At 37.1% G+C, this 57,335-nt stretch carries 61 protein-coding genes (1 of these 61 only partly in view); 19 read left to right on the top strand and 42 right to left on the bottom strand.

Annotation, left to right across the window (positions count from 1 at the left end; translation table 11 throughout):
* The 4 genes from BMX63_RS03960 to BMX63_RS03945 form a co-directional block, all read right to left on the bottom strand.
* Positions 1-653, bottom strand: the 5' portion of a protein-coding gene (locus BMX63_RS03960) for an ABC transporter ATP-binding protein (protein ID WP_093132193.1). The gene continues 145 nt to the left of window position 1, outside the view; only the first 653 of its 798 coding nucleotides appear in the window; the start codon lies at positions 651-653; its stop codon lies beyond the left edge, outside the window.
* Complete coding sequence (locus BMX63_RS03955; protein ID WP_093132191.1) at positions 631-1,641, bottom strand: ABC transporter permease; 1,011 nt, start codon at positions 1,639-1,641, stop codon at positions 631-633. The genes BMX63_RS03960 and BMX63_RS03955 overlap by 23 nt, the downstream gene beginning before the upstream one ends.
* Before the next feature lie 13 nt (positions 1,642-1,654).
* A complete protein-coding gene (locus BMX63_RS03950; RefSeq protein ID WP_245732710.1) occupies positions 1,655-2,647 on the bottom strand; it encodes an ABC transporter substrate-binding protein in 993 nt (330 codons plus the stop codon).
* A 206-nt stretch (positions 2,648-2,853) separates the two neighbouring features.
* Entirely contained in the window at positions 2,854-4,398 is a 1,545-nt protein-coding gene (locus BMX63_RS03945) for a fatty acid--CoA ligase family protein (protein WP_093132187.1), read from the bottom strand.
* Positions 4,399-4,737: 339 nt separating this feature from the next.
* Here BMX63_RS03945 and BMX63_RS03940 point away from each other — a divergent pair, with 339 nt between their 5' ends.
* Positions 4,738-5,310, top strand: coding sequence for a hypothetical protein (locus BMX63_RS03940; protein ID WP_093132185.1), 573 nt, complete (start codon positions 4,738-4,740; stop codon positions 5,308-5,310).
* A gap of 34 nt (positions 5,311-5,344) precedes the next feature.
* On the opposite strand, the gene lplA is transcribed toward BMX63_RS03940, so the two are convergent.
* Positions 5,345-6,349 (bottom strand): lipoate--protein ligase, encoded by a 1,005-nt coding sequence (gene lplA / locus BMX63_RS03935; RefSeq protein ID WP_093132502.1) that lies wholly within the window; start codon positions 6,347-6,349, stop codon positions 5,345-5,347.
* Between the two features lie 116 nt (positions 6,350-6,465).
* Positions 6,466-7,197: an MBL fold metallo-hydrolase gene (locus BMX63_RS03930; protein WP_093132183.1), complete on the bottom strand. Its 732-nt coding sequence runs from the start codon at positions 7,195-7,197 to the stop codon at positions 6,466-6,468.
* A 125-nt stretch (positions 7,198-7,322) separates the two neighbouring features.
* On the opposite strand from BMX63_RS03930, the gene yhfH reads away from it, so the two are divergent.
* The gene (yhfH, locus tag BMX63_RS03925) at positions 7,323-7,451 is read left to right on the top strand and encodes a protein YhfH (protein WP_093132181.1); all 129 of its coding nucleotides are present in this window, start codon (positions 7,323-7,325) and stop codon (positions 7,449-7,451) included.
* A gap of 251 nt (positions 7,452-7,702) precedes the next feature.
* Here the strand turns inward: yhfH and hemY are convergent, their stop codons facing one another.
* From hemY to BMX63_RS03905, 4 genes are all read right to left on the bottom strand, one after another.
* Complete coding sequence (gene hemY / locus BMX63_RS03920) at positions 7,703-9,106, bottom strand: protoporphyrinogen oxidase (RefSeq protein ID WP_093132179.1); 1,404 nt, start codon at positions 9,104-9,106, stop codon at positions 7,703-7,705.
* The gene (gene hemH, locus BMX63_RS03915) at positions 9,099-10,043 is read right to left on the bottom strand and encodes a ferrochelatase (RefSeq protein ID WP_093132177.1); all 945 of its coding nucleotides are present in this window, start codon (positions 10,041-10,043) and stop codon (positions 9,099-9,101) included. Before hemH ends, hemY begins: the two co-directional genes overlap by 8 nt.
* Before the next feature lie 20 nt (positions 10,044-10,063).
* Positions 10,064-11,098, bottom strand: a complete 1,035-nt coding sequence (hemE, locus tag BMX63_RS03910; protein WP_093132175.1) for a uroporphyrinogen decarboxylase — start codon at positions 11,096-11,098, stop codon at positions 10,064-10,066.
* A 106-nt stretch (positions 11,099-11,204) separates the two neighbouring features.
* Entirely contained in the window at positions 11,205-13,376 is a 2,172-nt protein-coding gene (locus BMX63_RS03905) for a transglycosylase domain-containing protein (protein WP_245732709.1), read from the bottom strand.
* Positions 13,377-13,516: 140 nt separating this feature from the next.
* Here BMX63_RS03905 and BMX63_RS03900 point away from each other — a divergent pair, with 140 nt between their 5' ends.
* Positions 13,517-14,017 carry an antibiotic biosynthesis monooxygenase family protein gene (locus BMX63_RS03900; protein ID WP_093132174.1) on the top strand — a complete coding sequence of 167 codons (501 nt, stop codon included), beginning with the start codon at positions 13,517-13,519 and terminating at the stop codon, positions 14,015-14,017.
* 167 nt (positions 14,018-14,184) lie between these two features.
* Here BMX63_RS03900 and BMX63_RS03895 read toward each other — a convergent pair whose 3' ends face one another.
* The 5 genes from BMX63_RS03895 to liaF all read right to left on the bottom strand — a co-directional run bounded on the left by BMX63_RS03895 (position 14,185) and on the right by liaF (position 17,602).
* Entirely contained in the window at positions 14,185-14,592 is a 408-nt protein-coding gene (locus BMX63_RS03895; RefSeq protein ID WP_093132172.1) for a thioredoxin family protein, read from the bottom strand.
* Between the two features lie 3 nt (positions 14,593-14,595).
* Positions 14,596-15,021, bottom strand: a complete 426-nt coding sequence (locus BMX63_RS03890; protein ID WP_093132170.1) for a disulfide oxidoreductase — start codon at positions 15,019-15,021, stop codon at positions 14,596-14,598.
* Positions 15,022-15,124: 103 nt separating this feature from the next.
* Complete coding sequence (locus BMX63_RS03885; protein WP_093132168.1) at positions 15,125-15,769, bottom strand: response regulator; 645 nt, start codon at positions 15,767-15,769, stop codon at positions 15,125-15,127.
* Positions 15,770-15,781: 12 nt separating this feature from the next.
* A complete protein-coding gene (locus tag BMX63_RS03880) occupies positions 15,782-16,822 on the bottom strand; it encodes a sensor histidine kinase (RefSeq protein WP_093132166.1) in 1,041 nt (346 codons plus the stop codon).
* Positions 16,823-16,834: 12 nt separating this feature from the next.
* Positions 16,835-17,602, bottom strand: coding sequence for a cell wall-active antibiotics response protein LiaF (liaF, locus tag BMX63_RS03875; RefSeq protein ID WP_093132164.1), 768 nt, complete (start codon positions 17,600-17,602; stop codon positions 16,835-16,837).
* Positions 17,603-18,085: 483 nt separating this feature from the next.
* Between liaF and BMX63_RS03870 the strand changes: the two genes are divergently transcribed.
* Both BMX63_RS03870 and BMX63_RS03865 read left to right on the top strand, forming a co-directional pair.
* On the top strand, positions 18,086-18,511 hold the full coding sequence (locus BMX63_RS03870; protein WP_093132162.1) for a ferritin-like domain-containing protein: 426 nt from the start codon (positions 18,086-18,088) through the stop codon (positions 18,509-18,511).
* 91 nt (positions 18,512-18,602) lie between these two features.
* Positions 18,603-19,775 carry a M20 metallopeptidase family protein gene (locus BMX63_RS03865; protein ID WP_093132160.1) on the top strand — a complete coding sequence of 391 codons (1,173 nt, stop codon included), beginning with the start codon at positions 18,603-18,605 and terminating at the stop codon, positions 19,773-19,775.
* 85 nt (positions 19,776-19,860) lie between these two features.
* On the opposite strand, the gene BMX63_RS03860 is transcribed toward BMX63_RS03865, so the two are convergent.
* From BMX63_RS03860 to BMX63_RS03850, 3 genes are read right to left on the bottom strand one after another with little or no spacing between them, the layout of a single operon-like run.
* Positions 19,861-20,574, bottom strand: coding sequence for an EcsC family protein (locus BMX63_RS03860; protein ID WP_093132157.1), 714 nt, complete (start codon positions 20,572-20,574; stop codon positions 19,861-19,863).
* A 24-nt stretch (positions 20,575-20,598) separates the two neighbouring features.
* Positions 20,599-21,831 carry an ABC transporter permease gene (locus BMX63_RS03855; RefSeq protein WP_093132155.1) on the bottom strand — a complete coding sequence of 411 codons (1,233 nt, stop codon included), beginning with the start codon at positions 21,829-21,831 and terminating at the stop codon, positions 20,599-20,601.
* Positions 21,824-22,567, bottom strand: a complete 744-nt coding sequence (locus tag BMX63_RS03850; protein WP_093132153.1) for an ABC transporter ATP-binding protein — start codon at positions 22,565-22,567, stop codon at positions 21,824-21,826. The genes BMX63_RS03855 and BMX63_RS03850 overlap by 8 nt, the downstream gene beginning before the upstream one ends.
* Positions 22,568-23,075: 508 nt before the next feature.
* On the opposite strand from BMX63_RS03850, the gene BMX63_RS03845 reads away from it, so the two are divergent.
* The 3 genes from BMX63_RS03845 (at position 23,076) to BMX63_RS03835 (ending at position 24,782) form a co-directional block, all read left to right on the top strand.
* The gene (locus BMX63_RS03845; RefSeq protein ID WP_093132151.1) at positions 23,076-23,489 is read left to right on the top strand and encodes an HIT family protein; all 414 of its coding nucleotides are present in this window, start codon (positions 23,076-23,078) and stop codon (positions 23,487-23,489) included.
* A 164-nt stretch (positions 23,490-23,653) separates the two neighbouring features.
* Positions 23,654-24,187 (top strand): tryptophan transporter, encoded by a 534-nt coding sequence (locus BMX63_RS03840; protein ID WP_342731372.1) that lies wholly within the window; start codon positions 23,654-23,656, stop codon positions 24,185-24,187.
* 223 nt (positions 24,188-24,410) lie between these two features.
* Entirely contained in the window at positions 24,411-24,782 is a 372-nt protein-coding gene (locus BMX63_RS03835) for a YtxH domain-containing protein (protein ID WP_093132149.1), read from the top strand.
* Between the two features lie 122 nt (positions 24,783-24,904).
* Here the strand turns inward: BMX63_RS03835 and BMX63_RS03830 are convergent, their stop codons facing one another.
* The 3 genes from BMX63_RS03830 to BMX63_RS03820 form a co-directional block, all read right to left on the bottom strand.
* A complete protein-coding gene (locus tag BMX63_RS03830) occupies positions 24,905-25,834 on the bottom strand; it encodes a glycine betaine ABC transporter substrate-binding protein (RefSeq protein WP_093132147.1) in 930 nt (309 codons plus the stop codon).
* Positions 25,835-25,908: 74 nt separating this feature from the next.
* Positions 25,909-26,757, bottom strand: a complete 849-nt coding sequence (locus tag BMX63_RS03825) for an ABC transporter permease (RefSeq protein ID WP_093132145.1) — start codon at positions 26,755-26,757, stop codon at positions 25,909-25,911.
* Positions 26,747-27,943, bottom strand: coding sequence for a quaternary amine ABC transporter ATP-binding protein (locus BMX63_RS03820; protein ID WP_093132143.1), 1,197 nt, complete (start codon positions 27,941-27,943; stop codon positions 26,747-26,749). Before BMX63_RS03820 ends, BMX63_RS03825 begins: the two co-directional genes overlap by 11 nt.
* A gap of 286 nt (positions 27,944-28,229) precedes the next feature.
* Here BMX63_RS03820 and BMX63_RS03815 point away from each other — a divergent pair, with 286 nt between their 5' ends.
* Entirely contained in the window at positions 28,230-28,739 is a 510-nt protein-coding gene (locus BMX63_RS03815; RefSeq protein ID WP_093132141.1) for a GbsR/MarR family transcriptional regulator, read from the top strand.
* 70 nt (positions 28,740-28,809) lie between these two features.
* On the opposite strand, the gene BMX63_RS03810 is transcribed toward BMX63_RS03815, so the two are convergent.
* From BMX63_RS03810 to BMX63_RS03800, 3 genes are read right to left on the bottom strand one after another with little or no spacing between them, the layout of a single operon-like run.
* The gene (locus tag BMX63_RS03810) at positions 28,810-29,829 is read right to left on the bottom strand and encodes an ABC transporter permease (protein ID WP_245732708.1); all 1,020 of its coding nucleotides are present in this window, start codon (positions 29,827-29,829) and stop codon (positions 28,810-28,812) included.
* Positions 29,822-30,769, bottom strand: a complete 948-nt coding sequence (locus BMX63_RS03805; protein WP_093132138.1) for an ABC transporter ATP-binding protein — start codon at positions 30,767-30,769, stop codon at positions 29,822-29,824. Before BMX63_RS03805 ends, BMX63_RS03810 begins: the two co-directional genes overlap by 8 nt.
* Positions 30,770-30,771: 2 nt before the next feature.
* Positions 30,772-31,935: a COG1470 family protein gene (locus tag BMX63_RS03800; protein WP_093132136.1), complete on the bottom strand. Its 1,164-nt coding sequence runs from the start codon at positions 31,933-31,935 to the stop codon at positions 30,772-30,774.
* A 193-nt stretch (positions 31,936-32,128) separates the two neighbouring features.
* Here BMX63_RS03800 and BMX63_RS03795 point away from each other — a divergent pair, with 193 nt between their 5' ends.
* The 5 genes from BMX63_RS03795 (at position 32,129) to BMX63_RS03775 (ending at position 35,136) form a co-directional block, all read left to right on the top strand.
* The gene (locus BMX63_RS03795; protein ID WP_093132134.1) at positions 32,129-32,710 is read left to right on the top strand and encodes an RNA polymerase sigma factor; all 582 of its coding nucleotides are present in this window, start codon (positions 32,129-32,131) and stop codon (positions 32,708-32,710) included.
* Entirely contained in the window at positions 32,703-33,401 is a 699-nt protein-coding gene (locus BMX63_RS03790) for an anti-sigma factor family protein (protein WP_093132132.1), read from the top strand. The genes BMX63_RS03795 and BMX63_RS03790 overlap by 8 nt, the downstream gene beginning before the upstream one ends.
* A 140-nt stretch (positions 33,402-33,541) precedes the next feature.
* Complete coding sequence (locus BMX63_RS03785) at positions 33,542-34,090, top strand: HTH-type transcriptional regulator Hpr (RefSeq protein WP_093132130.1); 549 nt, start codon at positions 33,542-33,544, stop codon at positions 34,088-34,090.
* Positions 34,091-34,308: 218 nt separating this feature from the next.
* Positions 34,309-34,860, top strand: coding sequence for a DUF3267 domain-containing protein (locus BMX63_RS03780; protein WP_093132128.1), 552 nt, complete (start codon positions 34,309-34,311; stop codon positions 34,858-34,860).
* A 93-nt stretch (positions 34,861-34,953) separates the two neighbouring features.
* Positions 34,954-35,136, top strand: coding sequence for a hypothetical protein (locus tag BMX63_RS03775; protein WP_093132126.1), 183 nt, complete (start codon positions 34,954-34,956; stop codon positions 35,134-35,136).
* A 352-nt stretch (positions 35,137-35,488) separates the two neighbouring features.
* On the opposite strand, the gene BMX63_RS03770 is transcribed toward BMX63_RS03775, so the two are convergent.
* Positions 35,489-35,578, bottom strand: a complete 90-nt coding sequence (locus tag BMX63_RS03770; protein ID WP_093132124.1) for a YjcZ family sporulation protein — start codon at positions 35,576-35,578, stop codon at positions 35,489-35,491.
* A 226-nt stretch (positions 35,579-35,804) separates the two neighbouring features.
* Between BMX63_RS03770 and BMX63_RS03765 the strand changes: the two genes are divergently transcribed.
* The gene (locus tag BMX63_RS03765; protein ID WP_093132122.1) at positions 35,805-36,749 is read left to right on the top strand and encodes a peptidylprolyl isomerase; all 945 of its coding nucleotides are present in this window, start codon (positions 35,805-35,807) and stop codon (positions 36,747-36,749) included.
* A 162-nt stretch (positions 36,750-36,911) separates the two neighbouring features.
* Here the strand turns inward: BMX63_RS03765 and BMX63_RS03760 are convergent, their stop codons facing one another.
* The 8 genes from BMX63_RS03760 to BMX63_RS03725 all read right to left on the bottom strand — a co-directional run bounded on the left by BMX63_RS03760 (position 36,912) and on the right by BMX63_RS03725 (position 45,738).
* Entirely contained in the window at positions 36,912-37,136 is a 225-nt protein-coding gene (locus BMX63_RS03760; protein ID WP_245732707.1) for a sporulation YhaL family protein, read from the bottom strand.
* 68 nt (positions 37,137-37,204) lie between these two features.
* The gene (gene yhaM / locus BMX63_RS03755; protein ID WP_093132120.1) at positions 37,205-38,179 is read right to left on the bottom strand and encodes a 3'-5' exoribonuclease YhaM; all 975 of its coding nucleotides are present in this window, start codon (positions 38,177-38,179) and stop codon (positions 37,205-37,207) included.
* Positions 38,180-38,202: 23 nt separating this feature from the next.
* A complete protein-coding gene (locus BMX63_RS03750; protein ID WP_093132118.1) occupies positions 38,203-38,772 on the bottom strand; it encodes a GbsR/MarR family transcriptional regulator in 570 nt (189 codons plus the stop codon).
* 75 nt (positions 38,773-38,847) lie between these two features.
* The gene (locus tag BMX63_RS03745) at positions 38,848-41,832 is read right to left on the bottom strand and encodes an ATP-binding protein (protein WP_177167167.1); all 2,985 of its coding nucleotides are present in this window, start codon (positions 41,830-41,832) and stop codon (positions 38,848-38,850) included.
* A gap of 2 nt (positions 41,833-41,834) precedes the next feature.
* Complete coding sequence (locus tag BMX63_RS03740; RefSeq protein WP_177167166.1) at positions 41,835-43,061, bottom strand: metallophosphoesterase family protein; 1,227 nt, start codon at positions 43,059-43,061, stop codon at positions 41,835-41,837.
* A 120-nt stretch (positions 43,062-43,181) separates the two neighbouring features.
* Positions 43,182-43,451, bottom strand: coding sequence for a hypothetical protein (locus BMX63_RS03735; protein ID WP_093132112.1), 270 nt, complete (start codon positions 43,449-43,451; stop codon positions 43,182-43,184).
* Between the two features lie 129 nt (positions 43,452-43,580).
* On the bottom strand, positions 43,581-44,846 hold the full coding sequence (locus BMX63_RS03730) for an ABC transporter permease (RefSeq protein WP_093132110.1): 1,266 nt from the start codon (positions 44,844-44,846) through the stop codon (positions 43,581-43,583).
* On the bottom strand, positions 44,839-45,738 hold the full coding sequence (locus tag BMX63_RS03725) for an ABC transporter ATP-binding protein (RefSeq protein WP_093132108.1): 900 nt from the start codon (positions 45,736-45,738) through the stop codon (positions 44,839-44,841). Before BMX63_RS03725 ends, BMX63_RS03730 begins: the two co-directional genes overlap by 8 nt.
* 173 nt (positions 45,739-45,911) lie before the next feature.
* Here BMX63_RS03725 and BMX63_RS03720 point away from each other — a divergent pair, with 173 nt between their 5' ends.
* A complete protein-coding gene (locus tag BMX63_RS03720) occupies positions 45,912-46,097 on the top strand; it encodes a YhzD family protein (RefSeq protein WP_093132106.1) in 186 nt (61 codons plus the stop codon).
* A gap of 103 nt (positions 46,098-46,200) precedes the next feature.
* Here the strand turns inward: BMX63_RS03720 and BMX63_RS03715 are convergent, their stop codons facing one another.
* Both BMX63_RS03715 and BMX63_RS03710 read right to left on the bottom strand, forming a co-directional pair.
* Positions 46,201-46,554 carry a YlbF/YmcA family competence regulator gene (locus tag BMX63_RS03715; protein WP_093132104.1) on the bottom strand — a complete coding sequence of 118 codons (354 nt, stop codon included), beginning with the start codon at positions 46,552-46,554 and terminating at the stop codon, positions 46,201-46,203.
* A 66-nt stretch (positions 46,555-46,620) separates the two neighbouring features.
* Positions 46,621-47,757: a DUF445 domain-containing protein gene (locus tag BMX63_RS03710; RefSeq protein ID WP_093132102.1), complete on the bottom strand. Its 1,137-nt coding sequence runs from the start codon at positions 47,755-47,757 to the stop codon at positions 46,621-46,623.
* A 198-nt stretch (positions 47,758-47,955) separates the two neighbouring features.
* Here BMX63_RS03710 and BMX63_RS03705 point away from each other — a divergent pair, with 198 nt between their 5' ends.
* On the top strand, positions 47,956-48,153 hold the full coding sequence (locus BMX63_RS03705; protein WP_093132100.1) for a hypothetical protein: 198 nt from the start codon (positions 47,956-47,958) through the stop codon (positions 48,151-48,153).
* A gap of 136 nt (positions 48,154-48,289) precedes the next feature.
* Here the strand turns inward: BMX63_RS03705 and BMX63_RS03700 are convergent, their stop codons facing one another.
* The 3 genes from BMX63_RS03700 to fumC all read right to left on the bottom strand — a co-directional run bounded on the left by BMX63_RS03700 (position 48,290) and on the right by fumC (position 50,517).
* The gene (locus BMX63_RS03700) at positions 48,290-48,469 is read right to left on the bottom strand and encodes a hypothetical protein (RefSeq protein ID WP_220083813.1); all 180 of its coding nucleotides are present in this window, start codon (positions 48,467-48,469) and stop codon (positions 48,290-48,292) included.
* A gap of 188 nt (positions 48,470-48,657) precedes the next feature.
* Entirely contained in the window at positions 48,658-48,873 is a 216-nt protein-coding gene (locus tag BMX63_RS03695; protein ID WP_093132095.1) for an alpha/beta-type small acid-soluble spore protein, read from the bottom strand.
* 255 nt (positions 48,874-49,128) lie between these two features.
* On the bottom strand, positions 49,129-50,517 hold the full coding sequence (gene fumC / locus BMX63_RS03690) for a class II fumarate hydratase (RefSeq protein ID WP_093132092.1): 1,389 nt from the start codon (positions 50,515-50,517) through the stop codon (positions 49,129-49,131).
* 220 nt (positions 50,518-50,737) lie between these two features.
* Here fumC and BMX63_RS03685 point away from each other — a divergent pair, with 220 nt between their 5' ends.
* On the top strand, positions 50,738-51,655 hold the full coding sequence (locus BMX63_RS03685; protein ID WP_093132089.1) for a zinc dependent phospholipase C family protein: 918 nt from the start codon (positions 50,738-50,740) through the stop codon (positions 51,653-51,655).
* Positions 51,656-51,813: 158 nt separating this feature from the next.
* Here BMX63_RS03685 and BMX63_RS03680 read toward each other — a convergent pair whose 3' ends face one another.
* The 4 genes from BMX63_RS03680 to BMX63_RS03665 all read right to left on the bottom strand — a co-directional run bounded on the left by BMX63_RS03680 (position 51,814) and on the right by BMX63_RS03665 (position 56,070).
* A complete protein-coding gene (locus tag BMX63_RS03680; protein ID WP_093132087.1) occupies positions 51,814-53,082 on the bottom strand; it encodes an MFS transporter in 1,269 nt (422 codons plus the stop codon).
* Between the two features lie 162 nt (positions 53,083-53,244).
* Positions 53,245-54,138 (bottom strand): M15 family metallopeptidase, encoded by an 894-nt coding sequence (locus BMX63_RS03675; RefSeq protein WP_245732706.1) that lies wholly within the window; start codon positions 54,136-54,138, stop codon positions 53,245-53,247.
* Between the two features lie 82 nt (positions 54,139-54,220).
* Positions 54,221-55,702: a methyl-accepting chemotaxis protein gene (locus BMX63_RS03670; protein WP_093132083.1), complete on the bottom strand. Its 1,482-nt coding sequence runs from the start codon at positions 55,700-55,702 to the stop codon at positions 54,221-54,223.
* Positions 55,703-55,827: 125 nt separating this feature from the next.
* Positions 55,828-56,070, bottom strand: coding sequence for an IDEAL domain-containing protein (locus BMX63_RS03665; protein WP_093132081.1), 243 nt, complete (start codon positions 56,068-56,070; stop codon positions 55,828-55,830).
* Between the two features lie 384 nt (positions 56,071-56,454).
* Between BMX63_RS03665 and BMX63_RS03660 the strand changes: the two genes are divergently transcribed.
* A complete protein-coding gene (locus BMX63_RS03660; protein ID WP_093132079.1) occupies positions 56,455-57,324 on the top strand; it encodes a cation diffusion facilitator family transporter in 870 nt (289 codons plus the stop codon).
* Positions 57,325-57,335: the final 11 nt, after the last annotated feature.

Genomic DNA, 57,335 nt, shown 5'->3' with positions numbered 1-57,335 from the left:
CGATTCCCCAGTTCAATAGCCTGATCCATCTGGTGAGTAACCATTAAGGTGGTTAGCTGGTGCTTCTTCACCAGTTCTTTTGTGATATTCGTAATTAACTCCTGTCGGGCTGGATCCAGAGCTGCAGTATGCTCATCAAGTAATAGAATGCGTGGCTTGGTAAAGGTTGCCATAAGCAGGGATAAAGCCTGACGTTCCCCGCCCGATAATAGACCAACCTTTGTATTAAGTCGATCCTCTAATCCTATATCAATAGAAGAGAGTAATTCTTGAAATTCCTCCCGTCTTTTGGCATTAACCCCTCTTAGAATCGATCTGTTTTTCGTACGACCTAAAGCCAATCCTAAGTTTTCTTCGATAGTCATATTTGGAGCCGTACCAGCCATTGGATCCTGAAAGACTCGGCCAATCCATTTAGACCTTTTTTGTTCCGGGATAAAGGTGACCTCTTTGTTATCAATCGATACCGCTCCGAAATCAGGAAATAGTACACCCGCAATAATATTTAATAAGGTCGACTTTCCTGCTCCATTACTCCCGATGACTGTGACAAAATCTCCCTCTTTTAATGTTAAATCTACGCCTTGGAGTGCTTTTCTCTCATCAGGGGTACCTTCATAGAAGACTTTTTCAATCTGATTTAGTTGAAGCATGTTCATTCGCCCCCAAATTTTCATTTAATCTTTTTCGCTTCGAATGGCGTTTTTTATTTTCTTTGATCTGCTTCCACCAATATGGAATGACCAGTGCGCCGATAACGATAAGCGAAGTAATTAATTTCATATCACTGGCATCGACAAAATCGACTCGTAATGCTAAGGCTATAATCATTCGATAAACAATAGCACCAAGCATCACAGCTAGTGTGGTACGAACAATTTTTTTGGTACCAAATAAACCTTCCCCAATAATAACGGATGCCAATCCTACAACAATCATCCCTACACCAAGATTTACATCACTAAATCCATTGTATTGAACAATTAAAGCACCACTAAGACCAACAAGACCATTGGAAAGGCCTAAACCCATTACAATGTAACGATTCGTATTAGCTGATAAGCTTCGAGCCATACGAATGTTATCTCCTGTTGCTCTTAGGGCTAATCCAGCTTCTGTTTGTAACAGCCAATCAGTAATCAATTTAATAAAAATCACAACGATAAGCATACTAATGATGACTAAAAAGCCATCTGGAGCATAATTTTCGATTCCGATCGCCGTAAAAGGCTTAAGCAGAATCGCATCTGCATTTATACTCTCCCACCAGCTTCCGATAATCGAAAAAATCGTAGACTCATTCAATAGTGGAATATTGGCTTGCCCCATAATCCGTAAGTTAACGGAATATAAGCCAGTCATCATTAAAATGCCAGATAGAAGCGGATTTATGTTTCCCTTTGTATGCAATAAACCTGTTACACACCCAGCTAAAAAGCCGGCTACCCCTCCCAGCATAGTAGCTAAGAAGGGGTTCGCTCCGTTTACGATTAAGATTGCACTGACCGCTCCACCAGTTACAAAGCTACCATCAACTGTCAAGTCAGGAAAATCTAGTACTCGAAATGTTAAATAAACGCCTAATGCCATTAAAGCATAGATAAGGCCGGATTCTAACGCACCGTATAGTGCATCAATCATAATGTTTCACCCTTTATTCTTGTTGTGTCTGAACTATTTCTGCCTGTTCTTTTAGTTCATCTGGAATTTCTACGCCCATATTTTTGGCTGCATCTTCATTCACATGTAAAATCAAATTTTGTGGATATTCAGCAGGAATCTCACCTGGATTCTTTCCTTCTTTTAATATTTCTACCGCTTTTTGACCTGCATTGTAGCCAATATCCGAATAATCAAATCCGTATGCTGCAAATCCCCCACGTGCAACGGAATCTAATTCACCAACGAATAATGGCAGCTTTTCCTGTTCACTTACCATAATTACTGATTCCAGCGCACTAACAACCGTGTTATCAGTAATAATATAAAAAGCATCAACATTACCAATTAACGATTCGGCTGCTTGTTTAACATCCGCTGAGGTGGCTGCATTTGCTTCCTCTATCGTTATATCTAAATCCTGGGCCGCTTCTTTCATTAAATCAACCTGTTTCACAGAATTTTGCTCTCCTCCATTATAAATGGTCCCAACGGTGTCATAGCCCATATCCTTGACTAAGTGTAACGTCTTAGGAATTGAATCGGAGTTAAGATCAGATGTCCCTGTTACATTGCCTCCTGGATTTTCCATGGATTCAACTAATTCTGCTCCAACAGGATCTGTAACAGACGTAAAAACAACTGGAATATCAGCTGTCTCGTTCGCTGCACTTTGCGCACTTGGAGTAGCATTAGCGAAGATTAAATCGACATCATCGCCAACAAATTTACTAGCTATTGATTGATTATTTTTTACATCACCCTGTGCATTTTCTTCTTCAAAAGTGACATTTAGGCTGGACTCGTTTAATGCTTTTTTGAATCCCTCTGTGGCTGCATCTAATGATGGATGCTCAACATGCTGCATAATCCCGATTACATAATCAGCATCACCACTCTCATTTCCATCACCTTCAGAATTCTCTCCGCCACACGCAGAAACTATGAATAGTAGTCCAAATAATAGAATGAAGCCAAGCTTTTTCACATTTCTTCCCCCTTTAGCACTTTGACGCTTTTGTGCTTTTATGTATTAAAGTATAAAGAATATAGAAGGTTTTTTCAACCCTAAATTATGAAAAAAGAAGTTGAAAATTGCTTAAAACATGGCTTTTCACCTATAGTATGAAAAATAAATCCTTTACGTGTAAAAAGAATCAAGGAACAGATAGGCTATCCCTTGATTCTATCAAGCTATTCATTTTGAACCATATCTTTTAATGACCGGCGCAAAATCTTTCCAGTTGTATTCTTTGGTAATTCATCTAAAAATTCGATTTTACTGGGTACCTTATACTTAGCTAAATGTTGTGAGCAATACGTAATAAGTTCTCCTTCCGTTATTTCTTCTCCATCCTTAAGAACTACAAATCCTGTAACAGCCTCACCAGCATCAGGATCAGGAACGCCAATCACAGCTACTTCAGCTACACGGTCATGATTGTATAGCACCTCTTCTACTTCTCGTGGATAGACGTTATATCCCCCCACTAAAATCATATCTTTTTTTCGATCAACAATATAAAAATAGCCTTCATCATCCATTCTTGCCATATCACCTGTATGGAGCCAGCCATCTTTTAAAGCTGCATTCGTTTCTTCCGGCATTTTATAGTAGCCCTTCATAACATTTGGACCACGAACAACGAGTTCACCCACTTCACCAACAGGTACTTCTTCCCCAAATTCATCAACTACTCTATTTTCTACATGAAGAATACTCTGCCCAATCGATCCTGCTTTCCTTGGTCTGTCCAACGGATTAAAGCATGTAACAGGGGAAGCTTCAGATAAGCCGTAACCTTCTGAGACCATGACATTAAATTTCTTTTCGAAGTTCTCTAGTAATGCAACCGGCATTGCAGCCCCACCGGAAATACATAACCTCATACTCTCGAAACTCTCAGAATCCCCCTCTGGATGTTGAAGTAAGTAATTGTACATGGTTGGAACACCAGCAAAAATCGTAATTTGATATTTTTCAGCTCCTTTAAATACCTCAACAGGTGAAAATTTAGGCATAATCAAAACCTGTCCGCCATTCATTAATGGAGCGTTTAAAGCTACCGTTAAGCAGAATACATGAAACATTGGTAAGGCAGCAATCACACGATCTTCTGGACCCATTTTTAAATAATCAGCCACATCTTTAGCATTTGAATATAAATTTTTATGCGTTAACATGGCCCCCTTTGGCTTTCCAGTAGTCCCTGATGTATAAAGAATGACCGCTATATCATCATCTTTCAATACAGGGCGGTTCAGATCCAAATTGTCGTCCTGCATGATCTGGGTAAATGACAATAGCTTAGAACTCAACGGAGAATTGGTAAAATGAAGTTCGGGATTTGTTTCTCCAACAATATAATGTTCCACGCTTGGAATTAAATCCGCCATATGCTCAAATTTTTCTAATAAAACATCTAACGTAATGATTCCTTTAACATCTCCATCATTCACTATATAGGAGATTTCATCAGCAGTATAAATCGGATTGATTGGAATAACTGTAGCTCCAATTCTAAGTGCACCATATAAACCAATAACAAAGTGCGGGGTATTTCCTGATACAAGTGCGATGTGATCTCCTCTTCCATATCCTAATTCTCGCAAACCTGAAGCGAACGTTGTCACTGCACCCTCTAACTCCTGATAGTTTTTCTTATCTCCTTGAAAAATATAAGCGGTTTTACTTAAGTGATTCTTAGCTGTCAATGATAGTTGATCACTTAAGTTCATTCATAATCCCTCCTAAGCAACTAATGAATGAATAGTCATTCATTTTTTAGCTATAAAAAAAGTCCTTCTTTTATTATAGTTTAGGAATGGTTCATACACAAGAAAAGGTTTTCATAATTACGAAAAATGACTAGGGATAATGCTCAACGAGTAGAAAAACGGAAGAATTCGCAAATAAATGGTTATATTTTTACAAATTTTTTTCAAATCAGTCCAAAACCAGCGAAGATGTTTCATTCTTGTTAAATTTTTCAAAAAGAATTCCATTATAATTTGGATTAAGCTATAATTTTATTAAGAAAATTTTGTAATTAACTGTTAGAAAGGAAGAGGTGGAACATGTATATCATTATCAGTCTTATTGCTCTTACTTGTCTTTGTTCACTATTTTTCGCAAATAAGTTTCCTCCTCATTCCACCTTAATCAAAAAGCTTCAGAAAAAAAGGTATCGAAAGGTGATGGCAGGTGTATTAATCATTAGCCTGGTTTTCCTTTCTTATGGAATATATAACAATCTGTATAGTTCGTCTGAGGAACTGGATATCACTTTAAAGGACGAGCAATACAGGGTTCTGGGTGATATAGGTAATGTGGGATATTTTTCAGGTGAACAGATTATCCGGGATCAAAAAACCAATTTGTACTTAGCCTCGTGGAGGAAACTGGATTTAAATCAACACACAGAATTTAGAATATCCTATCCATCGGGAAGGAAAGAAATTTGGCTGCCAAGTGTATCGGTGGTTGAATGTGACCACTTGACTGATAAATATGGCATTCAAGAGGTTTATAAATTATCTCCTTATTTGTTTATTGAAAAAGGAGATATTGACCTTTCCATTCAGGAAAATGGAGACCAAATAGCTGAAATTTCTGTTAAAGTTTCAGCCAACAAAGAAGAAAACATGTGAATCATTATGATTCACATGTTTTCTTCTTTTGTATTTAGTATACTAAAGAAATAAAATCTTCTAATGCAATGTTTCCAAAGTAATGTTTAATATCCACATCACCGAGAGCTTCGGTTAAAGCCTCACGATTATATCGGGTACCGATTAATTTTTGCTCAATATCTTTAACTTCTCCTACTCCAAAGAAGTCTCCGAAAATCTTACAATCCTCTATGGTACCTTTCTTAACATTTAATCTTACGTCAATGGTACCTGCACCTTCGAAACGTTTAGATTGCTGAATATCAAACTTAGGTGATTTCCCGTAGTTCCAATCCCATTGCTGATAGCGTTTTTCTGAAATTTCATGGATTTGCTGCCAATCTTCTTCAGTTAATTTATACTTTGGCACATCCTCTACATTCTCTACATTAAAAATATAACGAAGAAGGAGGTTTTTAAATTCACCCATGGCTATTTTTTCATTAAGAAATTCAGAAATATTAGCCACACGGCTACGAATCGATTTTATTCCTTTTGATTTAATCTTTTCTGATTTTACCTTCAGGGCCTTTACAACGTTCTCAAGTTCTGAATCCAGCATTAAGGTACCATGACTGAACATGCGACCTTTGGTAGAAAATTGTGCGTTACCAGAAATTTTGCGTCCGTCTACTTCAATATCATTACGACCTGATAGTTCAGCATTAACCCCAAGCTTTTGCAGTGCATCCACTACTGGCTGGGTAAATTTCGCAAAGTTACTAAAGCTATTTCCGTCATCTTTTGCCAAAAAACTAAAGTTTAGATTTTCGAGGTCATGATAAACAGCCCCACCACCTGATAAGCGACGAACAACTTTAATATCATTTTCTTCTACATAATCTGTATTTATTTCTTCAATGGTATTTTGATTTCGACCAATAATTATAGATGGGCCATTTATGTAGAAAAGTAAGTATGTATTACCACCTTCAATATTCATATGATTTAAAGCAAACTCTTCAATGGCCAAGTTTATTCGAGGATCTGTAATCCCCTCATTATCAATAAAATACATCATAATAGGTACCCCCTTATCTATTCTCTTCTAATATTGTAAACATTTGCCTAAAAGAAAGCAAAAGATAACGGTTGTGATTATTCTCACTTTTAAAACAACCAATCATAAAAGGGTCATGCATGAAAAGTTAGCGCCTCTTGTGCAATGTCGATTCTTCCTGAATAATATTTTCCTGCTTCTATTTTAAGCTGTTCAATATTTCCAAAGTGGGGAAGATGGGTTAACCACAATTGTTTTACCCCGGCAGCCTGAGCTAATTTTCCGCATTCATCACTAGTCATGTGTCCAGGTCCACTGCCATCCATACCTTCATAGAAGCTGCACTCCGCAATTAACAAATCTGCATGTTTGCTAAAATCAATCAGAGCATCAAAATAGCTGGTGTCGGCTGTATATACAATAGTGTAATGACCATTTGTAATTCGCATAGCATAACAAGGAACAGGATGCTGTGTTTGTAAAAATGTAATGGTAAAAGGTCCAATGTTTAAAACCTCGTCAGGATCATAGGGCAAACCTTGTGTTCGTTTATGAGTTAAAGTGTAAAAATAGTCAAGATTTGCCTGATGACCATATATAGGTAATACAGGCGTATCTTCACGCAAATAGGATTGAACTAAGGAAGCGTATTGAAGCGATCCTATATCTGCAACATGATCATGATGATAATGGGAGAGAATAAGAGCATCTAAGTCGGTTACTTCTATATCCTTTTGTAAGCGGGAAAGTGCACCACTTCCACAATCCACAAGCAACGAATATCCATCCTCTTCCAATAAATAGCTTGATGTAGCTCCCTCTGCTTCAGGATAAGCTCCCCAAAAACCAATGACCTTTACTTTCATATCTTTACCTCCTATAAATAAAAAATTTTATAAATTGTTATAAAACAGAATATTGCATAACAGCTTGTGTTATAATACAATATAAACAGGTGAAGTTATTATATAACACAGTGGAGGGATCAGCCATGTCAAGTATTATGGAGTTTTTTCGGAATTTGCCAACCAAAAAATGTATGAAATGCGGAAACCAAATCCAGGAAAAAGCCGATTGTTATGGGAATCTCTGCGACGAATGTGACCATCCTGCCCGTTAAACCAGTATAAAAATCCATCTCCTATTGCTATCCTTTGAGGACAGATTTAACTGTCCTCTTTTTTCTGTTATAAAACAGTACAAACCATTTATATGAAAAAGAGGCTAGGACAAGAGTTTTGATCAAAGAAAAAGCCGAACGAAATAGAACTTATAGATGCTGGCAAAAAGCCCTGCCAAAAATATCGTTCATTATTCTTCTTTGGATTAATCGTCTTTGTTATGTCCCAACCTCTTATAACAATAGGTTTTTTATTCATTTAAAAAAGATAGAACATCCTTTACCGCTTTTTCACCTTGATCAATACAATCAGGTAATCCAATTCCTTCATAAGAACTTCCAGCTAAAAAAACACCAGGTAATTGCTGTGCGATTTGTTCTTTTACACGTTGAACACGCCTTTTATGTCCAACCGTATACTGCGGCATAACATTTTTCCATCGTGTGACCACTTTCATCTCTGGTTTTCCAGTAATTTTCATTTGTTTATTTAAGTCACGTAACACAATCTCTTCAATTTCTGCATCAGAAAAGTCGACAACTTCCTGATCATCAGGTCTTCCAACATAACAGCGGACTAAAGCCTTGCCTGAAGGGGTGGTGTGCGGCCATTTTTTATGGGTCCACGTACATGCTGTAATGCGGCAGTCGCTGTTACGTGATACAACAAAGCCTGTCCCATCAATGTCATCCTTGATGTCTGCTTCATCAAAGGCCATGGCAACATTAGCCACTGAAGTTGCCGGCATTTCCTTCCATTCGTTCATGAAATCATACTGACTTAACATCTTCTGGGCAGCTAAATGAGGGGCAGCCATAATTACGGCATCCGCCTGCAGCATTTTCCCATTACTTAGAGACAGTTTATAGGAGTTATGCTTTTTCGCAATGTGATTAACGGCTGTAGCTTTCCATACGGTATTCTCTTTAAGCTTTTCCTCTATCGCCTTTACTAATGATGAAAGCCCATTTCTAAGCGTTAAAAACATTCCTTGTTTCTTTTTTGAGCTGGATTCCGATGGTTTAGATTTAGTATTTTGCAATCCTCTTATTAGACTGCCGTATTGCTGTTCAAGCTCATAAAAATTAGGGAAGGTGGCCATTAAACTTAATTGGTCTACATCCCCTGAATAGATACCAGATAATAGAGGTTCAATCATATTTTCCACGACTTCATTTCCAAGGCGACGCCGGAAAAATAACCCTAAAGCCTGGTCGTCCTTTTCCGCTCCTCTAGGAAGGAAAAAATCACCGGCTGCTCTTAACTTTCCCGAGACAGAAAATAGACTAGATGTGAGAAAAGGCTTCATTTGTGTCGGAACGCCCATAAAAGATCCCTTAGGCATACTATGTAATTGACCATTTGCTAAAATATACGACTTACCTGATGCTACTCGTATAAGGTCATCTTCCAGTCCTGCATCACATGCTAATCGAGCAGCACTTTTCTTTCTTTCTAAAAAAGAATCTGGGCCTCTTTCAATCGTATAACCATCCTTCTGCATTGTTTTTATTTTCCCGCCTAATTCATCACTTGCTTCAATTAATTTAACTTCATACGGTAATTGATCATTTTCAATTTCTTTTTGTAAATAATAGGCAGCGGTTAGTCCTGCTATGCCGCCGCCTATTACTGCAATCTGTTTATTACGCATTTTGAACCCCGCTTTTAGCTTTGCTCCATACCACATTGGCCAACGTTTCAATAAATTGAGGATGGCTATTTGGCATTTCCGGACGGAAGTAATCAGCTCCTAATTCCTCACAAACCACTTTACACTCATAATCATTATCATAAAGAACCTCTAAGTGTTCTGCAACAAAACCTACTGGAGCATATACAAAGGTGCGGTAGCCTTTTTGTTCATATAAATCTCTTGTTAAGTCCTGCACGTCTGGTCCTAACCAAGGGTCGGGAGTGTTTCCTTCACTCTGCCAGCCAATCTCATAGTTCTCAATCCCTGCTTTTTCACTGATTAATCTTGCAGTTTCTTTTAATTGATCTGGATAAGGATCTCCATCCTTCAAAATCTTTTCAGGCAGACTGTGAGCAGATACAACTAAGACTGCTTTATCCCGCTGTTCAGCTGTCATGTTATCGTAAACTTTATTGATTTGCTTTACCCAAAAGTCAATAAATCCGGGCTCGTCATACCAGTCTTCTACAGATGTCAATTTAATACCGTACTGATCTGCCTTATCTTGTGCACGACCATTATAGGATTTTACACTAAATGTAGAATAATGAGGGGCAAGTACAATACTTACTGCTTCTTTAATGCCATCATTATGCATGGCTTCCACTCCGTCCTCAATGAAGGGCTCAATGTGTTTTAGTCCGAGGTACATATGAAATTCTACCTCATCCTGCATCTCATTTAATGTTTGTTCTAAAGAAGTAGCTTGTTCCTTAGTAATCCGTGCAAGTGGAGAAATGCCTCCAATTGCTTTATAACGATCTTTTAAGTCCTGTAAATCTTCCTCAGACGGCTTTCTTCCGTGTCGGATGTCAGTATAATAGCGTTCCACATCCTCTTCTTTATACGGAGTACCATAGGCCATTACTAATAGTCCCATTTTTTTCTTTGCCATTTTTCAACACCTCGTTTGAATTATGATTGTTTGGTATATTCATGGATAAAGCCTGTTAATTTTTTAAGCGTCTCTGGTTGAATGTCAGGGAAAACGCCATGTCCCAGATTAAAGACATAACCTGGCTGACTCATTCCATGATCTAAAATACGCTTAACTCTTTCTTCTACGACATCCCAATCTGCAAGTAAAACAGCAGGATCTAAATTTCCTTGCAGGGTTTTGGTGATTCCCATATTTCTTGCCTGCTGAATAGAAGTTCGCCAATCAAGTCCAATCACATCGACGGATAAATCATTCCATTCCTGAAGTAAATGTCCAGTCCCAACTCCAAACAAAATACCTGGAACTCCTTCTTCTTTAATAGCTGAAAAAATGCGTTCCATTGTTGGTTTGATAAAGATTCGATAATCCTCAGCATTCACTGCCCCAATCCATGAATCAAAGATCTGAATGGCACTGGCTCCTGCTTTAATTTGAGCTTTAACATAGCGAATAATTAAATCGCCTAATTTATCCATCAGTGCAAACCATGTAAGCGAGTCTCCGTACATCATAGCTTTTGTTTTGTTATAATTTTTGGAAGGCCCACCTTCAATCATGTAGCTTGCTAAGGTAAAAGGTGCACCACTAAAGCCAATGAGCGGAACATCCAGCTGTTCTTCAGACAAAATTTCAATGGTTTTCAACACATAGGGAATATCCTGCTCTGGATCAATTTCGCCTAACCGGTCAATATCTGCTTTTGAACGGATGGGATTATCAATAACAGGTCCAACACCTGGTTTAATATCAACTTGGACCCCAATTGGTGGGAGCGGAGACATAATATCTTTGTATAAAATCGCCGCATCCACATTGTAGTTTTCAACCGGAAGCCTGGTTACATAGGCACAAAGCTCCGGCTGATGTGTAATTTCAAATAACGAATACTTTTCTTTTAATTTTCGGTATTCAGGCTGAGATCTTCCCGCCTGTCGCATAAACCATAGAGGTACGTATGAAGTTTGCTCACCTCGATACGCCTTCAAAATGGTATCATTGAATTGCTTCATTCTTCTGTTCACCCTTCATCTCTTTTCATCTCTCATATCCATATAATATGGTAAACGAAAACTTTTTGGCTGTACACTAAAGAGAATGTTTTGTCACGAAATTGCCTCATTCACTGCTTACGATATTAGATTTTTTGCCACTTTGTTTCGTCAATGGATTGTAAGGAACCACAAAATAGGACTTATTGTCAAACATCTTAGCTTCCTGATCTTGAAAGGTTCCTTGTCCTTCAACTTCTCCAATTAATGTAGAACCACTTTCCGTTTTTTCGTAAATACGATATAACACACGTTTGTCCTGAGATGGCATCCATGTTAATTCAGCTGTTACACCAGAAAAAAATCCGAAATGCTTTTTCACTTGCAAATCAGCAATAACTGGCAATTGAACAGGTTTAGGTAAATTCTTTACATTTTCCGGCTTTTCAAATTGACTGGTTAAGGAGTGTTTCTGATCTACATCCGATAAAATGTCCTTCATTAATTGAGTAGGTGCACCGCTATTACTTTTTATATAATGGTCTTCATCGGTTTTATCGTATCCCATCCACACTGCTCCGACATAATCCGGCGTATATCCAACAAACCAGGCGTCCTTATTTTCACCTTCTACATGTGGATGCTGTGTGGTCCCTGTTTTTCCTGCAAGTGCTTTTGAATACTCTCCACTTTTTCCGGTTCCCTGGGTCACCACGCCTTCAAGCATTTTCGTCATATCCCATGCTGTTTGAGGGCCAAAAACTTTGTGCTCTTCAACCTCTACCGAAGCTAACTTCTCTCCATCTTTGTCCTCCACGTTTAAAATGGCATAGGGCTCAACCACATTTCCTTGATGAGCAAAGGAGCGGTAGGCTTTAACCATTTGCAAGGGGCTTAATCCTTCTGTTAATCCTCCTAGTGCCATTGACAAATGTTCATCAGACAAATCAATATTTAAGGAATCAAAATAACCCTTAACATACGGAATGCCCAATTCATTTAAAAGCCAAACTGCCGGCGCATTTTTTGATTGAATCAGCGCTTGATACATGGATACCTTGCCTTCATATGTATCATTATAATTTTCTGGTGTATAGTTTTCCTGATATGTTCGTTTTTCATCCACCAGCATAGAATATGGAGTGTAATCTCCTGTTTCTAACGCAGGACCATATACAGCGATTGGTTTTATGGTTGAACCTGGCTGTCGTTTTATAAAGACCCGATTTAAATCCCCGCGCTTAAACTGCCTGCCACCAATCGCCGCTACAATAGCTCCAGATTCTTCATTCATTAAAACAAAAGATCCTTCCATACCCTTTGCCGAGCCATTAAAGTACTTATCGTTTTGGAATCGTTTGTATGCAATCTGCTGAATAGTAGGATCTATACCTGTAACAATGGTGTATCCACCTCTATATACCTCAGATTGACTAATGTGGTATTTCTCCTCCATTTCCTTAAGCACTATGTCTACGTAACTCTCAATCCAGGGACGTTCATTCGGATTCCCTCGATTAATGCCAAGTGTCTTTCCCTGGAAAGCTGACATTTCTTCGGCATTAATCATATCAATCTCCTCCATTGTTGCAAGAATTAGATCCCTTCGTTCCTTTGCATTTTCCGGATAATCAAGAGGGGAATAGTTCGTTGGAGATTTAGGAATAGCTGCAAGCAGCGCCCCTTCTGAAACTGTTAAATCCTGTACATTTTTATCAAAATAATACTGTGAGGCCTTTTGAATTCCATATATTCCGTGGCCGAAATATATTTCATTTAAGTAATATTCCAGAATTTTTGGTTTACTCATTTCCCGTTCTAAATAAATAGCGCCCATCACTTCTTTTGTTTTGCGAATCCATGATTTTTCATTCGTTAAAAAAAGATTTTTAACAAGCTGCTGGGTTATTGTACTTGCTCCTTCAACCTTATCAAGAGCAAACAAGTCACGAACCACAGCTCTTGTTACTGATACCAGGTCAACCCCAGCATGCTTATAAAATCGTTGATCTTCTATAGCAATAAAAGCATTTTGAACGTGTTCGGGAATTTGATCAATAGGTACATATGTACGATTTTCACTGTATAGTGTAGCTACCTCTTCCCCATCCTTTGTTTCAATTACAGTAGCCTCTGAAAAAACAAATCCATGGTCATCAACTATCCATTTTCCTCCTAGTAAGATGAGGTAAAAGCCTAGAATACTTAAAATAATCGTAATTGCACCTAGCATAATCCCCCATTTCACAGCAGAATGCTGTTTATTCCATAGCTCTTTTATTTGAGTTCTTTTTATCACCATTTGCACCTCAACTATTTCACGAAAAATCCACAATTATACCATTAGTATACGATATATTTGTCATAAATTATAATAAAATGTCTGTTTTTAGGTGTTTATGGTAAGGTTTATAATAGAAAGAGAAAGGAGATGAGTATATGAAAGTACTTATGACCATTGGAACTTTGGAATACCTTCAAAAAATAAAGCAGGATCATCCTGAAGCCAACATCCTGATTATGCAAAACGCCACAAACGGACTGGCATACTATGAAGGAAATAATGATGATGTATTTTCAGAAGAACGCACCTATGAAACCGTTGACTCTGTAGGGGAAATGAAGGAAGAAGGCTATGTTGTTATGAATAATATTCCTGTGACAGATGAAGGACGCCCTATTTTTGAAGATCACTTCTTAAATCGCCAGGGAAAAATTGAAGAAATGCCTGGTTTTCAAGCTATTCGAGTATTAAGGCCCGTCCACGGAAACACCTATATCATTCTTACTCAATGGGAGAATGAGAAAAGGTTTCATGATTGGAAAAATTCCCAGTCCTTTGCCAGAGCTCATCAAAATCAATCCGAAAAGAACCAGGAAAGACCTTCCTATAGCGCAGGTCCATCTTACGTAACTGCTTATTCAATGGTAGTAGATTAACAAACAAATGTTATTCCGTACAAAAGACTGAAGCCCTCATTTAGCGACGTACGGATTCGACTAAAGCTAAAGAAGATTTTTATTTTCCTATATTAAAAAAAGCATGATGGTGGGAAAAGTTTTCTTTGATAAAAAAACTTTTGTCCCTGCCTCATGCTTACTATCTGTTACTGGTCATCTAGAACGTTTTGTTCAAAAAAGTTACGATAATCTTCTTCTTTACTAGCCCCAACAAATCTTTTTACTTCTTTTCCATCTTCATAACGGACAATGGTAGGTGTATACTCAATGCCAAATTGTTCGAAAGCTTCATTATATTCAAGAACATTTACCTTTTCCAAGTTAACCCCTAAATCCTCTGCAAGGGGGACGACAATCGGGGTCGCCTTCTGGCAATGAGGACATTCCGGGCTGTAAAAATAAATGGTTTTGTTCTCACTATTATCTAAGGATTGCTGTAGATTATCTGGTGTGATTTGATTTCCATAAAGATCAGATTTTTGATATTGAACGACGGCAATGAGTACACCGAATAAAACAACAATGATTCCGCCTATAATTAAGATTTTCTTCATGTTCTAACGCCCCCTTCTTTTTACAAAGATTACGATAAATAGAATGATTATAGCTGTAAAAGCTATTAATGATAGAAAAGGTATCGTGATAAAGCCAAAGTAATTAACATACTCAGCTGTACATGATGCTCCTTGTCCACAAAAATTAGCACCAGCATGGCCTACCTTTTGAATAAAGTAATGATAGAGTGCCAAAGGAGCCCCAATCACACTTAGGATAAACCCAGGAATGGCTATATTAACATCTTTTTTTATAGTAGCTGTACCAATAATGATTACAAGTGGATACATCAAAATACGTTGAAACCAGCACAATTTACATGGCTCAAATTGCATGACCTCAGAATAAAACAAGCTTCCACAGGTAGCAATAAATGCTACACCCCAGATGAATAAAAGTAGATTTTCTTCAGTCCTGGTGGTTTTCATATGTAATATCCCCTCACTGAAACGTCATGATATTCTATATATGGTAAAATCCTAAAGTCTATCTTATCATAACATACTATCTTTGGTATAGGAGAAACAATCATTATGAATCGACCATCAAACCATTACGATGCGCATATACAGCCGCTTGAGTCCGGCCCTGAACATCAAGCTTACTAAGTATATTGCTTACATGAGTTTTCACTGTTTTAATTCCAATATATAGCTTCTCACTTATTTCCTGATTGGTAAGTCCATTTCCAATACATATCAAAACTTCCAGTTCACGTTCAGTTAATTCTAGATGGGGAAGTTGCTGTTGTTGTCTAAAACGATTCATCATTTTACTGGCAACCTTTGATTCAATGACATTTTCTCCTCTTACAGCTTTTTTTATCGCTTCAACAATTTCATCAGCAGAAGAGGTTTTTAACATATAACTAAATGCTCCTGCTTCAAGGGCAGGAAAGACTTTCTCGTCATCATAATAACTGGTTAGAATAATGATTTTACTTTGGGGGAGAAAAGACATAATCTTTTTCGTAGCTTCAATTCCATTGCCATCTTTCATAATTAAGTCCATTAAGATAACATCTGGCTGCTCCTTTCTTGCGAGCTCGCAGCCCTCTTCCCCACTAGTTGCCTCACCTGCAACTTCTATCCCATCTTCTGTCATTAAATAAGTTGATATTCCCTTGCGAACTACCTCATGGTCATCCACAACTAATACTTTGATTTGATTCTCCATATTTTCTTCCCCCTAGAGTGGTATCCGTATATTACTATATGTACCTTCTCCCTCTTTAGACCTGATAATAAATGAGCCCCCAAGCTCTTCCGTACGCTCTTTTAATGTTTTCAATCCATATGAGGCTTGATTTTCCATTTTCTCATTTACATTAAATCCAATCCCGTCATCGCGAATATAAAGAGATATGCTTTCTTCCCGCTTTATAGAAACGGATTTCGCCTGAGCATGGCGGAGGATATTGGACAGGACTTCCTGTACCATTCGAAATAGCTGTTCCTCAGTTCCTTTTAATAAGCGCAAGGAATCATCCAATTTTAAATCAAAATTAATCGAACACCTTTGTTTTAACTCTTCAACGAGTTTAGCAATTCCTGTTTGTAAAGATTCTCCTGACAGGTGTACAGGGCGTAAATGAAGTAAAAGCGCTCGCATTTCCGTTTGGGCTTGCAGCGCCATCTGGGAAATCTCTTTCATTTGATGCATTGCCTTTTCAGGATCTTTATTCAGCAGTTTTACTGTGGCCTGGGACATCATAGTCAAAGCGAATAACTGCTGACTGACTGCATCATGTAAATCCCTTGCCAGCCTCTGTCTTTCTTCCATTGTAGCGACTTTATGTGCCTCCTGAGCAAAATCATTTTTCTCATCAGCCATACGTTGTAAAGATTTTACTTGACTCTGCATCTTATCCGCTAGTCCATTTAAATCATTCGCAATGTGATGAATTTCATCGCCTGTTTCCTTATATTCTTTATCAACGATTCGGGCTCCATATCTCCCTTTTGAAAGCTGAGAAATCAAGACCGAAATTCCATCCATTCTTTCCTTAACATGACCCGCATAATGAAAACTAACGTAAATAGCAATAGGAGTCATAAATAGACTGATTAATAGAAGACTGAAAAAGATAGATTCAAGACTTAACCAATCCGGACTTAAAATCGCATAAGTAAAAAATAAAACACAAGCAATGACTAACAGCGAAAAATAGATGGTTTGAAATTGTGTACGAACGATTTGAAATCGCAAATTATTTAGTTTATGAAACATTCCCCTTCTCTCCTATACACGATCAATACGAATATCTCCAACCTGAAGGTCAAGTTGAATGGTCAGTTTTTGGGCTGCCTGACCATAATCAGATGATTGAAATGTGAGATTTTTCGTCATACCACTTGCCTCCTGGTCTAAAACCTTGATTTCCCCTACATTTGTCGTTGCATCAACCTTAAAAGGTAAATCCTCAGGCAAAAGCATACGTATATCACCTATCCACCCGCGAACTGTAATAGGTGTATTCGTATTTGGAATATAGGCTTTCGTAAAATCAAAATAATAATCTCCCACACCTGACCATATATCCAAAGGCTCTACTGTCCAATTTTCTTCATTAAAACTATGTGAACCGACAAATGAATGATTATTTTTCATCCTGCTATGATCAGAATCAATGGTTACTTTTACTCCGTGCCCTTTTTTATATTTCCTATTGGTAAAAAATAAAAAATGCAATCCAATATAAATCAGGAGTAACGGCCATAACTCCCATATATCTCCGAAGTCGAACGAGATGATATCATAATTGCCTAAGACCACCAGCAATCCATAGATGGCTAAAAATGAGCCAAACGCCCAGCTCCCTCCTTTATTTGTCCGAAAGCTGTCGATAAACCACTTTAATCCCAAAATAACAAAGAGTATCGGCCAGTTTCTGGCAATTACATTAGATATTTCCACGGAAATTATATTAAAATTTTCCAAAAACAGGATAATGCCAACCGTTATTAAGATAAATGATAAAAGAATCGTAACTGAACCTCTTGATTTCATATTCACCCTCTTCTTTCCATAACAATACTATTATATAAAAACGACAAAATTCCTTCTTTTTCTATCCCTGATTATCTTTTAACAAGATTTGTGTACAATTTTTAATGTTTATCCCAAGCATAAACGATGTTTCGATATCATAGAACAAACAATAGTAGGTTTCCTTCTCCGTCTCGAGTCTGATTTTTAAAGCTAAGGCTATCGATTCTTCTAATAGAACAAATAAAATAGATAGTCATTGTCAAAGGTTCTTTTTAAAGGCTCTTGTAAACATTAGTGTTAATTTCCGTCCAGTGCGCTCGCTTTCCGCGGGCGGTCTGGGAGACTCCAGTGGAAAGCGTAGTGTATTTCACCTGCGAAAGGGCAATAAACGATGCAAAAACAGCCTTGTCGAAAATCATTCCTGGAATTGTTTAAATCCATATTGACAAGGGAAATGTAATAATGAAATCAAATTTTGTCATAAGAAAGGGTGAATAACTCATGGATGCAAAGCAGAAGGAACTTATTGAAGGATTGAATAAAGATTTGGCTAATGAGTATGCCGCAATGATTATGTACACCTATGATGCTGCTGTAGTATCAGGGTTATATAGACAGGTGCTAAAACCTTTTTTTGAAGGTGAAATAGAGGATGAATCAGGGCACGCCTTATACTTATCAGAAAAAATTAAAACGCTAGGTGGTGAACCTACTACAACTCCAAAAGAAGTCAAACAGCTGGACAATGTACGGGAAATGCTTGAAGAAGCTTTACAATCCGAAATTGATACCATAGAGAGATACGAGACCCGTAAGAGGCAAGCTGATGAATTAGGATATACGGAATTAGTCGTTAAACTTGAGGATATGATAGCAGATGAAACCCATCACAAAGAAGAAATACAGCGTCTACTGAAAGATGTGTAAGTCAAAAATGCCTGTTTACCCCACTTTAATAATTGGGGAACAGGCATTAGTTTTGTTATAATTTACCTAATATATGTGAGAGGAGATTCTTATGTGGGAAAATATTTTTCAAGCTGTTGATGATTTATTTGACGAGATGGTCCAAATCCGAAGACACCTTCATCAATATCCGGAGCTTTCTTTTCAGGAGGAAAAAACAGCACAGTTTATTGCGGATTATTATGAAAAGTTAGGTATTCCCTATCAAACAAAGATTGGTGGCTATGGAGTAATAGCTAAGCTAAATGGAGGCAAACCAGGTAAAACCGTTGCTTTACGAGCTGATTTTGACGCATTACCCATCCAGGAAGAAAATGACGTAACCTATAAATCCAAGGTTCCCGGTGTGATGCACGCTTGTGGACATGATGGACATACGGCAGCATTGCTAGGACTGGCCAAAGCAGTACTCCCTTTCCAGGAACAACTCCCAGGGACAATCGTATTTATCCATCAGCCGGCTGAAGAATATGCTCCAGGTGGGGCAAAGCCAATGATTGAAGCAGGAGTATTAGAAGATGTAGATGCTGTATTTGGGACACATTTATGGACAGATACCCCCCTTGGCGTCTTACATACATCTAAAGGTAACTTTATGGCAGGTGCTGATCGCTTTGAAATTAAAATTAAAGGAAAAGGCGGTCACGGAGCTAAGCCTCATCAAACAAAAGATGCTATCGTTATCACCTCTCAACTTGTCACACAATTACAGCAGATTTTGAGTCGCCGGATTGATCCTCTGAAAACCGGGGTTATAACAGTCGGAACGTTTGAAGCAGGGCAAGCATTCAACATTATCGCGGATTCAGCCAAGCTAGTTGGAACCGTGCGAACATTCGATACTGATGTTCAAAATGAAATCATTGACCAAATGAAAAAAATTGTGGAAAGTGTCTGCATCCCCTATGAAGCAAACCATGATTTCAACTATTTCAAAGGCTATCCACCGGTCGTTAATCATCCCAAAGAAGCGGAAATGATTTTGAAGGATGGCAAGAAAGTACCTGGAATTGATAATACGGAAGAAATTGAACCATCTATGACAGGCGAAGATTTTGCCTATTACTTACTAGAAAAGCCAGGAGCCTTTTACTTTACAGGAGCTCAAAAAGAAAGAGATAATTACCCGCATCATCATCCGAAATTTGATTTTGATGAAAGAGCTTTACCCTTAGATGCAAAAACCTTATTACAAGCCTTTAGAAGCTACCAGGAAGAGCATTAGGAAACATGTAAAAGAGCATCATTACGCGATGCTCTTTTTTCATATACCTTTTACTTTTTTCAAAGTGTACTGGTAAACTCACTACTTATTTTTCATCTAACAGTCTTAGACGATACCCATTCATAGCTGTCTCCCCAAGCTGATTTAATAACCGAGAATTGGCCCACGCACCAACCACAGCACCAAAACCCGGGATTAATTGCATCATTTTAACGAAATCAATGGTATCTCTGTATTCCTGCTGCAGCTCTCTCCAATCAATATCCACCCAATTTTCCTTTTCCTGTTCCCAGTGGGCGACTCGATGTAAGACACGTGCTCGACTATTATCACTTGAAAATGCAAGCATAAATAAGTGAAGTAAAAACATTCGTTCTTCATAATTTTTCACGTTCATTCCATAAAGCTGGCCAGTATCAAATAAAAATTTCATCTTAATGCTCAAAAGCATTGGAAAATCAGCCATTCCTAAGAAAATACCACCTGCGCCTGTACCTGCACCTTCAATGGTAGCTGTATTCCGATACTTTTGTAATCGATCTTTAATTTCCTGTTCCCTTTTTTGAAATCCCCAATCAGGATTGACATCCACTTTATAAATGTAGGCTGAACTAGTTAAGGATACTTCAATCATCTTACGAATGCTCTCTGTAATCACTTTATGGGCTTGATCTGGAATTTTTTGATTGATTTTGGTTTGTACGGATTTTGACGCCTTTTGTACAAGGGAAGATTTTCTTTTCATCTTTCGCTTCCATTTCAAAGCTTCTTTAAGTACGTCCTGTTCATAATCTTGCATATGATCATTCCTTTAAACCTAAAATTATACTGTTTGTCTTCGTTCCAGTCTGCTCTTAACATATGTATTCACAAATGCAAGAGTAAATAATCCGCCTACAATCCATAATATCAGCATTTCCTGCCATGTAGCCGCCCAAAACATGACTACTCCTAAAATAAATGTTTTCATAAGCATGACAAACTGCAAAAATTGTTGTAATGATTGCCTCCTTACTTTTTTGGGAAGAGGGTACAAATCAATCCAGTCAATCGTTTTGTGATGATTCCAAAGGGAAATAAGCTGGAATCCACTTAAATATATAAATAGCAAAGCAAATACGAGCTTAAACCAAATATTGGGTATCCAAAATATGAAAAAGATGGCAATAAGAAACAGTCTTACATACATGCCTAAATAATCACTGCTGCGAACAAAGGTAATGCGATATAAATACGCAAACGTCTCTTGTTGTTTAAAAGGAACAGATTGTGTGAACATACGGACAATCAAATGGCGTTTCTTTGCTCTCTTCTTTAAGTGTGGTACATCTGTAAACATATTGGCTAATCGATAAAATGCCTGCATACTGGCTTCTTCTTTTTCAATAAGCATATCCCAGGCAACACCCTGTTTTTTGCTATAAACTTGATACATCCACAGGAAATATCCTACAAAAATAATCGTCATGATACTGACATAAAGAACTGCATCACCTAATAAAAAGAAACGTAAAACGAAAATATTTAACACTAAACGTATGAAAGCGTCCATACGGCGGTACTGAATGTCTCTCTCCTTTAAAAGCCACCAGCTAATCAAAAGATTCCATATTTTGAGGACTATTAGGATAACAGCAAGATATAGAAGCCACTTAACTCCCCGGTAAGGGTAAGCCGTTAAATAAAGCGGACTTAAAGCAGCAAACCCTAATGCCAGATAATAAAGCTGAATAAAAAAACTGTACCAAAATGCTTTAAGAAAATAGCGATTCATTTTATGCTCTGCAGGCAGCAAAAACACTGTATCAGCTTCCTGTAAAAGTGTTCGAACAGGACTGTGCGTTAACAACAGTCCCAGAACAATCCCCATTACCCATGCAACAGGAAAGCCTTCTGGAAGGTTCTCAAGCCATTGTTGATAAAAGTAAGCAAACGCAGCTATAAAGAACAGCAATGCAAAAGCTAAATGGTCATTAAAAATAAGACGCATATACCGCCCAGTTTCTTTTAAATGGGCACCTAATCGTTTCTTCCATAACTCATTCGCATCAAACATGTTGATCTTCCTTTGTCAATTGAATATAAAGATCATCTAATGTTGCATCAGGCATTTGGAATTCTTCTCTAAGCTCTGTTAAGGTTCCCTTGGCCCGTACTTCTCCATCATGCAATATAACAAAGCGATCGCAATAACGTTCTGCAGTAGATAAAATATGGGTAGACATAAGTACACCAGCTCCCTGTTGTTTCATATCATCCATCATTTGTAAATAGGATTGAATACCTAAAGGATCCAGTCCCACAAAAGGCTCGTCTACAATATATAGTGAAGGCTCAATAAGAAAGGCACACATAATCATGACCTTTTGTCTCATTCCCTTTGAAAAATGAACAGGGAACCATTTTAACTTTTTCTCTAAGCGAAATTCCTTTAATAGAGGCTGAATCCTTTTTTCAAATTCATCTTCAGGGATATCATAAGCCATGGCGGTAAGTCGCAGATGTTCATATAACGTTAATTCTTCATATAAAACAGGCATTTCTGGTATATAGGCAAATTGCTTTCGATAATCTTCGGGATTTTGCTGATAAGTTTTTCCATTAATGGATATAGCCCCTTTTTTAGGCTCCATCAGACCAATAATATGCCTAATGGAAGTACTCTTTCCAGCTCCATTTAGGCCAATTAACCCCACAATTTCGTGTGGACGCACATCAAAAGATATTCCTTTTAAAACATGCTTTTGTGTATATCCTCCAAAAACGTTTTCGAGCTTTAATAATTGCTCCATCTATTCATCCCTACCTTCTTTTACATACCTAATCTAAATTTTACCATCATCCCTTTGATTTGCAAAAGATGAATAATTCCCATTTATACTGAACAAGCTATTAAATGAGGAACGGGGATAGAAAGTCAGTGGTGAAACATTGTCTCGAACGTCAAACCATTTGAAGTGGGGTGTTGGTGAAAGATATACTTCTTTCACGTTAAATAATCCATTTTAGAAAAATGGGGTGTTCGTGAAAGGCAACTTTCTTTCTCACTTGATTCTTTCCTTTAAGCTACTGTAGACTTAACCGTTATTAGACTAGGTATAGTCTAAAACGTTTCCCCATCTCATCAACAGTATGCAAGCCCCCCGTTCCTTAAGGCAGAGCCATGTTGCTCTGCCTTTTTTATATTTAAAATACCTTAATGAAATCTATAGCAGTTTAGCCCCTTCGCCTTTTTTAATTCGTTGCATTGAAGACTTCCCTTTATTACAATTAAGGAAAATATGTCTGAGGAGGATAAATATGGCCGATTGTATTTTTTGTAAAATTTTAGATGGGGAGATTCCTTCTGCAAAGATTTATGAAGACGAAGATGTTTATGCTTTCCTTGATATTAGTCAGGTTACAAAGGGGCATACGTTAGTAATCCCAAAACAACACACTGAGAATATTTATAACACAGACTCAGAAGTAGCTCAAAAAGTATTTGCACGCGTTCCTCAAATAGCAAATGCAATTAAACAAACATACCAGCCTAAAGGGTTAAACCTATTACAAAATAACGGGGAATTTGCCGGTCAATCTGTTTTCCACCTACATATCCACTTATTACCTCGATATGATAAGGATAAGGATGGATTTGATTTAAAATGGGTAACTCATTCTGATGAGTACGATCTTAAGCAAATCGCAGAAGAGATTGCTAAAAATATTTAACAATTTTCAGAAAAATTTCAGCCGTTTATAAAAGTTTTTCTTTAGCAGAATGTAAGAATCTGTTATAATATGTATATATGTATAAACTCTTTCGCAATCAATCATGAGGATATGATTGGAAAGGAAGATAGCAGAGAGTAGTTTAGATGAGGAGAGGATTACAAATGAAAATGGATACACGTGTGTTAATTTTACTATCGTTGTTTATTGGGATTGGTACAGTATTGCACCTGGTTATGCCTGGAGTACTATTCGGAATGAAGCCTGATTTACAGCTTGCCATGATGTTTCTGGGAATTTTACTTTTCCCACGAGCAAAATATGTATTGGTGTTAGCCGTTGCAACTGGATTATTAACCGCATTAACGACTACAATGCCAGGCGGACAAATATCAAATATCATTGACAAACCAATTACCGCCTTTGCATTCTTTGGTCTATACGTTCTATTTTCCAAAATGACGAAGAATGCTGTATTAGCACCTATCATGACAGCTTTAGGAACCATGATAAGCGGAGCTATCTTTTTATCTGTAGCATTGTTTATCCTGGGGGTAGAGCTTGGAGCCGGTTTCGGAGCGTTGTTTGCTACCGTAGTCATTCCTGCCACCATTGCCAATAGTATTATCATATTAGTGGTTTATCCAATCCTGCAAGCTATTATGAAGAGATCAACGATTTCACTGCAAAAAGCATAGAGTGATACAAGAATCCATTTAAATAAACGTTTTAAAAACTCCAGCGTTTCATACTCTGGAGTTTTATTTTAAGTTATTTTTCTTTTTTTCTAAACATAAAGGCTGAAAAACGTTATAATAGTAGTGATAAGGAAATGATACCCTTTTGAAAATTATTTTACTCGTTTTAAATCATTTCCAATAATTGCTCGTTTCCCTTCATTATCAAAAGGAGGTTATCCATATGTCAAAAGGAAAATCATTATTTCTTGGCCTGGTTTTTGGAAGTGTAATTGGTGCTTCAACTACTTTATTAACAACACCATCTTCTGGACAAGATGTACGTAAAAGAGCCAAAGAACAAAGCCTTAAGCTTAAGCAAACCATTGAAGAACTTAAAAATGAAGGTCTGGACTTAAAGAATCAATTAACCAAAACGACTAAAGAAGGTGCAGTCCTTCTAAAAGAGTTATCCCAGGATGTAAAAGAATCCATCGAAAATTGGAAAGAAACTATTGAGCCACATCAGGAGAATATTCAAGAGCATTTAAAAAATGTCGAGGAAAGCCTGAAAGAGTTAGAAGACAAAATGAACACAACTAAAAAAGATGCCTAATATAAAAAAGTGTATGTCTTAAATAAAGACATACACTTTTTTATTAAGGAGTCACAGGAACTTTATTATCCACTAAAAAAAAGAAGGCCGCCCCTGGTAGGGACGGCCCCTTTAGTCAATCCTTATTCGAATGAAGTCCACTCGCTAACCTTTTCCTGGTTATTGTCTACCCAATTACGGGCAGCTTCTTGTGGATCTGCACCTTCGTTAATTTCAAGCATAACAGAGTTCATTTCATCCTCAGACCAATGGAAATTATCAAGGATTTGGTAAGCTCTTGGAGAATCCTCTTCAAGTCCTTGTCGAACCATTGTTTCAATATTTTCTGCGTCACCAAAGCTTCCCTCTGGATCTTCTAGATATTTAAGGTCATATTTTTCGAATTTCCAGTGTGGAGACCAGCCAGTCACAACAATTGGCTCTTCGTCATCAATCGCTTCACCTAATGCTGTAGCCATTGCACCACTAGAAGATGTTTGAACCTCCCAGCCATCTAGACCGTAGTCTTCGATTGATTGTTGTGCAGCTTTTACTACACCAGCACCTTCTTCAATACCAGTAATTTTGCTGTCAAGATCACCAGCATAATTTTCCAAATCGCTTATTGTTTTGGCATCCATGTATTCAGGTACAACTAGTCCAATTTTAGCACCTTCAAGGTTAGGACCTAGTTCTACCATGTCACCGCCAAATTCTTCATATAAATCTCCATGAGTGGATGGTAACCATGCCGCTACCATTCCATCTGCATCTCCTTGAGCAACTGTTTGCCACATAAGGGCGTTATCAATTGGTGTTGCTGTTACATTATAACCTTCATCCTTAAGAACTTCAGAAATTACATGAGTAGAAGCAACTTCAGTATCCCACTCAACATAAACCAATTCAAGATCCTCCTGGCCTAATTCTGGTCCTTCAGCGCTTGTATCTTCTTCTGTGTTGCTAGTGTCGTCAGTATTTTCTTCACTGTCGTCACCACCACATGCTGCTAGAAATAGTGCCAACACTAATGCAGCAGCTACACCTAGATGTTTCCATTTAAATTTCAACATAGTGTATTAACTCCCCTTTTAAAAATATTTTATATAGTAAACTCTTCATAATGAAAAGTTACTAAAGAATTTGATTATTCACCCTTTTGCTTGTTTAAATACTGGGTGAAACGGTCAATAATGATAGCAAGAATGACAATTCCGATTCCTGCTACGAAACCTGAACCAACGTCAGCACGTTGCAAGGCACGCATGACTTCTCTTCCAAGTCCTGGTGCACCAATCATGGATGCTATAACAACCATGGAAAGAGTAAGCATAACGGTCTGGTTAATACCAGCCATTATCGTCTTTTTAGCCATTGGAAGTTCAACTTTAATCAGCTTTTGCATTGGTGTACTTCCAAAGGCTTCTGATGCTTCAATCAGCTCATTTGGAACTTGACGGATACCTAAGTTTGTTAAACGAATAGTTGGTGGTGTTGCGAAAATTAACGCTGCGAACACACCAGGAGGCATTCCAATACTAAAGAATGCTACAGTTGGAATTAAATAAACAAATGCTGGCATCGTCTGCATAAAGTCTAATATTGGAGTTAAAATCGATTGTAATGTTTTACTCTTAGACATTAGTATTCCAATTGGTACACCAATAATAATGGCAATAATACTTGCTGCTATAACAAGGACAAAGGTATACATTAATTGCTCCCATTGACCTTGGTTTTGAATAAACCATAAACCAATAATAGAAAAAATAGCAAGTCCAAACTTTTTACCGCTGACAAAAAACGCCAATACAGCCACGATTAAAATCACAATCCATGGTGGAATAGCGGCTAAGTAATCTCCACTTAAATCATCAAGAAATGGACCAAAATCATCTTTTATCGGATCAAATATAAAACTAAATGTTTCTTCAATCCAGTCCGTAATCGTATCAACAATTTCGGCGACAGGTAACGTCGGTATATTATCCAACATCTATATTCACCTCACTACCGGCCAATGCTGCAATTACAGCACCACGAACAATAACGCCACGCAGTTTACCGTCTTCAACTACCGCAACAGGTACTGCAGTGTCTTGAATAATATCAAAAATCTCAGTCATTGACGTATCCAAGTTTACAGTTGGCACATCATTTTTCAAAATCTGTGATAAATCTTTTACATCATTTTTACGTGCATCAGATGCATCGTCAGCTGTTACATATCCTTTAAGGTTACGTTGTTTATCTGTAACGTAAATGCTGGATAAACCTTCTTCTCTCATACGTTCCAGAGCAACGCGAGGACCATGTTTCTCGATACTAACCGTTTCTGGACGTTTCATAATATTTTCTGCTGTTAATACTTTTGAACGATCCACGTCCTCTACGAACTTCTCTACATAATCATTAGCTGGGTTAACCAGAATTTCTTCCGGTGTACCAATTTGAACAATAGAACCATCTTTCATTAATGCAATACGGTCACCAATACGCAATGCTTCATCTAAATCATGGGTAATGAAAATAATGGTTTTCTGCATTCTTTCTTGCAAATCCAGAAGTTCATCCTGCATTCCTTTACGAATTAATGGGTCCAAAGCAGAAAAGGCTTCGTCCATAAGTAAAACCTCTGGATCGTTCGCTAATGCACGTGCTAAACCAACACGTTGTTGCATACCACCTGATAATTGGGAAGGATACTGCTCAATATAACCACCTAGTCCAACAAGCTCAAGTGCTTGTATTGCCTTTTCCTTACTTTTTTCTTTATCCATCCCTTGTATTTCTAATCCATAAACAGTATTTTCAAGGACTGTTCGATATGGGAACAATCCAAAGTTTTGGAATACCATACTCATTTTTTCACGACGAACTTTTCGCAGACCTTCTTTATCCATTGTAGCAAGGTCCTGATCATCAATAAGTACGCTTCCTTCTGTAGGTTCGATTAAACGGTTAAGTAATCGAACTAAAGTGGATTTACCACTACCGGAAAGTCCCATAATAACGAATACTTCACCTTCTTCAACATCAAAGGTAGCACGGTTTACACCTACAGTATTTCCGGTTTTTTCAAGTATGTCTTCTTTGGAATATCCCTCTTCTAAGAGCCCAATGGCTTCTTGGGGTTTTCTACCAAATATCTTTGATAAATTTTCAACCTTTATAATCGGCACACTTTTCACCTCTCTACAAATTTCCTAGTGCCAAAAGCATATTATTTTCGTCATCCAACCAATCACCTATATAACTATACCTATAAATTCTGCAAAGTTCAAACAATAAAAACCATTAATTTCGAATGTAATTTTCGTACAGTTCAAACTGTACGAACTTATTGCGACATTATCTTCAAAATTCTTTAAATTACTAGAAATTACTCCCTTCTTTATCATTTTTAATTTTCACTCATTTTTAGTAATGTGATATTAACGATACCGTTTTAAGGAGGCCTTTTTTTACATGCAGAAGGCAAACGAAGCCATTAAACTTGATCAGGTACACAACCAAGTAATATCCGAATTTTCAAAGACACTTGAAATGTTTGATTTATCACCATCTGAGGCAAGACTATTTGTTACATTGTATATTAATCAAAAACCTATGACTTTAGATCAAATGAGCCAGGCTCTCGGAAAAAGCAAAACGTCAATGAGTACGGGAATTCGAAGTTTATTAGACGCAAATTTAGTAGAGAGAGTTTGGATAAAAGGTGTAAGAAAAGATTTATATCAAGCAAATGAACGTTTATATCGTATGTTTATGAGTGCCTTCATATATAGGTGGTTAGATGCTGCCAATCGTCAGGAGCAGTCTCTCAAAGAGATTGATAAAATGCTAGCTGATCATGAAAACATTTCGGATAACGATTACCTTAAAACCCTTCGGAAAAGGATTAACGATATGATTGAATTTCTTCATTTAATTGAAGAAACGTTTCAGGATATGGAACCCAATACGCAAAATAGTTAAATCATTGGGTTTACACCTTTACTACTTATATTAAATAAAAGAAACCCGGAATATTCCGGGTTTCTTACTTTTATGAACGAATTTCCTGAAATAAAAAGATAAAATAGGATATAGCAAAGCAAATAATCCCTGCTGATAAAATCCCAATAACTTGTGGCCAAATGATAGTGAAGCTTTGGGCTAAATCCAAGGGAGCCGAAACGCTTCCAGCAAGCTGTTCCATCGAAATTGGGCCTAAGGTTCGAAAGTTGGGAATAAGTAGAATAGTTGTGATTTCTGAGAATAAATAGTTAGGCGAAAATCTCATGAGACTTGTTAACAATTGCTGACTTTCTGCCTGGACACTCGTTGTACTGGCGGCTTGAAATAACTGATTAGGAACAGAAGCATTCACAATGAGATTTACGATTATAGAGTAAAAAATACTAAAAAATAACCAAATAGCTATACCTGCTAAGGCAGATGTTGCTGCTTGCTTAAATCGTATCGAAAACAGAATCGAAAGGGAAAGCCAAAAGCCAACATAGATAATGATCATAACTAAGTAGGTTACTATTCGAATGATCTCACCAAATGTCGGAGGGATTCCCATAGAAATAATCCCAATTCCTACTACTAAAAAACCAAGGGAGAAAATAAATCCTGCAATCACAGCAAGCGACCCTAAAAATTTTGATAGAATGATGTAATCTCTTGGAATTGGCTGCGACATAATACGCAGTAAAGTATTTTTATTTCGTTCACTGTTAATTGCATCAAAACCAAGACTAATTCCCAGCAACGGCCCCAGAAAACTGATAAAAGTCACAAAGGAAGGTAAGGTACCATTTTCTCCTGTTATCGTAAACACTCTTAAGTATAAAAATAAGCTCTGATTATTTTCTAAATTAGACGCTACATCTCGAATCGAGGAGAATGCTGTATATAAAGATGCTACACAAGTCAGTAAGATAATGACCATTAGAATATTGAAACGATAGCTTTTAATATGGTCTGTTATTTCCTTACGTGTCAGTATCCAAAGTGAGCTATTGACAAACTGCTGAGCTTTTTTATACCACCTTTCTTTATTTTTAATGGCTTCAATCACCCATTTCACCTCCCTGGAAATAGCGTTGATAGATATCATCTAATCCATAAGACAGTCTTTGGAGGGTCAGTAAATCATATTGATTAGAGACGAAAAAACGGGCCAGCTCTCCACCGTCCTCTCTATTTACTTTCACATGGTATGCTTCCCCATCCCAATCAATAGAGTCAACATAAGATTCCATACTTAGTCTTTCAACAAGTTGATGATTATCGTTTTTCACAATCACTTTATATAAAATCGATGTTTCATCTAATAATTTTCTTTGTAATTCTTCAATATCTCCATAAGCTAGCAATTCACCTTTTACAAAAATTCCAACTCGATCACATATCTGTTGTACCTGATGCAATTGGTGAGAGGATAGTAATATAGTTAAACCATGCTCTTCGCTAAGATTTTTTATCAGATCCAGCAGCTCATGAATACCTTTTGGATCAATTCCCAGAGTAGGTTCATCCATAATAACCACCTCTGGATTCTTCATTAAGATATCAGCAAGCCCCAGTCTTTGTTTCATTCCCCGAGAATATTCCCCTACCTTTTTTGCTGACGCATGATTCATACGAACTTGTTCAAGCCAATGCATCGCTCTCTTTTCAGCTTCTGCATTTGTTAAACCATTGAGTTTCCCTGTTAAAATTAAATTTTCAATCCCGGTCATATCCTCATAAAATCCAACATTATCCGGTAGAAATCCTACCCTTTGTTTCACTTCAATAGGTTTATTCGTGGCATGAATTCCGTCAACATAGACTTCACCTTCTGTTGGTTCTGTTAAACCTAATATCATGTAAATCGTTGTAGATTTTCCTGCTCCATTTGGTCCTAATAATCCAAAAACCTCCCCCTTATTAATGGATAAATTCAAATGGTTTACAGCTTTATTTTCCTTATATTGCTTGGTGATATTTTTTAATTGAATCATTTTCTCTTCCATATTTATCTCCTCCCATATTTTCTTACGAGGAAGATAATACCCACAACGACAGCAACAATAATTGCAAGGCCAACAAATCCCCATACCATAGAAGTTTTGACACTCATACGTACTTTGGCGTTGGCGGTTGCTTCAGGTGTTGAGGCCTTCGCTTCAACTATATAGTCTCCAGCTATCGCTTTATCACTTGCGTTTACAGTTGCTTTAACTTGAACAGATTTTCCAGCCGGAATTTCATTAATTGTTCCAGGTTCAAATTTGACATCCCATTCTGAAGGAGTATTTACACTTGATAATTCCACGTTTTCCAGACGGCTCGTTCCCGTGTTTTTGACCTGTAATGTAATGACGTCTTTTCCACCTGCCTGGATATCTGAACTTAGTCTTCCATCAGGTGTTGTTAACTCTAAGCCATAGCTGCCTGTAATCACCGATTCAAGAGTAAGCTTCGCATTGGCATCACCGGCTTGAGCAGTAATGGGAATTTCATAAGTTCCCTTACCTGACTGCTTAGAAGGAACTACTTCAACTGTTAGGTTTGACGTTTGATTGGATTTTACCGTTACACTTGTTACATCTTTACCATCTTCTTTAAAGTTCACTTGCCAGCCGTTTGGCGCATCTGCCTGTAATGAATAATGCTGCTCACTCGCTGTACGATTTACTAATTTTACATCATATGTAAAGGTTGACTCTGCATCCCCCTCCATATTGGTTTGCTCTGAGTTCAATTCCGTTTTGAAAACACCCTTTTCCGTTACGTTAACTGTAATTGGTAAGGTAGTGACAGCTCCTGTATCGGAAGTTGCCGTTATATCAAAATTATACTCTCCTTTTTCGATTCTTAAGGGAACTTCTACATCAAGCTGAAAGTTTTTCGAAGAATTCGGCTTAACGGATAAATGATCAACACCATAGCCATCTGATGTCATAGTTGAGCTCCATTCTTTAGGTAAATCCTTAATGGCAAACTCTAAATTTTTCACTTGATTTGAATCATTGATAATTTCAATATCATAGTTTGCAGTTTCGCCAGGGGTTAAGGATAATCCCGTTAGTGGCGTATATAAAATTACTCCCTCAGCAGCACTCGTCTTTTGAGGCATAAATAGTGACAACAAAAGTGTTAAAACAGTCAGCATCAGAAATAATTTTTGTTTAAGCATCAATCTATTCCTCCCTGTTCATTTTTTTATTAATACGTCACGGTCTTTAAATTGGATTTACTGATTTTTTATTTTTGGTAACCTATCCACACACTTTAAAGTGGTAAAGGGTTTGGAAAGGGTTGACAAAAGGTAAAAAACCAATTATTAAATAATTAGGGATACACCATTATGATGTTTAGGAAGTGAAAGCATGTTGGAGAAAAAAAAGACGGATGAGGAGCTCATGAATGGTATACAAAAGGGATCATGGGATGCTTTTAAAATTTTGTATGAACGGCATTTCCAGTTTATTTATAAAGTGGTTTATGCCATCTTGAAAAATCACGAGGATACGGCTGATTTATGCCACGATTTATTCCTTGAATACTATCGTAAAGCACATACCTATCGTCCAAATCGAGGAAGTGTTAAGTCCTGGTTAGCCGTTCGGGCTAAAAGCAGGGCCATCGATTATATCCGTAAGAAAAATAAAATCATCCTTAAGGATCAGCTCAGCTATCAAGACGAAGCAATCGAAAAAAATACGGAAGATATTGCACTGGCAAAGTTTGATAAAAAACAATTAAATGAGGCTCTTCAACACCTTCCTTCAGCTCAACGACAAGCTGTTTATTTAAATTATATTGAATCCCTGTCTCACAGAGAAACAGCAGAAAGACTAAATCGCCCATTAGGCACGGTAAAATCCTTAATCCGTTATGGCCTTCGAAATTTAAAAAAATATTATTTAGCACCGCAGGATTTACAAAGAGGTGATCACCGTGATGCGTAACCATTTGACTGAAGAAACCATCATTGATTATATTGAGCATGAACTTTCCCGGGAAAAAGCAGAAGAAGTCCAAAATCATTTAAACGTCTGTTCTCAATGTAAAGAACTGCATCACTTCTGGACCCACACTTTAAATGAAGAAGTTGACATACCTGAAACACAGCAAAAACATATCTGGAAACAATTATCCGCTAATGTTCAACATAATCGAAAGCGGTATTTCAAAACGTGGTATAAAGGAATAATGGTTGCCTCAATTGCTGCTCTTCTGTTTATGACAGGTTTTTTCACTGGAGGTAGGATAACCAATCATGAAACGGCTCCGAATACAACGAAAAATGCCCAATCTGAAAGCTTTGTAATCGATACGGATACAGAAATTTATGATTTAGTCCATACATCTAGCGGTGATAATAAAGGTTATGCATGGTATAATCCTGTTCGCAAAGAAATGATTCTCTACATAGATGAAGATTTACAAGAACGAATGAGAGCGGACATCGAAACATCTCATTCTACGATTTCAAAGGGACCAATCAATTTAAATAACGAACATAAATATTTTTATATTAAAGATCATCAATTACAGGAATTTTACCGATTGATTTTAACGAATCAGTTTAATCAAAATCCCATTAGCAGCTACGAATTCCGAGCTGTACAATTAAATAATCGGGAAATATGGAAGTGAAGAAAAGGAAGCATCAAATAGGGTTTAAACACCATTTGATGCTTTTTTGAATTCAAAAATATTTTGAAAAATAAACTTTATTAATCTTCATTTTACTGGCATAATAGAAATTAAGCGATATTACTAGAGGGAGTGATAGCATGAGTAGCGAACGTTATTCCATAGAAGAAGCGATTATTTATAGTCATAAAATGACCCAGCTGAGTAAAGCATTATGGAAGGCTATAGAAAAGGACTGGCAGGAATGGGTAAAACCCTTTGGCTTAAATATAAATGAACATCATATTTTATTAATTGCCTATCATTTAAAAGGATCAAGTATATCAGAGATTTCTAAATTTGGCGTTATGCATGTATCAACAGCCTTCAATTTTTCAAAGAACTTAGAGGAAAGAGGCTTATTAACCTTTTCCAAAAAAGAAAACGATAAGCGAAACACTTATGTGGAATTAACAGAAAAGGGAAATGAACTTCTGGAGGAAATCCTGGAGTCCCATAACGTTGATAATAATAGAGTTGTAAACGGTTCCTTGAAATTGAAGGAACTCTATGGTAAGTTCCCTGAATTTCAGGACATGATTGCTGTTATTCGTGATATCTATGGGGATGATTATATGGACATCTTTAATCGCTCTATTCAAAATGTGGTAAAAGAAACTGTAACAGATCCTAATGTTTCCGGTAAATAGTTATTGACCATGTCTTGAATCTATTCACTTTTTCCCTTACAAAACATAGGATATTCTGGATTAGATTAAGCCTCCTTACATACTGTTGTATTAACTTTGTTAAATCCTTCTACTTTTTTTATAAAAAGTATTGATTTTCGTACTAAAAGCGAGTATTATTCCTTGAGGACAACAAACTTATAGAAATAAATACAGCATGTAGTAAGGGGGGACCTGCAATGAATAATTGTTGGAAAACCGTTAATGTTACAAGAGAGTTTGGTCAGAGCAGATTGTATTTAATGTCTAGTTTTCTAGCTTTCTTTACATTCATTTTACTATTTCTACCTTATTCCATTTATCATCAGAATATCGTTATTAAAGATCATGGGTTCATTCCTTTGCTCATTATTTTAATGACATTACCAACTGTTCATCAAATGGCCCATGTAATTCCCTTAATTCTCTGCTATAAGAGAACAAAGATTAATTGGGATTTGGCCTTTAAATGTATCCCAATATTAAGAGTCAGACCACGGTCCTCCTTATCTAAGAAGCCATCAATATTTATGTGGTTTGGACCCACACTTTTTCTGACCGTTCCAGGATTAATTACTGGTGCTGTTCTTGGCAACTATTATCCTTATATTCTTTTATTTGTTGCTCTAAATATTGGAATGTCCTTTAAAGACTTCTTTTATATTAAACAGTTTTTAAAAGCACCAAAAAAATGTAAAATAGAAGACGCAAAAGATGGGTATGATATACTGATTCAAAAAAAGCACCCTTGAGAAGGGTGCTTTCCTATTTCCTTATCATTATATCTGTTCAATTATCATATTTTTTGATAAAGTGATTTATAGGTGCATAAGGGAGGGAAAAATATGCTGTTATTTTATGTACCATTTGCTATATTTACATTATATATTTTCAATTCACTAACTCATTCATTATGTTTAAAAACAGAAATGTCTACAGATAAATCACAAAAAGTATTCAAAACCATTAACATTTCCATCACCATCTTACTCATTTCCTCCTATATAGAAGTCCTATATTTAGGTTAGAAAAGCGGAGGCGACTGGTCAGGTCTGGCGGTATAAGCCAAAGACATGGAGTGGACATGTTTTTCGCCACGGAATGGCTTTGGCTTATGTCCGCCCAGGCCTAGGAGCCGAAGCCGGACAACGAAAAGCGGAGGCGACTGGTTAGGTCTGGCGGTATAAACCGAAGACATGGAGTGGACATGTTTTTCGCCACGGAATGGCTTTGGCTTATGTCCGCTCAGACCTAGGAGCCGAAGCCGGACAACGAAAAGCGGAGGACGAGCTAAAGTAAGGTGGTTTACAAGTTTTTAAATTAGTAATCAGAACATATAAAAGGGAAGCCAAAAATGGGCTTCCCTTTTTTTAATTTGTATTAATACCAAGCTGCACCTACAATAATTAAGAGAATAAACAATACAACGATTAGCGCAAAACCTCCGCCGTATCCATATCCGTAACCCATACGAGCACCTCCTTAAATATTTACACTACTAACTTATGTATTTTTAGAAAAAGTGAGTAGGCGCATCCCCCATACAATAAAATATTTTTGTTAGAACAAACGAACGGAATTAAAAAATCCCTTATAATGATAAAATCTACAGGGGAAATTAACTATGTATTCCATTTAAAATATGTTATATTGATGAGAGACCATTTATAAATGAACAAGGATTAGGAGTGTTAACATGAAAAAACTTGCCATTGGATCCATTTTGGCTATTTTTGTACTAGCCCTCGCAGCATGCTCTCAAGATAATGGAGAAGTTGTAGTGGAGACGGAAGCTGGAAACATTACAAAAGATGAATTTTATGAAGAATTAAAATCAACTGCTGGTGAAAATGTACTAAATAATATGGTGGTTACCCAGGTTCTTGAGGATAAATACGATGCCCCTAAAGAAGAAATTGATTCACAAATTAAAGAGTACAAAGATCAGATGGGTGATCAGTTTGAAATGTTTCTACAGCAAAACAACTTTAAAGATGAAAAAGCATTTCGTGAGCAACTAAAATTCAACATGCTTTATGAACAAGCTTTAACAGACGGTATTGAAATTTCGGACGAAGCTATTCAAAAACGTTATAACCGTATGCAATACGAAGTAGAAGTAAGTCATATCTTAGTGAATGAAAAGAAAAAAGCTCAAGAAATGATTGACCAATTAGCTGAAGGTGCAGACTTTGCTAAACTTGCAAAAGAAAATTCACAAGATCCAGGCTCCGCTTCTGAAGGTGGCTCACTCGGTTTCATTAAGATTACCGACAACTATGTAGCTCCTTTTAAAGATGCAGCATTCAATCTTGAACCAGGGGAGCTAAGTGAACCTGTTCAATCTTCAAATGGCTGGCACGTGATTAAAGTGACAGATAAGCGCGATGTAGAAAAAGAGCTTGAACCCCTTGAAGATATGAAGGAAGAAATTCGCCGTACTTTAGCCATGGAACAAGTGCAAGGTGATCAGCAAAAGGCTCAGGAAAAAGTACAAAAATTGATTGATGATGCAAATATTGACGTGAAAATTGATGAATATAAAGACATGTTTAAAAACAATAGTAGTACTGGTAATAATGAAAACAGCGGAAATAGCGGAGACAGTGGAAGTAATGAAAACAATGGGAACAATGAATAAATAGAAGAAGCATACCAAACCTAAAACTCGTATTCCGTATAAACGGAATACGAGTTTTCATATTTACTCTTTCAGTATCTAATGTAAATTCCAATCCTCACTAAAGCTCTGTATAAAAAAAGAGCCTTGGCAAAACCAATTTAATGGTTTCGCAAGGCTTTATCAACTAATAGATTGTTCTCTTTCCCTTTCTTCATCAGAAGGATTCGTTTGCCTTCTGCGATTCCTTTCATCCTGGATTCGATCCATATATACCTGACCTTCTTTTTTAATAAACTCATGCTCCAATTTCATTTCGGAACGAATAGCCCTAAAAGACATATAACCGCTAAAAATGATAAGGCCAATTAAAACAGCAATCCACCAAGGAAATGGACCAATCATCATGTCAGGATCCTCCTCCCTCCCTAGTCTATCTTTTGTACAAACCTATGCAGTTACACAAAAAAATAGAACTAATCATTTCCTTCAAGGAGAGGTCGATAAAAGCTACGGTTATCCAACGCAAAAATTCGTTCCGTAAATTCACCCGGTTTTGTTTTACGCAGCGTCCGGTTCATCATATTCATCTTTGCATCAATTAAATCTATTAAATGAAGAATCTCTGCTTCTCTAATTAGGGGAGGCTTGGGACTTCCCCATTCTCCCTTACTATGATGGCTCAGAATCATATGCTTTAATAACAGCACTTCTTCCCCATCTATACTTAATTCCTCTGCAGCTTTTCCAATTTCCTCAGCCATAATGGAAATATGACCTAAGAGCTTTCCTTCTGTTGTATAGTTAGGAGCCACAGAGCCAGACAATTCGGTGATCTTTCCCAAATCATGAAGGATTATCCCTGCATATAATAAATCTATATTGATATCATCATATTGCTTTTTAAGTCCTTTAGCAATGTTCAACATAGAACAAATGTGATGAGCAAGACCTGAAACATATTCATGGTGATTCTTTACAGCCGCTGGAAATAGAAAAAGATTCTTTTCATATTTTTTTATAAAATATCTTACTATTCTTTGAATATTTGGATTTTCCATTTCAAAAATAGCCTCAGTCAGGCGCTCTTCTAATTGACTCACCTCAACAGGCGCTTTTGCCAGAAAATCCTGAAGTCTTACACCGTCAGTGGGCTGCGAAGGTCGAATCTGCTGGATTTTAAGCTGAGGCTTCCCGCGAAACTGGCTTATGTCACCTGAAACCTTCACTATCTGCTCTTGTTTGAACGTTTTTTCATCTTCATCTGTAGCTTCCCAAAGCTTAGCTTCAATTTCTCCTGAGCTATCCTGTAAGATCAACGTTAAAAAAGGCTTGCCATTACTAGCTACACCTTTCGTGGCTGATTTTATTAGTAAAAATCCTTCAAAAGGCTGACCAACTTCGACATAGCCAATTTCTTTTAACAATTCAATCCCTCTCCCATTTTTCATCAGAGTGTATAGTAAAAATTCCTTTATTTTTCACCTTGTTCATTCGAATCTTTTGGTACATATTTAAAGATTTCACCAGATTCGACAACGCGTATGAATTTCATCAACCAGGAATAATAATTCTTGGCATATTCGAGCTTTTCAATGTCATATTCTATTGTTTGCTTCAGTGTTACATCATCCGTTTGCTCTTTTAATTTTTCTAATTCATGGATGGTTTCCTCTGCTTCCTCAATATTAGTCTCTGTATGGTGTCGCCAACGATTTCCGAAAAGAGAAGTGAAGGATTTATACCAATCCTCCTCCGATTTATATAAGTCTTTTCGCATTCCCTTCTTAAAGGAAGGCTCAACCATCTTCATTTCTGATAATGATCTTACACCTGTAGACATGCTAGTTTTACTCATTTTTAAAGCATCACGCATATTATCCAGCGTCATAGGTTCATTAGAAAAATATAGAGTGCCGTATAAACGACCCACTGAAGCAGTTATTCCATATAAACTCATATTTTTTGCAATTACCTGTATGAATTTTTCCAGTGTTTCTTCATGTTTCTCCCAATCTTCTTTATTTGTTTCATGTTTTTCCAACTCGAAACCCTCCAAGCCTTCAGCCAAGCCGATTTTCTGAAAACATTTTACCATGATTCTACTTGTTGTGCGAACTTATAGCAGTGAAATTTTTTGCGTTTGTAAACTTACTGCTATCTTTTCCTGATTGTAAAAATCATTCTCATTCCATGTAAAATAAATAACCTGCTGTCTATGACTGATTTCTTTAATTATCGCTAACATTTCTTCCTTTCTCGAACGATCATAATGAACAAATGCATCATCAATCAGAAAAGGAACACCATATTGGTTGTTCATTACCTCACTAAGTGCTAAACGTAAAGAAACATAAGCTTGAGCGGTTGTTCCAGATGACAATTCGGAAACCTCATATTGTATATGTTCAGCGGATTCCACTCTAAAGGTTTCTTCGTCTGAAGGTGGAAGAATTTGAAGGTATTGACCCTCTGTAAGTCTTTGAAAATACAATGTGGCCCGTTCCATAACCTGGGGCAAATATTCATTCTGGTAAATTTGCTTGGTTTTCTTCAAAAAGTGATCTGCAGTTTTATAAATCATCCATTGCTTAACCTGTTCTCGCAATTCATTTTTTTGAAAGGCAAATTGGTGACGTAAGGAAGAAAGTTGCTCATTTTCTTCTAATTGGTTAAGCTCTGCGTTCAAATCAGCGACTCTTTGTCTATGTTCTTCAATGTTTTCTTCTAAAGGTTTTATTTTTTGTTCGTGTGTATGTTTTTCCTGTTTAATCTCAGACCAATGGAAAGATTGTCGAACAATCCCATCTGCTTCCGATTGGAAAACGATTCTTATATGATAAAACCATTCTTCCTGTTTTATACGCAATTGCGTCTTTTCTTCAAACCTTTTCCCTTTTTCAATAAACGTTTCTTCGTCATTTACACCAGCTTTCGCATAAAGCAGTTTCTGTTCTTTCACAAATGGGTCCAGTTGATCATTTAGTTCCTGTAATTCATTTTGAGCCTGTTGAATTTCTTCTTTTAAACGGACGAATTTGTTCCTTTTTTTATATTCATTCTCCTTTAGTTCCTCTAATTCCTGCCATATATGGTCATGTTTTGTCAATTTTAAGTTGCATTGGTTTGCGATAGTCTCAACACGGGTTTGTAATTTCTCCTTTTGTTCCGCTAACTCACTTATATCAGCCTCTAGTTTTTCTCTTTCCGTTTCCTCCCCCTGAAGTTTCGTCACTTTGAAATATAATGACGGCCAATAAGGAACTTCAACAGATTCTAAAAATGGATATCTATCGCGTTCTTCCTGAATTTGCTCTCTTAATCGTATTAGCTTTTGGTTAATAAGCTCCTGATCCTGTTTACACCGGTCCAGTTCCTTTCTATTGTCTTCAAGTCTTGCCTTCCATTCCTGCCATTTGTTTAAAATGTGTTCATGTTGGTGTATTCGCTTTTCTATTTCCTGGATTTGATGATCAGATAAAGATTGATATTTATCGGTTTGTACATTTCCCTGAATTGTACTTATGCGGTTTTTAAGTGACTTTATACTTACCCCTATTCCGAGACGGCTCATCATTCCCAGGAAAAGTAAAACCGTACCCCATATATAACCCGTGATGTTTTCTGTAAAATAAGCAATCATTCCGGCACTCAAGAGCGATAAGATTCCCGCAAGTACGGAAAGAAAGCCAACACGTTGAAACCTTCTGATGGTTTTTTGTAATGCCTTTTGTTCGTTCTGGTACATGCTTTGCTGATCTCTTATCCACTGTTCCTTCCATTCAGCTTCCCGGTGCTGATGAATCTGATTCTTTAAATTCTTATATTCATCATCCGGTAATAATTGACTGTGATAGTCATCTGCTTTAGCCTGCAGGTTTTTTTGTTCATCCTCCAATCTTTTCTCTTGCTGCTTTTGCTTATCCTCATTCTCCATATTCTGTTCATATTCTCTGGCCAATCCCCCCCATTTATCTTCTGTAAAAGCCGATAATGGGTAATCTGATAAAGTAATCTCTCCTGGCTGATTACCCAATTGAGAAAGCTGATGTTTAAGAGACTGATTGGAGGCTTGTAATGCTGATTGTTTTTCCTTGCTTATCCTCTCTATATATTGATACTCATTCCATAGCTCATCAAGCTCTGATAAAGCTTGAAAGGCATGCTCATGTATCAACTGATGATTCATTGTTTCAATGGTTTTCTCCTTTGATTCTATACGCTTCTTTAAAGCATGGATGTCACTTTGTAATGGAAGTATCCATTCTTTTAATTGACGATGCCGTTCCAGGCCCATATGTGGAAAAGTACCCATATCTTTATACTTTTGCAATTTCTGATCAAGTTGTTGATACTGCTGAATCGCCTCTTGCACACGCAAATGCTTATCGACCCATTCAAGCTTTTTCCTTCTATCCTCCAGCTCTATTTCTTTAATCATCTTTTCCTTTTCAAGTTTTTTGATTTCCTCTTGTAATTCATTGTAACGGCCTTCTTTTTCAACTCGTTCCATCATTTTACCTTTTAAATCTTTTATTTCTCTTAGCTGTTCATTAATAATTGGCTTCTTTCCCCGTTTTTTAAATAACTGCTCCATATGTTTGGTTAAATCTTTTTCGAGCTCAGTCATTTTGTCTGAACCTGATAATCCTATCCCAAATAAAACTCTTCCTAAATCCTCACTTTTGACAAATTGCAATTTTTGCAAGTCCTGATCATTAAAGGAAAAAATCTGTTCAAAGGTATGCCGGTTCATTCCATTTAGAATACTTGTCTTTAGAAACTCTTCCTTTTTCTGACTTCCATCTTCTAACAAGCAGACAGCCTGGTTTTTACGTTTATCCATCATTCGTTCCACAATGACTGTTCCGTGTTCCTTCGTATTGATAAACAGCCGACCACCAAATGTACTTCCCAGCTTTGGAATATAGCTTTTACGTCTCGATAATGGTAAATCAAACAGCACATATAAGATAAATTGCTTTAAGGACGTTTTTCCTGATTCATTGGGGCCTTGTACAACGGTCAGACGTTCATTAAAATCAAACCATTGATCATGCCACTTTCCAAAACCATAAATATGGACTTTTTCAACCCACATCATCATCACTCTTTCATTAATTCTTCTAATAAAAGCTCTTCTGCTTCATCCTTGATTTCGGATAGTTCATCATCTGACAGCGGCTCTAACAGCTTTCGGAATTCACGGTGATCCGTTAATTCTGTTAATGATTCTATCCAGGACCTGTCATGCTCAAATACACGTACCAGCTCTCCTATAAAATGATTGCTTCTTTTAAGCTCCTCCTTAGTCCAGGATTGCATCTTTTCTACCTTGATTTTCTCAATCCACATCCAATCCTGTTCAAACTCTTCCATTTCATTTAAAAGATCCTGAAGTTCCTGAGTAACTTGCTTGTCTATATGAGGAATGGAGGTTTGGTTAATTTTGATAGAGAAGCGGATGAGGGCACTGCCGATTGTGCTTCGTACCGTTTCCTTTTGGTGTTGCAGCCGCACTTCCACCTCATCAATGCTCGTACAATCTGTTAAGTCCAGTTCCAGAGACTCAAACCGAAACGCCTGAGTCGGAACAAACAATTTTTCACAGTAATTGTCTTTTACATCAATCACATAGACGCCCTTTTCACCAGGTTCATTAATGTGTCTTCCTTGAATATTTCCAGGATATACTACAGGTGGGGACGTCATTAGCTCTTCTCGTTTATGAATATGCCCTAAAGCCCAGTAATCCATATGAGAATCACGAAAATCTGTTAAGCGAAAAGGAGCATAAACATCATGCTCCTGGTTCGTAGAAAGGCTTCCGTGCAGTATCCCAATATGATAGATCGGTTCATTGGTGGTTACATATTCATTAACCTTCTCCTCATAGACCGCCCTATTTTCATAGCTAAATCCGTAAATATTAGCGACATGCATTCCTTCTTGATAAAAAGGAATGGAGGTTACTTGTTCACTTTGAAAAAAGTGAACATTTTCCGGATAATCCATATGAAAAAACGTGCCACCCAGATGATCATGGTTTCCAAAACTAATAAAAACGTCAATATTGTGCTGATGTAATTTCTCTAATCCTTGTCTTACCTTCATCTGAGCTTTTAAACTTCTTGCTTCCTCATCAAATAAATCTCCAACCATAAGAACAAAATCTACCTGATAGGTTATGGCGGTTTCAATAAGCCGATCAAATGCCTGAAACGTACTATTCACCATCTGTTGAAACAATCGTTTCGGAACATTTGCCATTCCCTTAAATGGGCTGTCCAAATGCAAATCCGCTGTATGTAAAAAACGAAGGGGTTTCCGCATCGAATGATACTCCTTCCTAATCATCTAAGTTAATCTATATTTTACCAAAAAACACAGGCGAATGCACGTTCGCACAGCACACAAAAAATATGTATTGCAACCAGGCAATACACAGGCATATTAAACATTAATTCCTAAAATTAATGACCAGAGAATAAAGGTACCAAAAGAAAAAATAACCGACAAAATCGCAGGTTCCAATGCAGTTTTTTTAACGAGGGCTATGATGGATATGATTAATCCATATACCGGGCTTATTAGCCAGACTGCGGGATGTAAAAACGCACTTTCCAAACCGATAAACCCAAAAATATAAGTGAAGAATAACGTAAACCATAAAAGGTGTAATATCATCGCAAATGTAACAGCTTTATTTAAAATCGAAGTCATGATTGCTCCTCCTGGATTCTCTCTATTTTGCCAATTACGTACATTTTAGCAGAAAATCATATGGAATGAACGAAAATCTTTAAAAGAAAAAAAGAGCTCCTTATGCTACCTAAGGAACTCTTATTAGTATTATTCTTTCTTCGATAATTGCAAAGCTTTTCGAATATCTTTTATGGAAGTTGATGCCCCATACATCAAGACGCCACCTTTATATACTTTCGCGGCAATATTAGCCAATATAAATATTGTAAGGATTAATATTCCCATCGATAAAGCAATTTCCCAAAATGGAGTATTTAGCATACCTACGCGAACAAACATAATAATCGGCGTAAAGAATGGAATATAAGAAGTAATCGTTACAAACGATGCAGTCGGATCATTTAAACCATACATTGCTATCATAAAGGCAGCAATGATTAGAAGCGTCATAGGTGTTATCATTTGATTGACCTCTTCTGTTCGACTAACAAGGGAACCTAGCATTGCAGCAAGCATTGCGTAGAGCAGGTATCCTAAAAGGAAGAAAACAACTGCATATACAATCGTACTAACTGGAGTTTCCCCTAATCCAAGATATTCAAAAATGCCCCCTACCAGTTCACTTTGGTTCGTCTTCAAAGACGCGTACCCAATTAAAATAATTAAGCCAAACTGTGTCAATCCTAAGAGGGCGATTCCTGCAATTTTGGCAAACATTTGAGTTATAGGTGATACGCTTGAAACAATAATTTCCATCACTCTTGAGGACTTTTCCACTGCCACTTCACTGGCAATCATATTTCCATACATCAGAACAGCAAAGTAGATAAGAAAAATCATAAAATAAACAAGACCTCTTGCCTGGTTTAATTCTTCTGTTGATCTCGCTTCCGCTTGTAAGGATTCCGTTTCAATCGATACAGGAGCAAAAATTTGCTGAACCGTTGCCTGATCAATTCCTGCCTGTTGTGTAATCATTTCGGTTTTAACCTGACTTAAACTTTGCTGCAATACATCAACAACATGGTTTGTTTCAGCTATACTCATTGCATAAAAATGAGCAGCAGGCAGCCCCTGATCATTAAGAGTTAACTGGGCATACCCTAAAAACTCATCGTCTTTCACGGCCTCTTTTGCTTCTTCTTCAGTCCCCGCAAATTCGGTTACTTCAATATTTTCATCCATATTTGTCAGCGATGTTTCAAGCTTGCTGTAGGTCTGATCTGTATCATCAATCACCGCTATTGTCTCTGTATGATTTGCGCCTTCTCCATCATCAAACCAATCCAAGATATTTTGGAAATTAGCCAATCCAAAAATAAGCACTAGTGTAATTAAAGTTGTAATGATAAAGGACTTGCTTTTTAAATGGCTCGTATAAGTAAAACCTAGAATCGTCCAAAACTTACTCATAGGATGCACCTACTTTCTCGATAAAAATATCATTTAAAGAAGGCTCCTCTATGTCAAATGTTCGTACGAATCCTTTATCCTGGATGGCTTCAAATATATATTGAGAAATACCTTCATTTTCTACCTGAACCTCACAGCCTTCTGGTAAAGACCGGTACCGTAATACACCTGAAATATCCTGAATGAAGGAAACATCAAAATCCGCCCGAACCCGAACGTTTTTCTTACCAAAATCCCGTTTAATTTGACGTAAGCCCCCATGAACTACTGGACTGCCCTTATGCATAATACAAAGATGTTCACATAGCTCTTCTACATGTTCCATTCGGTGGGACGAAAAAACAATAGATGTACCTTGTTCTTTTAAATCAAAAACAGCCTTTTTTAACATCTCAACATTAACTGGATCAAGTCCTGAGAAAGGTTCATCCAATATAAGCAGCTTGGGCTTATGAATGACAGCACTTATAAATTGGATTTTTTGTTGATTACCTTTAGACAATTCTTCGACCTTTTTTCCTTTGTATTCAGGGACTTTGAAACGTTCAAGCCAGTAATCTAGCTGTTCCAGTGCCTCTGATTTATCCATACCACGGAGGCGACCTAAATAGACCAGCTGATTTTCCACCTTCTGTTTTGGATATAAGCCTCTTTCTTCAGGTAAATATCCAATTAGATGACTTTTATTATAATGAATTGGCTCCTCATCCCATTTAATCGAACCGTCTGTTTGCTGTAATAATCCTAAAATCATACGAAAAGTAGTGGTTTTCCCCGCACCATTCGCACCTAAAAAACCAAAAATTTGACTCTCTGGTATTTCAAGCGATAACTGATCCACCGCCGTAAAAGAACCAAATTTTTTGGTTACTCCCTTTAACACTAACGTCATGACTTTCTTCTCTCCTTCCATTCCACTACTATAGATTACGACAACATTATAGGGAAAGTTTCACGTATTTACAATGTAATTTCCAATGTGAGAAGGATTTTTACATTTTTTTAAGAATATGTATTACTGAATAGTCATTCATGATTTAGACAGATGATGAGGAGGGATAAACAATGGGAACATATTATTTAACGGTTTATGACAAGGACGGAACCAATTTGTTGGATGATACATTAGAAGCAAAGAATGACCAGGAGGCCAAAAAGATTGGTCAGCAATTATTAGAAGAGAAAGGTTATGAAGAGCACACACACCGATGTGTTTCACCAAATGGTCATCTCGTTTTATTTCATCGTTAAAACTCCTCCGCTAGTGGTCGGTGGGGCTTGATGTGTCCATTCATTTACTATACCATAAAAAACTCATGGCAGCCGTTAAAGACTGCCATGAGAACCTGTTATATTATTGTTGATCATTTTGACCATATAGTTCTTCCAATGGTTTCGTAATGATTTGACTGATATCATTAATGACATTGTTTAGATGCTGTTCTTTTTCCATTAGTGAAGAAATTTTGGAATCCTGTTGAACAAGTTCAACGGTTTTTCTTGCTTTTTCTACTTCCTCATCAGATATATCCTCACCCTGCATTTGTTTCTGCTGGAGTTCCATTTGTGTATTTCTAAAATCTTCGAACATTCTTTTCGAAGATTCATCACTCATCACAGCTTCATAGGCTTCTTTAAGTCCTTGATATTCATCACTAGCCCTTAACGCTTTTTCTAAATCATAAGCTACATCATACAAATTCGACATGATTAACCTCCTAAATATTTATACTGTTTAACCTTACCAGACATTTACTTCCATGTATAGGATGGACTAGGTAAGAATGAGTACAATAATAGCTTGGATAAGGCCAATGAACCCACCTAATAAGGCTCCTAAATAAGTAATCATTTTTAATTCACGCCGGGAAATCCCCAGTACCATGGTCTCGAGCCTTTGAACTTCAAAGTTTTCAACTTGATCTTTTACTAGTTCCTCAAGATTTAACCTGTTCATAAGTAATTGTATATTTTTCACCAAATAAGCCTGCAACATCGTTACAAAATGTGGAATCAGCTGGTCATTAATTACAGATTGATATTGTATAAACAAAGTTTTCACAGGTGTCTGTAATAAATGATGGTACGGAATGATGTTTGCAATCTTACTAGCGACACGAGTCTTAATTCGATTAGATAAAAGCATTGATTCTATTTCGTGAATTTCTCTATCCTGTAGTTTTTCCCATTCTTGTTCTATTAACCCCTTTACCATAAATCTGGCATCGTCTGATTGTAAATATTGAGAAATAGCAGGTTGAATTCGGTCTGCTAAACCATCTCCTCCCAGAAAAGACGAAATCATATTTCCAAAAAATCCAGAGCCTCCTAGATACCCTTCCGCCAAACTTCCAATCTTTTGCTTACCTGCTTCACTTCTGACATACTGATCTGCTTTTCCTAATATGTACGAAGTGAATTCAGGAATATATTCTTGACTTTTTTCCGCAACCTCACTTGGGAGTAAAGATCGTAACGTATGACGCTTATTTGTCAGAAGCCACTGGTTTATTTGCTTTTCAATAAATGCAGCTGAAATTTTTTTTAATTCTTTTTCTGAAAGATGGATATTGAGCTGAATAAGAAGATCCTGTACGGTCATATTTCGTTTCGCAAACCGTTCTACTTCCTTTTTAAGCCAGGTAACAACTTGATTGTAAAAATACTGATTTTGGAATTTCTTTTTCATCCCCTCAGGAGTTAAAAGATGTTTTACGACTGTGTTGCCCATTTGTCGAGCTAATTCTGATTGTCGCTTCGGAATTAGACCAGGCGTAAAAGGTATCTTAATATTGCCGATATATTTAGGCGCATATGGCCTAAATAGCATTTTTATGGCTAAAGAATTGGTCATTCCTCCAATTGCAGCACCAATAATAATCATAAATAAAAAGGTAAAAAATATATCCATGTATCAATCTCTCTCCTACTTTTTAAATCCTGCTATAAGTATAATACACTTCTTTATCATGTATAAACATCATACATAAGAAGCATTCATATTCATCGAAGTGTAATGTATAAAAGTACCTGTTATATCGTTCCCGCGGAATACAAAGATTAAAACCAGAGGTAAAATTCCATTTAGTACAAAGAAAGGAGAATGATCATGCCCGGTCCATCTCGAAAAGGGAAGTTTAAGGATAGCCGTGCAAAATATGATGTAGACGTTAATCGGATGATTAATGAAGGAATGGCAGGCGGTGATGTAAATCAAACGCAAAACCGAATACAAATTGAACAGGCCAGAAAATTACCGGAAAATGATCATGATTTTCCTGATACTAGACCGGCTGATAATGAATAATCATTCGTATAGAAAACAAAATTGGGAAGAGTACTCACTTTGCTTTGGAGCTTGATGTGGCCATTCACAGAGCTCCAATTTTATTTTCTGTACCACAAAAAAGAGGCCGGAACTTGTTTAAATTAAGTTCCGACCTCTAACTTCTGACCTCTTTTACCGATAATTCCACTTCCGAATCACATGATAAACAATGGTAAACATGAACACACAAATGTTTTTCCTTTGAATCTAAAACACCATCAACCATTTTGGCATCTTCTTCTTCCCAATAAGGACTGTAATCATCATAATAATCAACCACTCGACCTCGATCCATCATCGGTCCTTGACATACCTCACAGGTTTTTTCCAATTTTGTGAGACCGTTACACACTGGACAAACATACATGATGCCTCACCCCATTTTTTTAATTACGTCAGAGGCCAAAAGTTGGTTGTTGCAATCTTTAATTTTTATGTAAGGAGGAGAGATCAAGAGATCCCTCCTCTTTATTCCAACTTTATTTATTGTTGTCCAGATTGGCCACCCATTTGTTGTTGAGCAAAAGTTACAAGACGCTTAGTGATTTCACCACCAACAGAACCGTTTGCGCGAGAGGTAGTATCAGCACCAAGATTAACACCAAATTCTTGAGCAATCTCTGTTTTCATTTGGTTAATTGCCTGATCAGCTCCAGGTACAACTAATTGGTTGCTGTTGTTGCTGTTGTTGTTTGCCATTGTTTATCACCTCCTGTGTTAATTATTGTGGACAGGAGGTAGTAAACATATGAGTAATTTTGATTGGTAAATTTTTTACTTATTGACGGTTGATTTCCAGATCTCGTAGCTTAGGAAGGACCTTCTGTTCTTTTGGCTAGCTGTGGCTCTTAGATTCAAGCAGACATAGGCAGAATCCACTACGTGGTAAAAGGCCCACCACTACGTGTATTCTGCTTATGCTATAGTAACTAACCAGTCGCCTTCGCTTTTCTTCTAAGCATTAGGTTTTGTCATTTTTTTGGGATCTACATATTCATCAAATTGTTCTTCGGTTAGCTGTTCTAATTCCAGCGCAGATTCTTTGAGGGTTAAGTTTTTCTCAAAGGCGTTTTTAGCAATTTTAGCAGCATTTTCATAACCAATATGTGGATTTAATGCTGTAACAAGCATGAGAGAGTCGTTTACGTATTCTTTGATTTTTTCCTCATTTGGCTCTAAACCTACTACACAACGGTCATTAAAGGAAACCATACTGTCAGCTAATAATTGACTGGATTGCAGGAAATTATATGCAATAACAGGCTTGAAGACGTTTAATTCGAAATTTCCTTGACTGGCTGCCATCCCAATCGCAGCATCATTCCCCATCACCTGAGTTGCGACCATGGTTACAGCTTCACTCTGAGTTGGGTTGACTTTTCCTGGCATAATAGAGCTTCCTGGTTCATTCGCTGGTATTGTAATTTCACCAATACCACAACGAGGACCACTGGCTAACCAGCGAACATCATTGGCTATTTTCATAAGATCAGCCGCTAAGGCCTTTAATGCTCCATGTGCATAAACTAATTCATCATGACTTGTTAAGGCATGAAATTTGTTTGGTGCAGAAATAAACGTTTTATTCGTATATTGATTGATAAACTTACATACTTTTTCAGAAAAGTCAGGATGAGCATTTAAACCGGTTCCAACCGCTGTACCTCCAATGGCCAGCTCATAAACATGTGTTAAGCTATTCTTAATCATACTCTCTGTTTTTTCGAGCATACGATACCAACCACTAATTTCCTGGCCAAGCGTCAAAGGAGTAGCATCCTGCAAGTGGGTACGTCCAATTTTAACAAGGTCTTCATATTTCCTGGATTTTTCTTCAAGCGTTACTTTCAGCTTCTCTAATGCTGGTAGTACTAAATCCTCCAATTTCAATACAGTAGCTATGTGCATAGCCGTTGGAAAGGTGTCGTTGGAGCTTTGTGATTTATTGACATCATCATTTGGATGAAGCCGTACCTCACTGCCCTGTTCTTCGAGCCATTGATTGCCTACATAAGCAATCACTTCATTTGTATTCATATTTGACTGAGTACCACTACCTGTTTGCCAAACAACTAATGGAAAATGTTCATCCAATTTACCCTCAATAACCTGATTTGCCGCATATGTAATGGCGTCAGCCTTTTCTTTTTCCAATAAACCAAGCTCTTCATTTGCTTTAGCTGCACTCTTTTTTAAAATCGCGAAAGCACTTACAATTTCCCGTGGCATCTTTTCACCGCCAATAGGAAAGTTCTGTTTACTTCTTTGGGTTTGAGCTCCCCAATATTTGTCCGCAGGGACTTTCATTTCACCTATAGTGTCTTTTTCAATGCGATAGTCCATCTTCTTTTCCTCCTTATACCCCTTTATAGACTACTTACTCTTTTACCTTACCAAATGTTTTGAAAATTGCCTACTTGTAGACATAAAAATGTTAGATAAACCTCTTCTTTTTTGCCTTACGTCCTTTATAATATACATATAAAAAGAAAAACTCCGTAAAAAGGTTTGCTTTTCTCTTTTAAACAAAACGCTGGAAACTAGATAGAAAGGCGGGTCGTACATGCCAAATATATGGACCCACATTATGTTTTGTGAGGATGTAATGGTTTCATTAAATGACCCAGTCCACCTTCAGGACGCACAAGGGTTTTTAAACTTAGGTGCCCAAGGTCCAGATCCATTTTTCTATCACAATTTTTGGCCCTGGAAACAGGATGAGCACATAAATGACATTGGGAAACGACTTCATACTGAAAAATGTGGTCCCTTTTTAATGGATATGATTCAGTCAGGTATAGTGAAATCAAAACCAACTAAAGCTTATATTTTAGGATTTGTAACACACCATATATTAGACAGAAATGCACACCCCTATATACACTACCGGGCAGGATACCAAAAGAATAAGCATCAGGAGCTTGAAGTGCTTATCGATACCTTAATGATGAAGAAGTTTCGTAATCTTGATACATGGAAGGTCCCGGTATATAAAGAAATAGATGTTGGTTCAACACTTGATCATGAAATTAGTGAGCTTTTAAGTACTACAATACTTCATCACTTCCATGAGCATGCGCAAAAGCTTCCCGAGGATTTTGTTCAGCTTTCTTATCGGGATATGAAACGGGCACTCAAAATTTTATTTGATCCATATAGCTGGAAAAACCACCTCCTGGGTTCGATGATTTCTCCTTTTTCACATCAGCCTATAAAAAATGACAAAGATTATCTCAATGAAAACCATTCAACCTGGCATCATCCTGCTACAAATGAACCACATCATGAAAGCTTTATTGACTTATATAACCAAGGAAAAAAAGAAAGCCTGGAAACCTTATATGCCATTATAAAGTACTGGGAGGATCCAAATTCTCACAATGAGCAGATAATAACAGATCTTATTGATAATATTTCGTATGATACGGGAAAGCCGTTAGCCGAAAACCTTGAAAATCGATACAGTAGTCCGATTGTGTAATAAGAAAGAGGCTGGGAAAAGTTTTTTATCAAAGAACAACTTGAACGAAAACAAACGATGATGTTGCATAAATTTGCTCTGTAAATATCCTTAGTTAAAGTCGTTCATTGTTTTTCTTTGCAGTTAATCGTCCTTGTTACGTCCCAGACTCTTTCCTATTATTTTGATGCTTCCAGGGCTTCCTGTTCCCCTTTTTCGATATTTACCATTTGCAATAGTATAATCCCTACAATAAAGAAGGTTAATAAAGCTAGAATACCAAGACGACTTGATCCAGTTATCTGTCCAACCAAGCCAAATACGAAGGGCCCAACAATAGCAGCAAATTTGGAAGAAATCCCATAAAATCCATAAAACTCGGCTTCCTTTTGACGGGGAACCATTCGGCCAAATATAGAGCGACTAAGGGCCTGTGAGCCCCCTTGAACAAATCCTACACAAACAGCAAGCAAATAAAAGTGCAGAGCCGAAGACATGAAGTATCCTAATATGACAATAGCTACATATACAAGCAAGGCTAAAGTTAACGCTTTTTTGGGATGAATTTTTCCAGCTAACCAGCCAAATAAAAAGGTACAGGGGATGCCCACAAACTGGGTAATTAATAAAGCAACAATTAAATCATTGGAAGCAATGCCTATTTCCCGTCCATAAACGGTTGCCATTCGAATAATTGTGGATATACCATCATTAAATAACCAAAAAGCAATTAAGAAGAGAAATAATTGCTTAAAATTTCGTAATGAACGAAACGTAGTCCCTACACGTTGAAACCCGATAACAAGGTAGGATTGGTCTTTTTTTTGTTTAGACCGCTTCTCCTCCTTTACATTTTTAAAAAGCGGAAGTGAAAAGAGGAACCACCAGATTCCCACAGATGCTAAAGCGGTTTTGGTTGCTGTTGCGACATTTGGAAAGCCAAACATTTCGTACTGTAAAATCATCAAAATATTAATGAAAAGAAGTACGCCTCCACCTATGTAACCAAAAGCAAAGCCTGACGTAGATACTTTATCCATTTCCCCTTTATCAGCAATTTCAGGTAAAAAAGCGTCATAAAATACATTCCCTCCGGAAAAACCTACCGATCCAATCACCATTAAAATCGATGCAAATAAATATTGCCCTTCACCCACAAATGCAAAAAGAATGCTTGCGATAATCCCCATATACGCAAAGAAGCGTAAAAATTTCTTTTTTGCTTGTGAATAGTCACTAATAGCTCCTAAAACAGGTGAGAGTACAGCAACTATAAAAACAGCAATAGATTGGGTATAACCCCAGTAGCTCGTCGCCATCTGGTCTGTTAAATTTGAGGCGTAATAGTCAGAATAAAATACCGGTAATACAGCGGCCATCATGGTTGTAGCAAAGGCAGAATTAGCCCAGTCATAAAGCATCCAGCTTTTAATAGCCTTCTTCTTCATATTAGAACACCCCCATCACTTTCCTTAAGCATAGCAAAAAATTTCATATAATCGTTTAAAAATTTGATTATTTACAAACATTTTAAAAAATGATATACGTTTTCTTGACTTCATGCACGAAGAAAACCCAAATCCTCAGGGATTTGGGTTTAGGAAAATCCATTACTGGTTTGTTTTCTCTTTTTCTTCAGTGTATAATCCAAAGAATTCTTCCAGGGTTGTTTGCTGCTCATGAATTTCCTTGGCCATTTCCTTACCTACATAACGAATATGCCAAGGCTCGTAACTGTATCCTGTAATATCAGCGTCGCCTTTCGGATAACGAATGATAAACCCATATTCGTGAGCATGATCCGCAAGCCAATCTCCTTCAGGTGTATCACGAAAATCTTCTACTAAGTTAAAGGAAACACCAGCAGAAGAAACATCCATCGTTAGACCCGTTTGATGTTCACTATGTCCTGGTTTTGCGGAGTATTTATTTGCATGCTCCAGCCCCTTTGTCTCCACATTGTAATTATAAATCGTTTCCTGTCTTTGATAGGAGCGATACCCTGAAACAGCCACTAAATCAACTCCTGCCTTTTCTGCACCTTTAAATAGTTCCTCTAAAGGGCCTGCAGCCACTTCTCTTATTTGTCTCTTTTCTCTCCATTTATCAAAGGAAAAAGGCACGTTCGGTTCGACAAGATTTGGTGGTTCAAATCCATCAGGCAATTTTCGTTGTTTATTAACAACTAAATCAATTGCTGTAGGATCTGATATCGTTACAATCCCATTTTGATCTGGTTCTTCATCTTTCTTTGCAGTTGATTCTTCTTTAGCACTTTCTTTATTCTCATTTTTAGAATCGTTCTCTTTCTCTGACTCTGCTATATTTTCCTCTTCTTTATTTCCTTCTTGATTATCTGCTTTCTGCTCATTTTTTTTATCCTTTACCTGCTCAGAATTTGAGGCTTTATCATTCTCATCACCTTGACTAGCCTGTTTACTCTGACAAGCAGTAAGTACCATAATAACCATCATAAGAACAGCTAATATAGGCTTTATTTTCATCATATTCCCCTCTAATCATGTTGTATTACTATTATAAATATAACATGTAAAATAGGGTTTAAGATAGCGCTGATTTTCTAGTTTAATCGTTTTGGTGGTCTTCCAAAGCAGACATAGCCTGACTTGTTTGTTCAACTGCTTGCAGTAATTTCTCCTGTCTTTTCAGATGCTCCTGCACTGTTGTTTGCATTTGTTCCATCGTTGCCGTTGATTCTTCCATTAGGGATGCAAGTTCATTAACGGATTGATCAATACCATCTGAAGAATCTTGAATAATTTTCGCCTCTTGTCCAAATTCACGTAATTGATTAATAAAAATATTAATGTTTTTACCTATTTCATTTAAAGAATGGGTGACCTCCCGTGTTATAGACAAACTCTCCATTAATGTTTCATCATTAATCTTTACATGATGATTGGTTTCATTTGCATCCTCTTCAATAACTTTTAAGGTTTCATCAATTTGTCTGGCTGTCGAATTTGAGACCTCGGCAAGCTTTCGAATCTCATCGGCTACAACCGCAAATCCATTTCCGGAATCTCCTGCCCGTGCTGCTTCAATACTTGCATTAAGCGCTAATAGATTTGTTTGTTCAGCTATATCCTGTATTTGATTTGTAAAACCTGTAGCTTCTTTAATTTTTCCAGTCAAAACGTCCATATTTTCCTGCATGTTCTGAAAGGATTGTTGAAAACCTTCCATCGTATTGGCAAGCTCTCTTAATGATTTTTCACCTGTATTTGAGGAAGACCATACTTCCTGACCAGCCTGACCTAAGTCCTCGAATGACTTCATCATTTGCGAAATTTTATCATTAGATTCTCTAGTTAACGAAGTGATAGTTGAAATTGACTCAACTTGAGATTCGGATGCGCCTCCAATTTCCTTGAAGGACTGGTCCATTTCGCGCATAGCCTGTGATTGTTCATAACTGCTTTCATTAATATGCTGAATCGATTGATGTACAGTCTGAGCTGTTTTTTGAATCTGGTTATTTTGCTGTTTACGATCAGCTAATAATTGATTGGATTGATCCAAAGATTCCTGAACTCCCTTCAGCAATTCCTTTGCAATTTTTACTTGTATATATAATAAAGAAAAAACTAATATATAAAATACTAAAGTCATAACAATAGCGCGGCTGGAAAATCCAATAATCTCGCCCTTCATCACAATAAAATATACCAAAATGCCAAGTCCCAGTATGGCGCCAGTAGTTAGAACTCTAAGTGATAATGAAATCGTAGCAACAGCCAGTAAAAAGAAAACAAATAACATATTCGTCACGTAATCTGAGCTATGAATGATGACAAGTGAAACGATCGTAATTCCTGTAATGGCTAAATAAGGAATCATATGAGTCATAAAGTCCTTGATATGCATAGGTACAATAAGCGCAACGATTAGTCCACCAATACCACCAATCCCAATCATATTTACCAATGGGGCACCCACTGCAATTTCAGCCCCAAGGCCCAGTATAACCCCGAATGTTAGTACCTGTAACAAAATACGATTTTGTTTCCGTTGAAAGTAGGTTTGATTAAAAGTATTCGCTTTCATTTTGACCCTCCATCCCGATTACTCTTACTATCTAATTCGCCAACATTTGACATATCCCTCTAAAAAAAATCCTTTGTCATTTAAAATGACAAAGGATGATAACAATCGCAATTCCTGAACAGCTTTTATTCTTTTATATAAGGTTGATACGTCTTACTTAACTTATGAAATTCTGCGCGATTGTCTGTATCAATGGCTGAATTAATTTGTTTTTCAATTCTTGCTTTATTGTGACTAAACATCATTTCATCTAAAAATAATCTTGAAGCTAATTTAATTTCATAGGAAATTTCTTTTTTAGCTTTAAACGGTTGAGGCGAACAGCTTTCATACTTTACTAAAATGTACGATTGCTTCTGTTTTTTCACGGAACATCCCCCCTTGTTCCCTTTTTACTATTATCTAAGAAAATCAGAATTTTTGCAATAATCTCAAATGAATTTTTATTCCCAAAATCTCATTTTCATAACAAGTATAATCATGATAAAGAATATAACGATTGGTTTATTCATTAAAGTATGTTAAAAGTTCTTTTCCCTTTTAAACGGATGTCATAAACCTTAAAAAATTAATGATGTTGTCAGGAAAAATGTTACATGAAACCAATACATCGAAAATCCAAGGTTTATCCCCAAGCCATTCGAACAAAATATTATGGAAGAATGATTAAAACCCCATTTCACTCTAGACCTGAATAACATGGTTTGTTACGCTATATATTACGAAATGCACCCTTATCGGAGGAAACGTCCATGCAGGAATACTATGATTTAAAACGGGGAGAGAAAGGTGCTTGGCTAAGTATTGGAGCTTATTTATTTTTAGCCAGTCTTAAACTCATCATTTCTTTCATCGCAGGTTCCCAGGCTTTAAGAGCTGATGGTTTAAATAATGCAACAGATGTAGTGGCATCGATAGCTGTCTTAATCGGCCTAAAAATTTCTCGTAAACCCCCAGATCAGGATCATCACTACGGGCATTTTCGAGCAGAATCCATTGCCTCTTTAGTTGCTGCATTTATTATGATTACAGTTGGAATTGAAGTAGTGATTAACGCATTTACAAAGCTTGCCCAAAACAACTTAGAAGCCCCGAATATGCTTGCCGGTTACACAGCTATCTTTAGTGCGATTGTTATGTTTGGTGTTTATCGATACAATTTATTTTTAGCCAAAAAAATTAAAAGCAGCTCTTTATACGCTCAATCTCAGGACAACCTATCTGACGCGCTTGTTAGTATAGGTGCCTTTGGAGGTATCATTGGAAGTCATTTCGGATTACCTTGGCTGGACCTTGTTGCAGGAATTATAGTAGGGTTTATTATTTGTAAAACTGCTTTTGATATCTTTAAAGATGCATCGCTCACACTAACGGATGGCTTTGACAGTAAAGAGATTAAACAGATAAAAAAGGGAATGGAAAGGGTAGACGGAGTTAAAGAAGTAAAAGATATAAAAGCAAGATTACACGGAAATCAAATCCTTGTCGATGCAACGATATTAGTCAATCCAAATCTAACAGTAAAAGAAAGTCATCAAATCACAGATAATGTAGAAAATTACCTAACCGAAATATTCGGTATCCAACATACACATATACACATAGAACCTTATAAAGAATAATAAGAAAAGCG

It is taken from the genome of Salinibacillus kushneri, from assembly GCF_900111405.1.
GTDB lineage: Bacteria > Bacillota > Bacilli > Bacillales > Alkalibacillaceae > Salinibacillus > Salinibacillus kushneri.
Note: the sequence above shows the minus strand (reverse complement) of the source record. Positions and strands in the feature narration are given on the sequence as shown.

Bases quoted from the DNA above. Each gene is read 5' to 3' on its own strand.
- BMX63_RS03890 (WP_093132170.1), bottom strand. From the start codon at position 15,021: ATGAAAACCACCAGGACTGAAGAAAATCTACTTTTATTCATCTGGGGT.
- fumC (WP_093132092.1), bottom strand. From the start codon at position 50,517: ATGGACTATCGCATTGAAAAAGACACTATAGGTGAAATGAAAGTCCCT.
- BMX63_RS03735 (WP_093132112.1), bottom strand. From the start codon at position 43,451: ATGACTTCGATTTTAAATAAAGCTGTTACATTTGCGATGATATTACAC.
- lplA (WP_093132502.1), bottom strand. From the start codon at position 6,349: ATGTATTTTATTGATAATGAGGGGATTACAGATCCTCGAATAAACTTG.
- liaF (WP_093132164.1), bottom strand. From the start codon at position 17,602: ATGAAATCAAGAGGTTCAGTTACGATTCTTTTATCATTTATCTTAATA.
- BMX63_RS03680 (WP_093132087.1), bottom strand. From the start codon at position 53,082: ATGAAGAAGAAGGCTATTAAAAGCTGGATGCTTTATGACTGGGCTAAT.
- BMX63_RS03855 (WP_093132155.1), bottom strand. From the start codon at position 21,831: ATGTTTGATGCGAATGAGTTATGGAAGAAACGATTAGGTGCCCATTTA.
- BMX63_RS03900 (WP_093132174.1), top strand. From the start codon at position 13,517: ATGAAAGTACTTATGACCATTGGAACTTTGGAATACCTTCAAAAAATA.
- BMX63_RS03805 (WP_093132138.1), bottom strand. From the start codon at position 30,769: ATGGAAGAGAAAATGATTCAATTAAAAAATATCACCAAGCAATATAAG.
- BMX63_RS03710 (WP_093132102.1), bottom strand. From the start codon at position 47,757: ATGGATATATTTTTTACCTTTTTATTTATGATTATTATTGGTGCTGCA.
- BMX63_RS03740 (WP_177167166.1), bottom strand. From the start codon at position 43,061: ATGCGGAAACCCCTTCGTTTTTTACATACAGCGGATTTGCATTTGGAC.
- BMX63_RS03775 (WP_093132126.1), top strand. From the start codon at position 34,954: ATGCTGTTATTTTATGTACCATTTGCTATATTTACATTATATATTTTC.
- BMX63_RS03840 (WP_342731372.1), top strand. From the start codon at position 23,654: ATGAAAATGGATACACGTGTGTTAATTTTACTATCGTTGTTTATTGGG.
- BMX63_RS03760 (WP_245732707.1), bottom strand. From the start codon at position 37,136: ATGATGATTGGTCCATTTCCTTGGTGGATTGCTGTTTTAATTGGCCTT.
- BMX63_RS03795 (WP_093132134.1), top strand. From the start codon at position 32,129: ATGTTGGAGAAAAAAAAGACGGATGAGGAGCTCATGAATGGTATACAA.
- BMX63_RS03800 (WP_093132136.1), bottom strand. From the start codon at position 31,935: ATGCTTAAACAAAAATTATTTCTGATGCTGACTGTTTTAACACTTTTG.
- BMX63_RS03720 (WP_093132106.1), top strand. From the start codon at position 45,912: ATGGGAACATATTATTTAACGGTTTATGACAAGGACGGAACCAATTTG.
- hemY (WP_093132179.1), bottom strand. From the start codon at position 9,106: ATGCGTAATAAACAGATTGCAGTAATAGGCGGCGGCATAGCAGGACTA.
- BMX63_RS03825 (WP_093132145.1), bottom strand. From the start codon at position 26,757: ATGTTGGATAATATACCGACGTTACCTGTCGCCGAAATTGTTGATACG.
- BMX63_RS03930 (WP_093132183.1), bottom strand. From the start codon at position 7,197: ATGAAAGTAAAGGTCATTGGTTTTTGGGGAGCTTATCCTGAAGCAGAG.
- BMX63_RS03880 (WP_093132166.1), bottom strand. From the start codon at position 16,822: ATGTTTCATAAACTAAATAATTTGCGATTTCAAATCGTTCGTACACAA.
- BMX63_RS03770 (WP_093132124.1), bottom strand. From the start codon at position 35,578: ATGGGTTACGGATATGGATACGGCGGAGGTTTTGCGCTAATCGTTGTA.
- BMX63_RS03885 (WP_093132168.1), bottom strand. From the start codon at position 15,769: ATGGAGAATCAAATCAAAGTATTAGTTGTGGATGACCATGAGGTAGTT.
- BMX63_RS03670 (WP_093132083.1), bottom strand. From the start codon at position 55,702: ATGAAAGCGAATACTTTTAATCAAACCTACTTTCAACGGAAACAAAAT.
- BMX63_RS03780 (WP_093132128.1), top strand. From the start codon at position 34,309: ATGAATAATTGTTGGAAAACCGTTAATGTTACAAGAGAGTTTGGTCAG.
- BMX63_RS03870 (WP_093132162.1), top strand. From the start codon at position 18,086: ATGGATGCAAAGCAGAAGGAACTTATTGAAGGATTGAATAAAGATTTG.
- BMX63_RS03865 (WP_093132160.1), top strand. From the start codon at position 18,603: ATGTGGGAAAATATTTTTCAAGCTGTTGATGATTTATTTGACGAGATG.
- yhaM (WP_093132120.1), bottom strand. From the start codon at position 38,179: ATGAAAAATGGGAGAGGGATTGAATTGTTAAAAGAAATTGGCTATGTC.
- BMX63_RS03705 (WP_093132100.1), top strand. From the start codon at position 47,956: ATGCCCGGTCCATCTCGAAAAGGGAAGTTTAAGGATAGCCGTGCAAAA.
- BMX63_RS03695 (WP_093132095.1), bottom strand. From the start codon at position 48,873: ATGGCAAACAACAACAGCAACAACAGCAACCAATTAGTTGTACCTGGA.
- BMX63_RS03725 (WP_093132108.1), bottom strand. From the start codon at position 45,738: ATGACGTTAGTGTTAAAGGGAGTAACCAAAAAATTTGGTTCTTTTACG.
- BMX63_RS03940 (WP_093132185.1), top strand. From the start codon at position 4,738: ATGTATATCATTATCAGTCTTATTGCTCTTACTTGTCTTTGTTCACTA.
- hemH (WP_093132177.1), bottom strand. From the start codon at position 10,043: ATGGCAAAGAAAAAAATGGGACTATTAGTAATGGCCTATGGTACTCCG.
- BMX63_RS03785 (WP_093132130.1), top strand. From the start codon at position 33,542: ATGAGTAGCGAACGTTATTCCATAGAAGAAGCGATTATTTATAGTCAT.
- BMX63_RS03700 (WP_220083813.1), bottom strand. From the start codon at position 48,469: ATGGATCGAGGTCGAGTGGTTGATTATTATGATGATTACAGTCCTTAT.
- BMX63_RS03850 (WP_093132153.1), bottom strand. From the start codon at position 22,567: ATGGAGCAATTATTAAAGCTCGAAAACGTTTTTGGAGGATATACACAA.
- BMX63_RS03945 (WP_093132187.1), bottom strand. From the start codon at position 4,398: ATGAACTTAAGTGATCAACTATCATTGACAGCTAAGAATCACTTAAGT.
- BMX63_RS03955 (WP_093132191.1), bottom strand. From the start codon at position 1,641: ATGATTGATGCACTATACGGTGCGTTAGAATCCGGCCTTATCTATGCT.
- BMX63_RS03845 (WP_093132151.1), top strand. From the start codon at position 23,076: ATGGCCGATTGTATTTTTTGTAAAATTTTAGATGGGGAGATTCCTTCT.
- BMX63_RS03745 (WP_177167167.1), bottom strand. From the start codon at position 41,832: ATGATGTGGGTTGAAAAAGTCCATATTTATGGTTTTGGAAAGTGGCAT.
- BMX63_RS03660 (WP_093132079.1), top strand. From the start codon at position 56,455: ATGCAGGAATACTATGATTTAAAACGGGGAGAGAAAGGTGCTTGGCTA.
- BMX63_RS03860 (WP_093132157.1), bottom strand. From the start codon at position 20,574: ATGCAAGATTATGAACAGGACGTACTTAAAGAAGCTTTGAAATGGAAG.
- hemE (WP_093132175.1), bottom strand. From the start codon at position 11,098: ATGAAGCAATTCAATGATACCATTTTGAAGGCGTATCGAGGTGAGCAA.
- yhfH (WP_093132181.1), top strand. From the start codon at position 7,323: ATGTCAAGTATTATGGAGTTTTTTCGGAATTTGCCAACCAAAAAATGT.
- BMX63_RS03790 (WP_093132132.1), top strand. From the start codon at position 32,703: ATGCGTAACCATTTGACTGAAGAAACCATCATTGATTATATTGAGCAT.
- BMX63_RS03815 (WP_093132141.1), top strand. From the start codon at position 28,230: ATGCAGAAGGCAAACGAAGCCATTAAACTTGATCAGGTACACAACCAA.
- BMX63_RS03675 (WP_245732706.1), bottom strand. From the start codon at position 54,138: ATGAAAATAAAGCCTATATTAGCTGTTCTTATGATGGTTATTATGGTA.
- BMX63_RS03895 (WP_093132172.1), bottom strand. From the start codon at position 14,592: ATGAAGAAAATCTTAATTATAGGCGGAATCATTGTTGTTTTATTCGGT.
- BMX63_RS03835 (WP_093132149.1), top strand. From the start codon at position 24,411: ATGTCAAAAGGAAAATCATTATTTCTTGGCCTGGTTTTTGGAAGTGTA.
- BMX63_RS03830 (WP_093132147.1), bottom strand. From the start codon at position 25,834: ATGTTGAAATTTAAATGGAAACATCTAGGTGTAGCTGCTGCATTAGTG.
- BMX63_RS03730 (WP_093132110.1), bottom strand. From the start codon at position 44,846: ATGAGTAAGTTTTGGACGATTCTAGGTTTTACTTATACGAGCCATTTA.
- BMX63_RS03685 (WP_093132089.1), top strand. From the start codon at position 50,738: ATGCCAAATATATGGACCCACATTATGTTTTGTGAGGATGTAATGGTT.
- BMX63_RS03715 (WP_093132104.1), bottom strand. From the start codon at position 46,554: ATGTCGAATTTGTATGATGTAGCTTATGATTTAGAAAAAGCGTTAAGG.
- BMX63_RS03765 (WP_093132122.1), top strand. From the start codon at position 35,805: ATGAAAAAACTTGCCATTGGATCCATTTTGGCTATTTTTGTACTAGCC.